This window comes from Haloarcula amylolytica JCM 13557 (assembly GCF_000336615.1).
GTDB classification, from domain to species: domain Archaea; phylum Halobacteriota; class Halobacteria; order Halobacteriales; family Haloarculaceae; genus Haloarcula; species Haloarcula amylolytica.
The window spans coordinates 1-55,911 of sequence record NZ_AOLW01000047.1 but is presented as its reverse complement, the minus strand read 5'-3'; the positions used below and the strand labels follow the sequence as shown (position 1 = coordinate 55,911).

General features: G+C 65.7%; 56 protein-coding genes and 1 pseudogene (1 of these 57 only partly in view). 34 read left to right on the top strand and 23 right to left on the bottom strand.

Translation table 11 applies throughout. The features are described 5' to 3' along the window. Both C442_RS16765 and C442_RS16760 read right to left on the bottom strand, forming a co-directional pair. On the bottom strand, positions 1-577 hold the start of the coding sequence (locus tag C442_RS16765) for an MFS transporter (RefSeq protein ID WP_008312553.1). 773 nt of this gene lie to the left of the window's left edge; only the first 577 of its 1,350 coding nucleotides appear in the window; its start codon is at positions 575-577; the stop codon falls past the left edge of the window. Between the two features lie 78 nt (positions 578-655). Then, on the bottom strand, positions 656-2,062 hold the full coding sequence (locus C442_RS16760; RefSeq protein WP_049943067.1) for a short-chain fatty acid transporter: 1,407 nt from the start codon (positions 2,060-2,062) through the stop codon (positions 656-658). Positions 2,063-2,221: 159 nt separating this feature from the next. On the opposite strand from C442_RS16760, the gene C442_RS16755 reads away from it, so the two are divergent. Continuing rightward, entirely contained in the window at positions 2,222-3,193 is a 972-nt protein-coding gene (locus C442_RS16755) for a C-terminal binding protein (protein WP_008312549.1), read from the top strand. A gap of 21 nt (positions 3,194-3,214) precedes the next feature. On the opposite strand, the gene C442_RS16750 is transcribed toward C442_RS16755, so the two are convergent. Next, a complete protein-coding gene (locus tag C442_RS16750; protein ID WP_008312547.1) occupies positions 3,215-4,138 on the bottom strand; it encodes a thiamine-phosphate synthase family protein in 924 nt (307 codons plus the stop codon). Positions 4,139-4,340: 202 nt separating this feature from the next. Here C442_RS16750 and tenA point away from each other — a divergent pair, with 202 nt between their 5' ends. The 5 genes from tenA (at position 4,341) to C442_RS16730 (ending at position 7,874) form a co-directional block, all read left to right on the top strand. Further along, positions 4,341-5,000 carry a thiaminase II gene (gene tenA, locus C442_RS16745; protein WP_008312545.1) on the top strand — a complete coding sequence of 220 codons (660 nt, stop codon included), beginning with the start codon at positions 4,341-4,343 and terminating at the stop codon, positions 4,998-5,000. Then, a complete protein-coding gene (locus tag C442_RS16740; protein WP_008312544.1) occupies positions 4,997-5,761 on the top strand; it encodes a TenA family protein in 765 nt (254 codons plus the stop codon). Before tenA ends, C442_RS16740 begins: the two co-directional genes overlap by 4 nt. Further along, the gene (locus tag C442_RS16735; protein ID WP_008312543.1) at positions 5,762-7,270 is read left to right on the top strand and encodes a sodium:solute symporter family protein; all 1,509 of its coding nucleotides are present in this window, start codon (positions 5,762-5,764) and stop codon (positions 7,268-7,270) included. Then, complete coding sequence (locus tag C442_RS22945) at positions 7,267-7,395, top strand: hypothetical protein (RefSeq protein ID WP_008312542.1); 129 nt, start codon at positions 7,267-7,269, stop codon at positions 7,393-7,395. Before C442_RS16735 ends, C442_RS22945 begins: the two co-directional genes overlap by 4 nt. An 83-nt stretch (positions 7,396-7,478) precedes the next feature. Then, entirely contained in the window at positions 7,479-7,874 is a 396-nt protein-coding gene (locus C442_RS16730; RefSeq protein ID WP_008312541.1) for a universal stress protein, read from the top strand. 56 nt (positions 7,875-7,930) lie between these two features. Here the strand turns inward: C442_RS16730 and psmB are convergent, their stop codons facing one another. From psmB to pth2, 3 genes are all read right to left on the bottom strand, one after another. After that, positions 7,931-8,623: an archaeal proteasome endopeptidase complex subunit beta gene (gene psmB / locus C442_RS16725; RefSeq protein ID WP_008312540.1), complete on the bottom strand. Its 693-nt coding sequence runs from the start codon at positions 8,621-8,623 to the stop codon at positions 7,931-7,933. Continuing rightward, a complete protein-coding gene (gene psmA, locus C442_RS16720; protein WP_008312539.1) occupies positions 8,623-9,357 on the bottom strand; it encodes an archaeal proteasome endopeptidase complex subunit alpha in 735 nt (244 codons plus the stop codon). The genes psmB and psmA overlap by 1 nt, the downstream gene beginning before the upstream one ends. A gap of 69 nt (positions 9,358-9,426) precedes the next feature. Beyond that, on the bottom strand, positions 9,427-9,765 hold the full coding sequence (gene pth2, locus C442_RS16715; protein ID WP_004591375.1) for a peptidyl-tRNA hydrolase Pth2: 339 nt from the start codon (positions 9,763-9,765) through the stop codon (positions 9,427-9,429). Between the two features lie 98 nt (positions 9,766-9,863). Here pth2 and C442_RS16710 point away from each other — a divergent pair, with 98 nt between their 5' ends. The 4 genes from C442_RS16710 to C442_RS16695 are packed head-to-tail and all read left to right on the top strand — an operon-like array spanning position 9,864 to position 12,758. Further along, positions 9,864-10,586, top strand: coding sequence for a Yip1 family protein (locus tag C442_RS16710; protein ID WP_239642330.1), 723 nt, complete (start codon positions 9,864-9,866; stop codon positions 10,584-10,586). 41 nt (positions 10,587-10,627) lie between these two features. After that, positions 10,628-11,215, top strand: coding sequence for a dCTP deaminase (gene dcd / locus C442_RS16705; protein ID WP_008312536.1), 588 nt, complete (start codon positions 10,628-10,630; stop codon positions 11,213-11,215). Then, complete coding sequence (locus C442_RS16700) at positions 11,215-12,111, top strand: thiamine-phosphate synthase family protein (protein ID WP_008312534.1); 897 nt, start codon at positions 11,215-11,217, stop codon at positions 12,109-12,111. Before dcd ends, C442_RS16700 begins: the two co-directional genes overlap by 1 nt. Next, a complete protein-coding gene (locus C442_RS16695; protein ID WP_008312532.1) occupies positions 12,108-12,758 on the top strand; it encodes a class I SAM-dependent methyltransferase in 651 nt (216 codons plus the stop codon). Before C442_RS16700 ends, C442_RS16695 begins: the two co-directional genes overlap by 4 nt. A gap of 83 nt (positions 12,759-12,841) precedes the next feature. Here C442_RS16695 and C442_RS16690 read toward each other — a convergent pair whose 3' ends face one another. Both C442_RS16690 and C442_RS16685 read right to left on the bottom strand, forming a co-directional pair. Beyond that, a complete protein-coding gene (locus tag C442_RS16690) occupies positions 12,842-13,714 on the bottom strand; it encodes an ABC transporter permease (RefSeq protein WP_008312530.1) in 873 nt (290 codons plus the stop codon). Beyond that, a complete protein-coding gene (locus C442_RS16685; RefSeq protein WP_008312528.1) occupies positions 13,711-14,778 on the bottom strand; it encodes an ABC transporter ATP-binding protein in 1,068 nt (355 codons plus the stop codon). The genes C442_RS16690 and C442_RS16685 overlap by 4 nt, the downstream gene beginning before the upstream one ends. Before the next feature lie 89 nt (positions 14,779-14,867). On the opposite strand from C442_RS16685, the gene C442_RS16680 reads away from it, so the two are divergent. Next, positions 14,868-15,542, top strand: a complete 675-nt coding sequence (locus tag C442_RS16680; RefSeq protein WP_239642329.1) for a helix-turn-helix domain-containing protein — start codon at positions 14,868-14,870, stop codon at positions 15,540-15,542. Here the strand turns inward: C442_RS16680 and C442_RS16675 are convergent. From C442_RS16675 to C442_RS16665, 3 genes are all read right to left on the bottom strand, one after another. Continuing rightward, entirely contained in the window at positions 15,539-16,300 is a 762-nt protein-coding gene (locus C442_RS16675) for a DUF7001 family protein (RefSeq protein ID WP_008312524.1), read from the bottom strand. The genes C442_RS16680 and C442_RS16675 overlap by 4 nt on opposite strands. A gap of 188 nt (positions 16,301-16,488) precedes the next feature. Further along, entirely contained in the window at positions 16,489-16,977 is a 489-nt protein-coding gene (locus C442_RS16670; RefSeq protein WP_008312521.1) for an HTH domain-containing protein, read from the bottom strand. 128 nt (positions 16,978-17,105) lie between these two features. Then, positions 17,106-18,041, bottom strand: a complete 936-nt coding sequence (locus C442_RS16665) for a sulfide-dependent adenosine diphosphate thiazole synthase (protein ID WP_008312519.1) — start codon at positions 18,039-18,041, stop codon at positions 17,106-17,108. Between the two features lie 155 nt (positions 18,042-18,196). Between C442_RS16665 and C442_RS16660 the strand changes: the two genes are divergently transcribed. Then, positions 18,197-19,618 (top strand): YjiH family protein, encoded by a 1,422-nt coding sequence (locus C442_RS16660; protein ID WP_008312516.1) that lies wholly within the window; start codon positions 18,197-18,199, stop codon positions 19,616-19,618. Here the strand turns inward: C442_RS16660 and C442_RS16655 are convergent. Next, the gene (locus tag C442_RS16655) at positions 19,613-20,257 is read right to left on the bottom strand and encodes a helix-turn-helix domain-containing protein (RefSeq protein ID WP_008312514.1); all 645 of its coding nucleotides are present in this window, start codon (positions 20,255-20,257) and stop codon (positions 19,613-19,615) included. The two genes, C442_RS16660 and C442_RS16655, sit on opposite strands and share 6 nt — an antisense overlap. A gap of 81 nt (positions 20,258-20,338) precedes the next feature. Between C442_RS16655 and hutU the strand changes: the two genes are divergently transcribed. From hutU to hutH, 4 genes are read left to right on the top strand one after another with little or no spacing between them, the layout of a single operon-like run. Next, complete coding sequence (hutU, locus tag C442_RS16650; RefSeq protein WP_008312512.1) at positions 20,339-22,087, top strand: urocanate hydratase; 1,749 nt, start codon at positions 20,339-20,341, stop codon at positions 22,085-22,087. After that, complete coding sequence (gene hutG / locus C442_RS16645; RefSeq protein WP_008312510.1) at positions 22,084-23,007, top strand: formimidoylglutamase; 924 nt, start codon at positions 22,084-22,086, stop codon at positions 23,005-23,007. The genes hutU and hutG overlap by 4 nt, the downstream gene beginning before the upstream one ends. Further along, entirely contained in the window at positions 23,004-24,266 is a 1,263-nt protein-coding gene (gene hutI / locus C442_RS16640) for an imidazolonepropionase (RefSeq protein ID WP_008312507.1), read from the top strand. Before hutG ends, hutI begins: the two co-directional genes overlap by 4 nt. Further along, positions 24,263-25,837: a histidine ammonia-lyase gene (hutH, locus tag C442_RS16635; protein WP_008312505.1), complete on the top strand. Its 1,575-nt coding sequence runs from the start codon at positions 24,263-24,265 to the stop codon at positions 25,835-25,837. The genes hutI and hutH overlap by 4 nt, the downstream gene beginning before the upstream one ends. Before the next feature lie 7 nt (positions 25,838-25,844). Here the strand turns inward: hutH and C442_RS16630 are convergent, their stop codons facing one another. Both C442_RS16630 and C442_RS16625 read right to left on the bottom strand, forming a co-directional pair. Next, on the bottom strand, positions 25,845-28,397 hold the full coding sequence (locus C442_RS16630) for an AAA family ATPase (protein ID WP_008312503.1): 2,553 nt from the start codon (positions 28,395-28,397) through the stop codon (positions 25,845-25,847). Beyond that, positions 28,394-29,143 carry a 4-phosphopantoate--beta-alanine ligase gene (locus tag C442_RS16625; RefSeq protein WP_008312502.1) on the bottom strand — a complete coding sequence of 250 codons (750 nt, stop codon included), beginning with the start codon at positions 29,141-29,143 and terminating at the stop codon, positions 28,394-28,396. The genes C442_RS16630 and C442_RS16625 overlap by 4 nt, the downstream gene beginning before the upstream one ends. Positions 29,144-29,286: 143 nt before the next feature. Here C442_RS16625 and C442_RS16620 point away from each other — a divergent pair, with 143 nt between their 5' ends. The 10 genes from C442_RS16620 to C442_RS16575 all read left to right on the top strand — a co-directional run bounded on the left by C442_RS16620 (position 29,287) and on the right by C442_RS16575 (position 40,714). Then, positions 29,287-30,198, top strand: a complete 912-nt coding sequence (locus tag C442_RS16620; protein WP_008312499.1) for a PhzF family phenazine biosynthesis protein — start codon at positions 29,287-29,289, stop codon at positions 30,196-30,198. Between the two features lie 121 nt (positions 30,199-30,319). Beyond that, positions 30,320-32,629, top strand: coding sequence for a phosphoenolpyruvate synthase (gene ppsA, locus C442_RS16615; protein ID WP_008312498.1), 2,310 nt, complete (start codon positions 30,320-30,322; stop codon positions 32,627-32,629). A 58-nt stretch (positions 32,630-32,687) separates the two neighbouring features. After that, positions 32,688-33,590, top strand: a complete 903-nt coding sequence (locus tag C442_RS16610; RefSeq protein WP_008312496.1) for an RAD55 family ATPase — start codon at positions 32,688-32,690, stop codon at positions 33,588-33,590. Between the two features lie 144 nt (positions 33,591-33,734). Further along, a complete protein-coding gene (gene mfnA / locus C442_RS16605) occupies positions 33,735-34,787 on the top strand; it encodes a tyrosine decarboxylase MfnA (RefSeq protein WP_008312494.1) in 1,053 nt (350 codons plus the stop codon). A 114-nt stretch (positions 34,788-34,901) separates the two neighbouring features. Beyond that, a complete protein-coding gene (locus tag C442_RS16600; protein WP_008312493.1) occupies positions 34,902-35,486 on the top strand; it encodes a YqaA family protein in 585 nt (194 codons plus the stop codon). 74 nt (positions 35,487-35,560) lie between these two features. Continuing rightward, entirely contained in the window at positions 35,561-37,705 is a 2,145-nt protein-coding gene (gene metG, locus C442_RS16595; RefSeq protein WP_008312491.1) for a methionine--tRNA ligase, read from the top strand. 45 nt (positions 37,706-37,750) lie between these two features. Continuing rightward, the gene (locus tag C442_RS16590) at positions 37,751-38,122 is read left to right on the top strand and encodes a DUF7312 domain-containing protein (RefSeq protein WP_008312488.1); all 372 of its coding nucleotides are present in this window, start codon (positions 37,751-37,753) and stop codon (positions 38,120-38,122) included. A 72-nt stretch (positions 38,123-38,194) separates the two neighbouring features. Then, positions 38,195-38,797 carry an NfeD family protein gene (locus tag C442_RS16585; protein ID WP_008312487.1) on the top strand — a complete coding sequence of 201 codons (603 nt, stop codon included), beginning with the start codon at positions 38,195-38,197 and terminating at the stop codon, positions 38,795-38,797. 71 nt (positions 38,798-38,868) lie between these two features. Then, complete coding sequence (locus tag C442_RS16580) at positions 38,869-40,056, top strand: SPFH domain-containing protein (RefSeq protein WP_008312485.1); 1,188 nt, start codon at positions 38,869-38,871, stop codon at positions 40,054-40,056. Positions 40,057-40,108: 52 nt separating this feature from the next. Next, on the top strand, positions 40,109-40,714 hold the full coding sequence (locus C442_RS16575) for a winged helix-turn-helix transcriptional regulator (RefSeq protein WP_008312484.1): 606 nt from the start codon (positions 40,109-40,111) through the stop codon (positions 40,712-40,714). A 19-nt stretch (positions 40,715-40,733) separates the two neighbouring features. Here the strand turns inward: C442_RS16575 and C442_RS16570 are convergent, their stop codons facing one another. Both C442_RS16570 and C442_RS16565 read right to left on the bottom strand, forming a co-directional pair. Next, positions 40,734-42,614 (bottom strand): ATP-binding response regulator, encoded by a 1,881-nt coding sequence (locus tag C442_RS16570; RefSeq protein WP_008312483.1) that lies wholly within the window; start codon positions 42,612-42,614, stop codon positions 40,734-40,736. 200 nt (positions 42,615-42,814) lie between these two features. After that, a complete protein-coding gene (locus tag C442_RS16565; protein WP_008312482.1) occupies positions 42,815-43,057 on the bottom strand; it encodes a DUF7123 family protein in 243 nt (80 codons plus the stop codon). Between the two features lie 253 nt (positions 43,058-43,310). Between C442_RS16565 and C442_RS16560 the strand changes: the two genes are divergently transcribed. Next, on the top strand, positions 43,311-43,709 hold the full coding sequence (locus C442_RS16560; protein WP_008312481.1) for a TRAM domain-containing protein: 399 nt from the start codon (positions 43,311-43,313) through the stop codon (positions 43,707-43,709). A 2-nt stretch (positions 43,710-43,711) separates the two neighbouring features. On the opposite strand, the gene C442_RS16555 is transcribed toward C442_RS16560, so the two are convergent. From C442_RS16555 to C442_RS16545, 3 genes are read right to left on the bottom strand one after another with little or no spacing between them, the layout of a single operon-like run. Further along, positions 43,712-44,452: a YkgJ family cysteine cluster protein gene (locus C442_RS16555; protein ID WP_008312480.1), complete on the bottom strand. Its 741-nt coding sequence runs from the start codon at positions 44,450-44,452 to the stop codon at positions 43,712-43,714. Between the two features lie 33 nt (positions 44,453-44,485). Then, positions 44,486-45,271, bottom strand: a complete 786-nt coding sequence (locus C442_RS16550; protein WP_008312479.1) for an MBL fold metallo-hydrolase — start codon at positions 45,269-45,271, stop codon at positions 44,486-44,488. Positions 45,272-45,280: 9 nt separating this feature from the next. Further along, a complete protein-coding gene (locus tag C442_RS16545) occupies positions 45,281-45,550 on the bottom strand; it encodes a MarR family transcriptional regulator (protein ID WP_004591318.1) in 270 nt (89 codons plus the stop codon). A 249-nt stretch (positions 45,551-45,799) separates the two neighbouring features. On the opposite strand from C442_RS16545, the gene C442_RS16540 reads away from it, so the two are divergent. Together C442_RS16540 and C442_RS16535 are read left to right on the top strand one after the other, a co-directional pair. After that, on the top strand, positions 45,800-46,504 hold the full coding sequence (locus C442_RS16540; protein WP_005537823.1) for a class I SAM-dependent methyltransferase: 705 nt from the start codon (positions 45,800-45,802) through the stop codon (positions 46,502-46,504). A 93-nt stretch (positions 46,505-46,597) separates the two neighbouring features. Then, on the top strand, positions 46,598-47,503 hold the full coding sequence (locus tag C442_RS16535) for a glycosyltransferase family 2 protein (RefSeq protein WP_008312474.1): 906 nt from the start codon (positions 46,598-46,600) through the stop codon (positions 47,501-47,503). Between the two features lie 43 nt (positions 47,504-47,546). Here C442_RS16535 and C442_RS16530 read toward each other — a convergent pair whose 3' ends face one another. Then, positions 47,547-48,356: an amidohydrolase family protein gene (locus tag C442_RS16530; RefSeq protein WP_008312472.1), complete on the bottom strand. Its 810-nt coding sequence runs from the start codon at positions 48,354-48,356 to the stop codon at positions 47,547-47,549. Between the two features lie 175 nt (positions 48,357-48,531). On the opposite strand from C442_RS16530, the gene thsA reads away from it, so the two are divergent. Beyond that, a complete protein-coding gene (gene thsA / locus C442_RS16525) occupies positions 48,532-50,091 on the top strand; it encodes a thermosome subunit alpha (protein WP_008312469.1) in 1,560 nt (519 codons plus the stop codon). Between the two features lie 68 nt (positions 50,092-50,159). Here the strand turns inward: thsA and C442_RS16520 are convergent, their stop codons facing one another. Then, on the bottom strand, positions 50,160-50,588 hold the full coding sequence (locus tag C442_RS16520; RefSeq protein ID WP_008312467.1) for a DUF371 domain-containing protein: 429 nt from the start codon (positions 50,586-50,588) through the stop codon (positions 50,160-50,162). A 26-nt stretch (positions 50,589-50,614) separates the two neighbouring features. Beyond that, positions 50,615-50,788, bottom strand: a complete 174-nt coding sequence (locus C442_RS22290; protein ID WP_008312465.1) for a hypothetical protein — start codon at positions 50,786-50,788, stop codon at positions 50,615-50,617. 108 nt (positions 50,789-50,896) lie between these two features. Here C442_RS22290 and C442_RS16515 point away from each other — a divergent pair, with 108 nt between their 5' ends. The 3 genes and pseudogenes from C442_RS16515 (at position 50,897) to C442_RS16505 (ending at position 54,615) form a co-directional block, all read left to right on the top strand. Further along, on the top strand, positions 50,897-52,741 hold the full coding sequence (locus C442_RS16515; protein WP_008312464.1) for a glycoside hydrolase family 2 protein: 1,845 nt from the start codon (positions 50,897-50,899) through the stop codon (positions 52,739-52,741). Positions 52,742-53,008: 267 nt separating this feature from the next. Continuing rightward, positions 53,009-53,879 (top strand): annotated as a pseudogene (locus C442_RS16510) (coiled-coil protein). Between the two features lie 37 nt (positions 53,880-53,916). Beyond that, positions 53,917-54,615, top strand: coding sequence for a LysE family translocator (locus tag C442_RS16505; protein WP_008312459.1), 699 nt, complete (start codon positions 53,917-53,919; stop codon positions 54,613-54,615). Here C442_RS16505 and C442_RS16500 read toward each other — a convergent pair. Beyond that, positions 54,610-55,326, bottom strand: a complete 717-nt coding sequence (locus tag C442_RS16500) for an HD domain-containing protein (protein WP_008312457.1) — start codon at positions 55,324-55,326, stop codon at positions 54,610-54,612. The two genes, C442_RS16505 and C442_RS16500, sit on opposite strands and share 6 nt — an antisense overlap. Positions 55,327-55,613: 287 nt before the next feature. Here C442_RS16500 and C442_RS16495 point away from each other — a divergent pair, with 287 nt between their 5' ends. Then, entirely contained in the window at positions 55,614-55,811 is a 198-nt protein-coding gene (locus tag C442_RS16495) for a hypothetical protein (protein ID WP_008312456.1), read from the top strand. The last annotated feature ends 100 nt before the right edge of the window (positions 55,812-55,911 follow it).

Genomic DNA, 55,911 nt, shown 5'->3' with positions numbered 1-55,911 from the left:
CGAAGGTTGCAGTCGTCGCGAGCAGCGCCGCAGCGGCGAGCGGCCCGAGCAGGAACCCGATGCGGCGGAACATCTCCGTGCTGGCAAACCCCATCGCAAGCCGCTGAGACGGGACGCTCTGTTTGACGATGGCGAAGGTCGCACCCAGCCCGAAGGATTTCCAAGCCTGTGCGAGAAAGAGGCCGACGAACACGAGCGCCCAGGCCGGTAGCGTCGTCGCGCCGAGCGTGATGTCGCCGACGACAGAGGCGAGGTACCAGATGCCGAAGCCAACCGTCGCCAGCGTCGCGAAAGCAGTCAACGCCAGCCGCGAGCCGATGCGGTCAGACACCGCGCCGCCGGGGTAGGGGTACACCGCGCTGATGAGGTTCCCGACGCTCCCGTAGAGGCCGATGACGCCGGCGCTGGCCCCCAGAAGACGCATGTACTCGGGGATGTACCGGCTAGTCATCTGAAACGCGAGGCTAAAGGCCAGCATCGACAGCGACAGGACCAGTACGTCCCGCTCCAGCGCAAAGAATTGGCGGAAGGAGTCGAGCAGGTCCACGTCCTCCTCGGCTCCCGTCTCGGTTGCCATCACTCGGATGCAGTTCGCCCAGGGTCTTAATCCTCGAAGAAGGGGCAAACAGCCGTAGCTGTCCCGCCAGGTCCTTGCTCAGTACGGGAGGACGAACAGGACGACCGCCAGAAACGGCGTGAGCGCGAGCAACATCGCGATAGCGTAGCCGAACATCTCCCGGGCCTTGATCTGGGTGATGGCGAGTAGCGGGAGCGCCCAGAAGGGGTTCAGGAGGTTCGTGTGGGCGTCACCGACGGCGTAGGCCATCGTCGCCTGGCCGACCGGGACGCCGAGGTTCTGGGCGGCTTCGAGAATCGGCGGGCCGAGGATGATCCACTCGCCGCCGCCGGAGGGGGCGAAGATGTTGACCGTCGCGCCCGTGAGCCAGGCGATGACCGGGAACGTCTGGGGCGTCGAGACCGAGATGAGCGCGTTGGCCATCAACTGCGCCAGCCCGGAGGTGGCCATCATCCCCTGGATGCCGGCGAAGAAGGGAAACAGCAACACGATGCCCGACGCGGCGGTCGCCGCCTCGCCGAACTTCTCCCGGTAGGTCTGTGGGTCCATGTAGATGAAGATGCCAATCGTCAGGAAGCCGAAGTTGACGATGTTCAGCCCGAGCGCGTCGATGCCGGACTGGACGAACTGTGAGACGACCAGCGCGATGCCGGTCAGGCCGATAATCCCGCCGAGGACGCGGCTGTGGTTGATGCGCTCGGCCGGGACCTGCGGAGACGGCTCGGTGGTCGCTTCCACGCCGCCGTCACTCGCGGATTCGAACAGGTCGTCTTCGGGGATGTAGTGCGTGATGCCCCGCGCCTGGTCACCGGTCGGCGTGATGACGTAGAGGACGACGAGGGCGTAGGCTATCGACAGGCCAGTCAGGATGAGGCCGTAGGGGTGGAAGATGGTCTCGGAGGCGGAGACGACGACGTCGATGACGCCCTGCTGAATGAACTCGTTGCCCTCAGTCGCAAGCAATAGCGGCGCGGACCCGGACAGCCCCCAGTGCCAGGTGAGGCCGAGGCCGAGATAGCCCGCGACACAGAGGACCGGATAGTGGACGTCGATGTCGTTTTCGTGGGCGGTCTTGCCCATCTCTCGGGCGAAGATAGCCCCGAGGATGAGGCTCAGTCCCCAGTGAATCCAGCCGAGCAGCATCGTCAGCAATCCGACGAGGACGACCGCCTGTTTCCCGGTGTTGGGAAGCTCCGTCAGCCGGCGGATACCGGCGTTGACACGCGGATGGTACGCCACGACGAAGCCCGTCATCAGGATGAGGACCATCTGCATCGAGAACGTCAGGAAGGCCCAGAAGCCGTCGTACCAGAACCCGACCATCTCGACGGGGCCGGACCCGGTGAGGCCGACGCCGGCCAGGAACACGACGTAGCTGAGGATGAGCGCGAACAGGAACGGACTGGGCATCCACCGTTCCACCCACGCGGAGAGTCGATAGCCGATACGTTCGAGGGAGGTTTCATCTGTGTTACCAGCCGACATACTGTTGCCACCTCCTCGCGAATATATCATAAAAGTTTGCTACTATTCTGTCAGTTCTCCGCTAGTCACCGCTGTGCAACCACAGTCCTGTGACGCGATTCCGACGACCGGACCGATCCTGACAGATGATTTTATCTCGGGTCCGAAGCAAGCCAGAGTATGTCATACAAAGTCGTCGTCTCTGACACCAAGGTGATGGACGGGGAGACACGGGCGGCGGTGCTGAACGCGGTCGACGCGACCGTCCAAACGATAGCGGCGAAAGAGCCGGCGGCCGTCGCACGCGCAGTGAAGAACGCCGACGCGTTAATCGTCGACGCCGGCACGCAGGTCACGGCCGCGGTCATCGACGCCGCCGACTCGCTCAAAGTGGTGGGCCGGGCCGGCATCGGCGTGGACAACATCGACGTCCAAGCGGCAGTCGACGCCGGCGTGGCGGTCGTCAACGTCCCGGAGTACTCTGTCGAGGAGGTGTCGACCCACACGTTCGCGCTCGTGTTCGCTTGCCTGCGGAAGATACCCACGTTCGACCGCTCGGTCAAGCGCGGCGAGTGGGAGTGGTCGGTCGGGCAGCCGATCCGTCGCCTCGCCGGCAGCACCGTCGGCCTCGTCGCCTTCGGCAAGCTCGCCAGCCGGTTCGCCGCGAAGCTCCGGGGGTTCGACGTGGACGTCGTCGCCTACGACCCGTACGCGCCCGAGTACCGGATGGGCGACCTCGGCGTCGAGCCGGTCGCGTTCGAGACGCTGCTGGCCGATTCCGATATCGTCTCGTTGCACGCCCCGCTGACCGATGAGACTCGGGGGATGATCGACGCGGACGCGCTCGACCGGATGCGCGACGACGCGCTGCTCGTGAACACGGCCAGGGGCGGGCTCGTCGACGAGACGGCGCTGTACGACGCGCTCACCAGCGGCGACCTCGGCGGGGCCGGACTGGACGTTCGCGAGGCGGAACCGCCCGGTGACTCGCCGCTGCACGACCTCGACAGCGTCGTCTGTAGCCCCCACGTCGCGTGGTACTCCGAGGCGTCCCGGGTCGAACTGACACAGACCGTGGCCGAAGACGTCATCCGGGTCCTGCGGGGCGAGGAACCGGAGAACCCCGTCGACCCCGAGACCGGCTGGTTCTGACGGTCTCGGCGGCCGAGACGGTTATGTGTCGACTGCGCCGAGGAGTTCGACCGCAAGTTCGGCCGCCTCGAGCGCCGACTCGCCAAAGACGTAGGTTATCGGTTCGATGCCGAACGCGCCGCTGTGGTAGATGACACGGGGGACGTCACCGCGTTCGCGGAAGGCCGCTTCGAGCCGTTCGTCCCGGTCCTCGTAGCCAGCGTCGAACTCCAGCGGCTCGATGCCCTGCTCGTGGGCGGCATCGAGGAGCGACTCGGCAGTGCTCAGATTGAGCGCCGCCCGGCGCGAAGGGTCGACGGCCATCGCGGCCAGTATCGTCCGCGCGACGTGTTCCGACGCGCCGAACTCGGGGTTCGACGGGACGTTGACCCGTCCCCGTAGGTCGTGAATTCGGCCGGGAACTGCCGCCACGTCGAGGGTGTCTCCGGCGTCCGGCAGCGCCATGCCGACGTTCATCCCCACGTTCGGGATGGCGTCGACGACGACGGCGCTGTCCGCCAGCAGTCGCGTGGCTCGCCGGACCGACGACAGCACGGCCCGTTCCGCTTCCACGGCGGTATCTGTCCCCCGAACGCAGAGGTCACAGCCCATCCCCTGTAGCGCCGGCATCTCCTCCTCGTGGACCGCACAGATCGGCCCCCTATCCTCGAACTCCCGTACCAGGGCGAGCAGTTCGCCAAGCACCGCGAACTCGTCCATCTCGCCCGCGGCCAGCCCGTCGGCGATCCGCTCGATAGTCTGTTGCATCCGGGCATCCTCTCGAAATCGCTCTTCTACGGTGACCGAGCCGCTGCCGTACTTGCTTACTGCGGCCTGTGTCACTCCGAGCTGGTCGGCGATCTCCTGCTGGGTCCAGCCCTTCTCGTCGAGTTCCGTGGCGAGCATCGCCCGGGCCGTCGGGAGAAATCGCTCGACCACGATTTCGCTCGGCAACTGCAGTGTCATTGCCAGAAGTGAGGGTCGTGGTTCGTTTAGCAGTTTGGACTACGAAAGCTGCCGGTCGACTGCGTCGTTGTGGGTTCGGGCCGCCAGAAAGTCCCGAGACGCGCAGGCCCCACAGTTCGCTGTGCGCGTTACTCACCGCCCAGGTACAACCTAGTTGTATTAGCAGGATATAATACGTCGGAGGTTGTTGTGTTGGCCACCAATGGCGTTCAGCGACCACCTGCTCGACATCGGCGAAGACATCTGGGACGCACAGAAGGACCACCCGTTCGTCCGCGAACTGGCCGACGGGACGCTCGACGAAGCGGCGTTCGAGCACTGGGTGAAACAGGACTACCGGTACCTGCAGGACTACGCGCGGCTGTTCGCGCTCGCCGGCGCGACGGCAAACGACGAGTCGACGATGACGCACCTGCTCGGGGTCGCCCATCAGGTGCTCGACACCGAGATGGACCTCCACCGGGAGTTCGCGTCGGACTACGGCATCTCGCGTCGTGAGCTGGAGTCTACCGAGAAGGCTCCGACCTGCCTGGCGTACACGAACTTCCTCGTTCGGACAGCCTACGAGGGCCACGAGGCGGAGATCGCCGCAGCGCTGTACCCCTGTATGCAGGGGTACCTCGACGTGGCCGAACACATGGCCGACCTTGCCGACGGCGAGCACCAGTACACGCCGTTCATCGATATGTACACCAGTGACGACTTCCGCGAGGCGACGGGCTGGTGTCGGGCGTACGTCGACCGCTGTGGCGAGCGCTATCCTGGCCAACACGACGCCATGGAAGACGCGTTCCGCACGAGCGCGAAACTCGAACACCGGTTCTGGGAGATGGCCTACACGCAGGAGGGGTGGGAGCTATGACAGGCGAGACGTACTCAGAGTACGCCGAAGAGAACGACGATCCCCGATTTACCGACTGGCTCCGCGAGCAGAGTCAGCCGGACTGGGACGCCGCCGTTGGGCACCGGTTCGTCGAGGAACTCGGGGCCGGCACGCTCGACGAGGACGCGTTCGCCGCGTATCTGGTACAGGACTACGCCTTCGTCGGCGAACTCGTCGGGACGTTCGGCCACGCGGTCGGGCAGGCCCCGGACATGGCCGCCAAACGCCAGTTTGTGGAGTTCCTCGATACCGTGACCGACGAGGAAGACGACTACTTCGAGCGCTCCTTTGCCGCACTCGGCGTCGAAGATTCGCGCTGGCAAGACCCCGAGCAGACGCCGGCGACGAGGGCGTTCATCGACCTGCTCGCTCGTGCCGCCCGAGAGGGGGGCTACGCCGAGACGCTGGCCGTCCTCGTCCCGGCAGAGTGGATATACGAGTCGTGGGCGACGGCCGCCGCGGCGACCCACGGCGACCCGGACAGCGACGGCCTCCCCAGCGCGGGGATGGGACTCCCCTTCTATTTAGCCGAATGGGTGGACCTCCACGCCGTCGACTCCTTCGTCGCGTTCGTCGACTGGCTCCGGGGCGAACTCGACGCCGTCGGGCCGACGCTTTCGCCCCGCCGGGAGGCCCGCGTCGCATCGCTGTTCGACCGCACGGTCACGCTCGAACGACAGTTCTTCGAGACGGCCTACGGAGAAACCACCGAGACGCCCGGCCACGAGGTGAGTCCGTAGATGGTCTCCTCAGCTATTGTTCTCGGCCTGACCGCGGCGACCGTGCTCGTGTTCACCGGTATCGGCCTCTTCGCCGCCCGCGGTCGCATTGACTCTGTTGAGACCTACATCTCGGCCCGCGACTCAGCCGGCAGCGGGACCCTCGCTGCGACGGTCATCGCGTCGATGATGGGCGTCTGGATTCTGCTGAGCCCCGCCGAGGCCGGGGCCGCCTTCGGTGGGCTGCCCGCCGTGCTGGGCTACGCCATCGGCAGCGCGATTCCGCTCCTCCTCTTTATTCCGGTCGGCGCTCGCATCCGCGAGGTGATGCCCGCGGGCCACTCGCTGACGGAGTTCGCCTACGCCCGCTTCGGGTCCGGGATGTACCTGCTCGTCCTGCTCGTCTCGGTGTTTTACATGTTCATCTTCCTCGCCGCGGAGATGACCGGTATCGCCGGCGCGCTCGCGCTCGTTGCAGATGTCCCCCTCTGGCAGACCTCGCTGCTCATCGGCGGCTTCGTCCTCGTCTACACGACCTACGGCGGCCTGCTGGCGAGCATCGTCACCGACACCGTCCAGACGCTGGTCATCCTCCCGCTCTTGGCGGTGGGCTTTGGCGGCGCGCTGCTCTCACTGGGCGGCACGAGCGAATTCCACGCGACGGTGGTATCGGCCGACCCGACACTGCTGGACCCAGGGTTCGGCCCCGGCCTGGAGTTCGGGCTGTACGTGGCCTTTGCCCTGCTGGGCGCGAATATGCTGAATCAGGGTGTCTGGCAGCGGGTGTACGCCGCCGACGGCGAGCGCGCCCTCCGCCGCGGACTTGGCATCGCCGCCGTCGTCGTCGTCCCGATGCTCCTGCTCGCCGGCCTGTTCGGCATCGCCGCCGCGGGGCTGGGCCTCACGGAATCCGGTTCCGCCAGTATCGCCTTCTTCCTCGTGGTCGCGGAGGCGTTCCCGACGTGGGTGACCCTCGCCATCGTCGTCCTCGCCGTCTTGCTTGTGATGAGTTCAGCCGACACGATGTTCAACGCTATCGCCAGCGTCGTCACGGCCGACCTTGCCCGGTTGCTCGACGACCCCGACCAGCGGACCCTGTGGCTGGGCGGGCGCGGGCTGACGGTCGCCGTCGCGCTCGCCGCGATGTTCATCGGTGCACAGGGGTACAGCGTCCTCCAGTTGTTCCTGACGGCCGACCTGCTGGCCGCCGGCGTCTTCGTGCCCTTCCTCGCCGGCCTCTACACCGAGCGGCTCACCGGACCGGGCGCGCTGGTCTCTGGCATCGCAGGATTACTCGTCGGGTTCACGTACTTCCCGTCGCTCCGTGGCCTCATAGCCGCGATACCGGGCGTCGGGAGTATGCTGCCAGCGCCGTCGTTCCTCATTGCCTTCGCCGGCGCGACGCTCGTCTCGGCAGCCCTCACCGTTGTTGCGACGCTGCTGGGCGGGGCCGACGCCGACCTCGAAAGCCTCGGACGGGAGGTCCGCGCGCTCGACGACCCGGTGGCTGACGGGGGGTCCGAGCAATGACGCCGTCAGCCATCCTCCCTCTGGCCGCGCTCGGATCGACGGCGTTCGCGGCGCTGGCCTGGGGATCGATTCTGCTCGTGCTCGCCGTCTTCCTCGCCGTCGGCTGGCTGGTCCTGACCGAGTAGTCCGGCGACCGTGAGAGTCCGGATATACGACGTTTCGTGGTAACAAGACACATACTTATCATGATGGGTGAGGAACGTCGCATATGCAGACCTTCGTGCTCGCAACCAACTCCGAGACAGTCAGCCAGACACTGTGTTCGTACCTCGAAGGCGTCCTCGACCCGGACGACAGCGTGTACGCGGTCAACTCACAGCCGGGCGGAGACAGGACGCCACCGCATGCGGTTGCCGACGGGAAGGCCGCGCTCGAAGTCGTCTCGGATCGTCTGGGCGACGAGGTGTCCGTCGAGACCTACCAGATAATCCGGGGGAACAGCCCGGCTGAGGATATCTTCGACATCGCCGAGGAGGTCGATGCGGACGAACTCGTCATCGGCGTCCGCAAACGGAGCCAGACCGACCGCCTCATCTTCGGCAGCGTCGCCCAAAATATCATGCGACAGTCAGACTACCCGATGCGGGTCGTTCCGCGGGAGTGAGTAGCCACTGGCCGTTGGCAACTAACTGCAAAGAAACCGAAGCCGAGGCAGCCGAGTTATTCGGCCGACTCGTAGTCGTCGAAGGCGTCGATCTCGACGCCCTCGCCGGTGATTTCCGCGAGCACGACACCGTTGCCGGACCCGGTGTCACGCTCGGCCGCGGCGTTGACCGCGCGGATGGCCAGGTCGCGGGCCTCGCCGAGGCTCATCTCGGGGTCGTACTGCCCTTCGATGGTCCCCGTCGCGACCATCGTCCCGGAGCCAGTGACGGTGTAGTCATCTTCGAGCACGCCGCCAGCGGGGTCGACGCTGTAGACGTGGCTGCCCTCTTCGTCGACGCCACCGACGATGGGATTGATGGCGAAGTACGGGCCGCCGCGGGCGAAGTTACCCGCGAGCGTCGCCAGCGCGTGAATCGAGAGCGGTTCGTCGCGGCGGACCTCGTAGAGGTCGGCCTCGGCGCGCAGCGAGCGGATGAACGACTGGGCCCCGCCGACGCTGCCGACCAGCGTCATCGCGGCCGTCGGGTGGATCTGCTCGACCTTCTGGACCTGCTTGTTCGAGACGAAGCGGCCACCGAGGGAGGCGCGGCGGTCCGTCGCGATGACGACGCCGTTCTCCGTCGCGATGCCGACGGTCGTCGTCCCGGTCTTGACGACGTTCTCCTCGTCGCGGCCGCCATCCTCGTTCGGCAGAGTGCCGACCTCGGGTTCGTGGGCGTCGGTCAATCGGTTCTCGGGGTCGTACATCAGTTCTCACCTCCGAGTTCGAACTCTTCGAGGCGCTCGGCGATGTCCTCTTCCGAGAGCTTCTGGAACTGCTCGGTCTCCACGTCGATAGTGGCGATGTCGACGCCGGTCGCGTCGAGGCCGTCCTCGTTGACCGAGGCCAGCGCCCGGAGCGCGAGTTCGATGCCGGCTTCGAGGTCCATCTCCTCGGCGTACTCGTCTTCGAGGAACGTCTGGATGTCCTCGCGGGAGCCGCCGATGGCGACTGCCTGCCACTCGTAGGGCGTTCCCGAGGGGTCTGTCTCGAACAGCCGGGGTTCGCCGTCCTCGATACCGGCGACGAGTAGCGCCACACCGAACGGGCGTGCGCCGCCGGTCTGGGTGTACTGCTGGATGTAGTCCGTAATCTCCTTCGTCAGCGACTCGACGGAGGCGGGCTCGTCGTAGCGCAGGCGGTTGACCTGGGCCTGGCGACGGGCTACGTCGATGAGCTGGCGCGCGTCGGCCACATGGCCCGCGCTGGCGACGCCGACGTGGGAGTCGATCTCGTGGATCTTCTCGATGCTGTCGCGCTCGATGAGCGGCGACCGGGCGTGGCGGTCCGCAGCGATGACCACGCCGTCTTCGGTGCGGACACCAACGCTCGCGGTTCCGCGCTTGACGGCTTCTCGTGCGTACTCGACCTGATAGAGGCGTCCGTCCGGGGAGAAGATGGTTATCCCGCGGTCGTAGGCCTGTTGTTCGTTTCCTTGCATGATGTATCGTGTTGTTGTTCACCTGAGGTTAGGGTTGCTCTTATATAACCGTATCGCGGGCCGCTGCCCTCAGAACAGCGGCAGGTCGCCGGTGACGCGGTCCACCAGCTCGTCCTCGGCGGGGCCGACGGCGAGGGCCGTGACGGTCCCCGGATCGAGCTGTGTGTGGCCGGCGTCCCGGACGACCGCATGCGGCAGGCCTTCGCGCTCGGCCACGTCGGCGAGTTCGAACAGTTCGGACTCGCTGGTGGCCTTCAGGACGACTTTCTTCTGCCCCGCGCCTTTCCAGGCTTTGCGGGGTTTCGGGCCGGCGTCCTCGTAGGCCGACAGCGAGGCGTGGGCAACCTGGGCGGCGAGCTTGCCCTCGCCCATGCCGATGTCGGCCCGCGCGACGATAGCCTGCTTCATACGATTACATGGCCACCCGTACTTAAACGCCCGTCGGACTCCCTCCACGGTTGCACATACCACAGAGTACATACGCCGTGGCCGAGCACACCCCGGAGATGCCCTCCACCGTCCGAACGTTCCTCCTGCGACCGGGCGCGTTCTTCGAACAGCGACGTGACCGGCTGAACGGATACCGTGGCGGCGGCCTCGCTCTCGGCATCGCTGTCGTCGTCACAATCGTTCTCGGAGTCGCGTTCCGGCTGTTCGCTGACCAGTTCACCGGCACCGTCGAGCGAGACAACCCCGCACGGCCGCCGGAACGGCTGTGCGAAGACGGCGGCGTCGGCGGAATAACCGTGTCCGGCTGTGACGAACCGGCGACACAGACTGTCGAAGTCGGGTCGTTCATCTGGGACTACGCGACTAGGGCCCTTCCAAGACTGTTTTTCGGCTTGATTATCGCCTGGATCGGACTGATGATCGGGCTGTACGTCGGCGCAAAGCTAGCCGGCGGCTCCGGGCGGTTCGGCGAGACGGTAGAGATCACCGCCTGGGGACTGCTCCCGTCCGTTGTCGGCGTCGTCGCCGGTGGTACCGCACTCGTCTTCTTCGCCGCCAGCATCGACCTCTCCGCGTCCTCGCCGGAGCTGTTGCTCGAACAGGTTCGCCGTCTACAGAACGGGCTCTCCGGGCTCGTATTCCTGGCAATACAGGTCGGCACTGCAGCCTGGCAGGCGTACGTCTGGGCTGGCGGCCTCCGAGTCGTCCACGAGATCAGCAGATACGCCGCAGTCGCCGTCGCCGTCATCGCTGCGACGCTCCCCGTGATCGCCTCCTGAGAATCGAGGAGTTTAGGCTTCCGGCCGCACACGCCACTCTCATGATACTCTCAGATGCGGATATTCTCCGGCGGCTGGAGCAGGGTGACCTCGTCGTCGAACCGCTCGACGACCCGGACATCCAGATCCAGCCGGCCAGCGTCGACCTCCGTCTCGGCCGGGAGTTCCTGGAGTTCCAGCACGCCAACATCCCCTGTATCCACCCGAACTCCGAGGACGAAGTCGCCGACTACGTCGAGGAGACTGTCGTCGAAGAAGACGAGGAGTTCATCCTCCATCCCGGCGACTTCGTGCTGGGGACGACCCACGAGCGCGTCGCCATCCCCGACGACCTCATCGCCCACGTCGAAGGGCGCTCCTCGCTGGGCCGACTTGCGATTGTGGTACACGCAACGGCCGGCCTGTGTGACCCCGGCTACGAGGGTCAAATCACGCTGGAACTGTCGAACCTCGGCACCGCGCCCGTAGCGCTCACGCCCGGAATGCGGATCTCACAGCTCACTTTCACCGAACTCAAGACGCCCGCCGACCGGCCGTACGGAGCCGAGCGCGGCTCGAAGTACCAGGGCCAGTCCGGGCCGCAGGCGAGCAAGATACAGGGAGATAGAGAATTCGGAGGCGACCAATAGTGCGATTCATCGAGGAAATCGTCGTCGACGACTTCCTGCCGACGTTTCGCTCGCTGCTGGCCGACGCCCTCAGAGAGCGCGGACTGACACAGTCCGAAGTCGCCGACCTGCTGGGCATCAGCCAGAGCGCGGTGTCGAAGTACGTCCACGGCGACGTAGCGCGTCAGGAGGACTTGCTGGCCCATCGCGGGCTGGAGGAACTCGTCGAGCGACTGGCTGACGGGCTGGCCGACGGGGATATGAGCTCCGTTCAGGCGCTGGTCGAAACAGAGGTGTTCATCCGCGAACTCGAACAGGGCGGCGTCCTCGCGCAGTTACACGAGGAGGCCGTTCCGGAACTGGGCGACTACGACGACGAGTTCGCCGTCCACGACCCGGACTCGCAGCTGCGGTCGGCCGAGCGGACGCTCGCGTCGGTGCGGCGGGGGCTCAGCGTGCTGGAAAACACCAGCGGGTTCGCGACGCTCATCCCGGCGGTCGGGTCGAATCTCGTCCAGTGTCTCCCCGAGGCCGACAGCATCGAGGACGTGGCCGCTGTCCCGGGACGGATTCTCGACGTGAAGGGACGGGCAACGATTCCGGCGGACCCGGAGTTCGGCGTCAGCGAGCACGTCGCGACGCTGTTGCTGGCGGCGCGGGCCGCCGGCAGCGACGCCCGCGCGGTGTTGAACGTCCGGTACGACGACGGCGTCGTAGCTGCACTGCGAGATTCGGGCCGGACCGTGGTCGAGTTCGACGCCGAGGAGAGCGTCGAACCGGCCGTCGCGGCCGCGCTGGCTGACGACCCGGGGGCCGACGTGCTGTATCACACCGGCGCGATGGGTATCGAGCCGGTGGTGTACCTGCTCGGGGACGACGCTGTGTCGGTCGCTGAAACGGCACGCGAAATCCTGTGACAGACGCGCAGTCCTTCTACGGCCGGTGGGCGCGAGTGTACGACTGGGTAGCGAATGCCCCCGGCGTGGCGTCCTGGCGCGACCGGGGAGCGGACTCGCTGGCGCTCGCACCCGGCGATACCGTCGTCGAAATGGGCTGTGGGACCGGGGCGAACGTGCCGGTCCTCCGCGAGCGGGTCGGGCCGACGGGTCGGATCGTCGGCATCGATGTGACCCGAGCGATGCTCGACCGCGCACGCGAACGGCCCGCGAGAACCGGCGAGACCGTTCATTACGTGCAGGCCGACGCCGCCCGCCCGCCAGTTCGAGCGGCGGATGCCGTCCTGGCGACATTCGTTGCCGGTATCTTCGAAGACCCCGCTTCGGCCGTCGACGCGTGGTGTGACAGCGTTGGCCCGGGCGGCCGTGTCGCCCTGCTGAACTTCCAGCGAAGCCCCAGCGCTCTCGCCGCACCGTTGAACCTCGCGTTCGAGGGGTTCGTCCGCCTCTCCGCGCCGGGAACGCGCCTGTCCAGACAGTCACACGTCAGCGCGTTCGAGCGACGGGTGCGGGCGGCCCGCGAACGACTCACCGAGCGGACGGTTGCGCGCCGCTACGAGACGATGGCCGGCGGGTTCGTCGGCCTGCTCAGCGGGACCGTCGCGTAGCGCACGCGGGTTCCGGCGGGCACCGGGAGGGCCGAAACGCTTCCAGCGGATTCGGCGGGCGGAGAGGGGGCAGGGCGGCCCGGTCACGCCACCTCGGACCCCGTCGCACGGCCCATGAGCCAGACGGAGACGGCACCGAAGACGACATCGAGCGCACAGAGAACCGCGAGCGCCGGCACGAGGGTGTCGTAGACGCCGCCGAACGCCGTCACCTCGACGACTGTCAGCACGTCCCGACCGAGGACCAGCGCTCGAATCGCGTCGACGCCATAGGTGACCGGATTGACCGTGGCGACCACCTGCACCGACTCTGGCAGCGAGGACGCGGGGAGAAACGCCGAGGAGAGGAACAGTAGCGGGAACAGCAGGAGGTTCCCGACCGCGTCGAGCGTCTCCTCGTCCCGGGTCGCCACCGCGACGGCGTTCGAGAGCGCCATGTACCAGAGCGCGAAGAGGACACAGACGAGGGCGATGCCGAACAGCCCCACGAGTCCGGTCGCGACGGTGGCACCCATCGCCAGTCCGAGGCCGAAGATGACGAACACGTAACAGACGAGGCGGAACAGTTCGGCGGCGGCCTTGCCGGCGAAGACGGCGGTCCAGCGCATCGGCGAGACGGTCACCTTCTCGAACATCCCCGACTGGAGGTCCTCGACCAGTCCGAGGCCGGAGGAGAGCGACGACGACATCGACACCGGGACGACGGCCGCGGGGAGGACGAAGGGGAGGTAGCCGACGCCCTCGAATCCGGCCCGTTCGATAGCGAGAGTGCCGACGTCGCCGAAGACGGCCGTGAACATCAGCAGGGAGAACACCGCCATGAAGAGTTCGAGAAAGACGACGGTCGGATTCCGAATCGCCTTCCGGGTCCACCGCTTGAAATTGACCCAGATGTCTCCGACAAGGGAGTTTCCGGCCGACCGCGACGGGCCGGCGTCGACGCCCGCGGAACTCATCGTGTCCCTCCGGACGGCCCCGGCCCGGTTTCGCCGTCGTCCCCAGCGGTGAAGCCATCGGTTCGCCCGTCTGCGATGGCGAAGAAAACGTCGTCGAGCGTCGGTTCGTCCACGTCGAACCCGGTCACGGCAACGCCCGCCTCGCGGAGCGCAAGCAGGTAGTCCGTGCCGCGCTCGGCGGCGTCCGTCGTCGTCACCCGAACCGTGTCGTCGACGGTTTCGACCGTCGCGTCCGGACCGAAGCGCGTTCCCTCACGGGCCACGTCGGCCGCCGTTTCGGCGGTCTCACGGCCGCCGTCCACGTCGACTTCGAGGATCTGACCGCCGACGCGGCGCTTCAGTTCGGCGGGCGACCCCGTCGCGGCGATGCGGCCGTCCCGGAGGACCGCGACGCGGTCACAGAGCGCGTCGGCTTCTTCGAGATACTGGGTCGTGAGGAATATCGTGGTCCCCGTCTCGTTGAGCCGGCGGAAGTGGTCCCACAGGCGGTTTCGCGCCTTCGGGTCCATCCCCGTCGTCGGTTCGTCGAGGAAGACGAGGTCCGGGTCGTGGACGAGGGCCGTCACGGCGTCCAGTCGCTTCTTCATCCCGCCGGAGAACCGTTCAGCGGGTGTGTCGGCGACATCACCGAGGTCCGCGAGTTCGAGCAGTTCCTCGATTCGCTCTGCTCGCCGACCGCGCGGGACGCCGTAGGCCTCGCAGGCGAACGCGACGTTCTCTCGCGCGGTCAGTTCCGCGTCGACACTCACGTCCTGTGCCATGTATCCGATGGTCTCCCTGACCGCCGTCTGCGCCGCGGTCGCGTCGTGACCGTTGACGACGACTTCGCCCTCGGTCGGTTCCAGCAGCGTCGCCAACACCTTTACGGCGGTCGTCTTGCCAGCACCGTTCGGCCCGAGGAACCCGAAGAACTCGCCACGAGGGACGGTGAGCGACACGTCCCGGACGGCCGTCGTTCCGTCCGCGTAGGTGACGCGCAGGCCGTCGACGCGTATCGCCGCCGTCGAAGCGGCAGCCGACCGGTCGGGAGCGTTCGCGACACGTCGCTGTTTCGGTTTCGTCATCGCCGTCAGAGTGGTCGCTCGCCGGTACCGAGAGCGTTCTGTGACGTATGAGAGGTGGGTTTATGTGGCGGTTCCGGCACACATCGGACATGAAACACCTCCGGGTCACCGCTCGCATACCGCCCGACTACGCGCCGGAGTTCTTCGACCTGCTGGCGAACGACCCCGAAATCGAGGAGTCGCGCATCGTCGACTGGAACCGCACCCCCGAAGGGTGTGATACCGTGCTGTTCGCCATCGATGGTGACGCGACCCGGTTCGTCGACCACGCGCCCTCGACGCCCGGCGTCGAATCGGTGACGCTCTCGGGGGCCAAGCGGCGACGGACGTACGCACTCGTCGAGAATCGGCCGCTGTCGATGCCAATGTTCGACGCGATACACGACGCCAGCACTCGGCTCGGTATCGTCGTCCTCAAGCCGCTCATCTATCGCGACGGCACGGTCTCCTGTCGCGTGGTCGGCGAAGCGGGGCCGCTGCAGGATGCCCTCGACGACGCGCCAGCGCCCATCGACGTCCGGCTGGACAGCATCAGCGCCGTCAGCGACGGACTGGCGCGGCCGTCGTCCAGACTCAGCGAGCGTCAGCGCGAGGCCGTGAGGACGGCCCTCGCCCTGGGTTATTACGACCGGCCTCGCGGTGCGACTCACGAGGACGTGGCCGCCGAGCTGGGGTGTGCCCCCGCGACGGTCAGCGACCACCTCCAGCGCGCCGAGGCGAAACTCGTCCGCGCCGTCATGGACGACTTCGGTCCGACGGTCTAGCGCCGATAGCGCTCGGCGTGGCGGGGACAGAACTCGGGTTCACGCAGCTGCGCGGTGACGACGCCGGGCTGGCGGTGGGGATTGTGGAGCCGGCAGGTCTCCTCCTCACAGAATGCTTCGCCCGTGTCGAGGTAGTGGTACGCCTGCAGAACGTACCCCTTGATAGCGTCGGTCGTCCGCGGGTCGTCCTCGACGAGGAACTCGCCCTCGACTTCGTTTTCGAGCACTTCTCGGGGCGGTGCGCCACCCCCGAACAGGGCGTGTTTCTGCTGTTCCTTGTAGTACTGTTCGGGCTTTGCAGGGGCCTCGTACAGCCCCGGCACGGAGACGATAGCGGGCTGGCCCAGGACGGTCACGCGCTTGTGCCAGCGGCCGTCGTGGTCACCCCAGGTCCCGACGACGCGGTCCAGCAGCGGGACGTGAAGATGCTCCAGTGACCGCTCGTGCTCGGGGATTCGCTCGTGGAGCGCTCGCTGGACAGCCAGCCCGTCGTAGATGACGCCGCCGGCCCGCTCGGGTGATTCCAGTGCTCGCTCTTCGTAGCGAACGATCCCCAGCATCGTGTTCCCAGTCTCGCGGTCGTACGGCGAGAGCACCCGCGCCCGCGCGAACGACTCCGCCAGTTCCGAGTCGCCGTGTAGCGAGAGAAACCGGTCCCGGACTGAGACGGTGGCGTCGACCCGCGCATCGAGCCAGTCGGCGATGGCGTCGGCGTCGGCGACCGTCGTCGGAGCGCGGTACAGCGTGACGGACTCCATTGTATTAGCCAGTGGTATCGGTAAGTAATACCATTTACGTCTCGGGGAACTCCCACGAGAGATGAGCCGTCGGAGTGGAGAATCAGAGCAGGCTGCTTAGCGTGGTGCTCTCGGCTGGAAACGTCAACCACAGTTCAGTGCTATAGAGGACGCCGCCGGCGGACAGACCGAGCCGTTCGTGTGGAGAGTCACTGTTCCGGTTCGTGCGGGAGCGTCGTCGGGTCCGCAGTGAGCGCGTCGATGCAATCGGTGACGGACCACGTCGTCTCCCCGTCTGTACACGGATACACGCCGACCAGCTCGTCGTCCGCGTACACTGCGACGGCCAGCATCGGTAGCCGCAACACCTCCGTGCTCCCGCCGACCAGTAGCGACGACGTTCGCGTCTCGAACGGCGGTCGGAGACTCAGTCCCCGTTCGCTCGCCCACTGCTCGTACCGGTCGACAGTCGCCAGCACCTCCCCGTGCTCGCTCCGCTGTGAGACCGGAATTTCCTCGGGCCACGTCTGGACATCGAAATCCTCGATAACTCCGGTCGTGGCGAGTTCCGTGAACCGGTCGATGGCTGTCGTTCGAGGGCCACAGACCGGCCGCCGACTCCAGAGTTGGACCCCGATTTCGCTGTCGACTGACTCGTCAGCCCTGTGGTTGTCGCTCCGTTGCATCTCTTCAGACATTGGTTGTCAATCACTAACATCTCTGCACCACTATTGTTTAATTGTTTTCTTCAGTGAGATATTTCGGCCTGAATGGTCAGCTAAGCGGCCGAAAGGTAGTCGGTTAAAAACCGGGGCGTGGGAGGGTTTCAGTCGTCAGCAGGGGATGCGGCGTCGCGGCTCGTGACATCGACCGGTTCGGCGTCGACTTCCAGCTCGTCCAGCGCGACCTGCGCGGCGCGCTTGCCGGAGACGAGCATGGCCCCGAACGTCGGCCCCATACGCGGGAGGCCGTAGGTGGTCGCGGTCGCCATACCGGTGACGACGAGGCCGTCGTGGGCGAGGCCGGTGTGTTCGACGACGGCGTCCTCGCTCTCGCCGACCCACATAGAGTCGTGGCCGGGCGAGTCGTGGCCGGGTGCGCCGTAGGTGTCGTCGTCGGTCTGGTCCATCCCGCTGGCTTCGTCTTCGAGGCCCGGCGCGTTGAGGACGCCGCGCTCATCGAGTTTCTTGACCGCCATCGCGTCGTGGCCCGTCGCGTCGATGACGAGGTCGGCCTCGACCGCGATGGGGTCGACGCAGGTGATTTCCCGTGGCAGCGCGTGGACCGGCGTCCAGTTCATGACGATGCCACCGACGCGGTGGTCCTCGCGGATGACGATGTCGGTGAACTCCGTCATGTTCTGCATCTTCGCGCCGGCGTCGCAGGCGGCCTTGATGAGGCCGGAACACGCTTCGGGCCCGTTGGCGACGTAGAGGCCCTCGCTGTCCTTGGACTGCTTGTGGTCGACGTCGAGTTCGTCAAGCACTTGCTGGGCCGGGTCCCGAACGGTGACCTTGTTCATCAGGAAGCCGCCGAGCCAGAAGCCGCCGCCGAGGTAGTTGTTCTTCTCGACGACCATCACCTGCACGCCGCGCTCGGCGAGTTCCTTCGCGGCCATCAGTCCCGACGGGCCGCCGCCGACGATGATAACATCCGAGTCCGAGAAGTCCATGAACTCCTCGGTCCATTCCTGCCCGATTGCGCGTGTGACCTCTGCTTCGCCGACGTCGCTGAACTGTTCGAATGAATCGGAATCGCTCATACCACCTAGTGATATTCTTTGGTGGTACATAGTCGTTCTGATGGCCTCGTCTGTTTGCTGAATCTCGCGCACGGCCGCTGGCGTGGAAGCACTAATAAAAATGGTTCCACACGGTGGTTTCAGGACTAACTATCAAATGAGAGTATTGTGTGCTAATGTCTACCGAAACAGGCAGCACGTACACGGTCGACACTGAACCGGCGGCAAGAGACATCGACGATATCGACCTGCACGAATACGAAACGCGGCCGGTCCTGAAGTTCCTGATCGCGTTTCTCATCGGTGGGGTGTTCTTTCTTCTGCCGGTCCCGTACCAGGGCGAGGTAACAGTCCCGTTCGACATCGTCGTCAGCAACATAACCGGGGCGTTCCCGGACGTCGTCGGCGTCTACTCGCTGGGCATCATCCTCGCCGGCGGGATACTGACGACGCTCGCGATGACCGGTGACGGCGAGGTCGCGGGGTACAATCTGTCCTACTTCGAAACCTCTGGAGTCTTCTGGGCGCTCCGAGTCGCCGGCGTGCTCGTCGCGCCGGTGATGTTCTTCAAGCTCGGTCCCGAGTGGCTCCACACACCCAGCACCGGCGGGCTGATGTGGGGAACGCTGGTGTACAGCGTCGGCGTCATCATCCCCATCGGGGCCATCTTCATCACGATCTTCGTCGAACTCGGCGGGCTGGAGTTCGTCGGAACGCTTGCGAGACCGATAATGCGCCCGTTGTTCAAGGTCCCGGGACGGGCCGCACTGGACAGTCTCGCATCGTGGGTCGGCTCCTACAGCGTCGGTCTCTACGTCACCCGCAATGTCTTCGAAGACGGCGGCTACCACAAACGCGACGTGTTTACCATCGCGACGTGCTTTTCGACGGTGTCAATCGGCTTCGTCGGCGTCGTCGCCGCCACGCTCGAGATGCTCCCGAAGTTCCCGCTCATCTTCGGGGCGTACTTCTTCTGTGTCGTCGTCACCGGCGTGATTCTGGTCCGGGTGCCGCCCATCTCCAGGATTCCCGAGGAGTACATCGCTGAACCCGACCCGGAACTCGCCTTCTCCGGGACGCCGTCGGATTACGTCCGGCTGGCGGTCAGCGAGGCCGTCGGCAAGGCCAAGGACGGCGAGACGTTCGCACAGGCAGCCAAGCGGGGCTTCGTCGACGGCCTGAAACTCACCAGTCTCATCCTGGGAACCATCCTCGCTGTTGGACTCGCCGCGACGCTGCTCTCGGCACACACCCCAGTCTTCGACATCCTCGGTCGCCCGCTGACGCCGGTCATCGCTGCGCTCGGAATCCCGAACGCAGAGGTCGTTGCGCCGGCGACCATCGTCGGTATCACCGAGATGTACGTTCCCGTCCTGCTCGTGAGCGAGACCGCGACGAAGGCAAAGTTCTTCGTCGGCGTGCTGGCCGTCTCTCAGCTCATCTTCTTCTCCAGCGTCGGCCCGATGATGATGGACATGTTCAGTGACGTCCCCATCCGGTTTCGGGACCTCGTGGCGTTGTTCATCATGCGGACGGTGCTCCTCGTGCCACTCATCGCCGGTATTACTCACGCTCTCGCCGCGCTGGGCCTCCTATAGGTATTCGACCAGCGCTTCAGCCAGTTTCTTCTCCGCCCGCCGCAAGTGGTCCTCCGCGGTTCGGCGCTCCACGCCCACCTGCTCCGCAACAGCCGCTGTCGTCGTCTCGCGGGGCAGTTCGTAGTACCCCTGCTCGTACGCCGTCAGGAACACCTCACGCTGCCGCGGCGACAGATCGGGGAGCATAGCATCGACGGTCAAAAGCGGCGCGTCCGGCGTTACGGAAGTAATCTCACGTTTCGACTCGACGGTAACGTCGAACTGTCCTGCCAGGGACTGGTACACCCTGGCCAGTGCGTCGGGGCTGAGACCGAGTGCCCGGACGAGCTTGCCGCCGCTGGCGTATTTCAGCGGCGGGACGAGCAGACAGCCCTCGTTCGCCAGAAAGCGCTCGACGTTGTTGTCGAGCTGTGCTTTCAGACACTCCTCAGTGACCAGCACCTGCTCGTCGCCGTTTTCCAGCCGCTCACCGATACCGACGGTGGTGCGGACCTGTTCGATGACGTCCCCGACGTCTCCGCCGCTAACGTGCAGAAGGTCGCTGTGGTCGTTACACCACAGCTCGATGCGCGTGCCGGTCCCGTCGGTCGCCGCCTCGTAGGCCCCGTCGCCGTAGACGCGGAACAGTACCTCGTACATAGCTAGCGGTGCGCAAGGGTATATAAAAACAGTTCCGAACGGTGACGACCTGCTAACACGGTTCTCCACTAATGGTGTGGTATGGCACAGCAGTCTTCTCCAAACACCGACCACGACGTCGGGACGCCCTCGGAACAGTGGCGCGAGTACCAGGGTTCGCCCACCGGCACCGACATCGAGTGTGAAGGGTGGCGACAGGAGGCCGCGCTCCGAATGTTGAACAACAACCTCGACCCCGAAGTCGCCGAGAAGCCGGAGGAGCTGGTCGTGTACGGCGGGACCGGGCGTGCGGCCCGGTCGTGGGACGCCTACGATACTATCGTCGACGAACTCCGTGAACTCGGCGACACCGAAACCCTCCTCGTCCAGAGCGGCAAGCCGGTCGGCCGGTTCAAGACCCACGAGAAAGCCCCGCGCGTGCTCATCGCGAACTCGAACCTCGTCGGTAAGTGGGACACCTGGGAGCACTTTCACGAACTCGAAGCGAAGGGACAGATCATGTACGGCCAGATGACTGCCGGCTCGTGGGCCTACATCGGCACGCAGGGCATCATCCAGGGGACCTACGAGACGCTGGCCGCGCTCGCCCGGGAACACTACCCGGACAACGACGGGCTCTGCGGGAAGATTGTCGTCACCGGCGGCCTCGGGGGTATGGGCGGTGCGCAACCGCTCGCGGTGACGATGAACCACGGCGTCTGCATCGCGGCCGAAGTCGACGAGGACCGTATCGACCGGCGCATCGAAACCGGGTACTGTCAGGAGAAGACCGACGACCTCGCGACGGCCATCGAGCGCGCACAGGCGGCCGCGGCGAACGGTGAGCCCTACAGCGTCGGTGTCCACATGAACGCCGCCGACATGCTCGCGGAGATGTTGGACATGGGGTTCGTCCCCGATGTAGTGACCGACCAGACGAGCGCTCACGACGAACTCGAAGGGTACTACCCCGCTGGCTACACTGTCGAGGAAGCCGACCGACTCCGCGAGCGCGACCCCGAAACGTACGTCGCGGAGAGTCTCGATACGATGGAGCGCCACGTCGAGGGCATTCTGGAACTGCAGGACAGGGGTGCCATCGCTTTCGAGTACGGCAACAACATCCGCGGGCAGGTCGAGGACCAGCGCGACCTCGACACCGCGTTCGACTTCCCGGGATTCGTGCCCGCGTACATCCGCCCGCTGTTCTGTGAAGGCAAGGGGCCGTTCCGCTGGGCCGCGCTCTCGGGCGATCCCGCGGACATCCACCGGACAGACGACGCGGTCAAGGAGCTGTTCCCGGAGAAAGACGACCTCCATCGCTGGATAGACCTCGCCCAGGAGCAGGTATCCTTCCAGGGGCTTCCCTCGCGAGTGTGCTGGCTGGGGTACGCGACCGAGGACGGGCTGACCGAGCGCGCCCGCCTCGCGCTCCGCATCAACGAACTCGTCGCCGACGGCGAGATTACGGCACCCATCGTCGTCACGCGGGACCACCTAGATGCCGGGAGCGTCGCCTCGCCACACCGCGAAACGGAGGCGATGAAAGACGGGACTGACGCCGTCGCCGACTGGCCGATTCTGAACGCCCTGCTGAACTGCGCCGCCGGCGCAGACATCGTCAGCGTCCACGACGGCGGCGGCGTCGGCATCGGCAACTCCCTCCACACGAACAACCACGTCGTCCTCGACGGGTCGGACCTCGCGGCCGAGAAGGCCCGCCGCGTGTTCACGACCGATCCCGGGATGGGCGTCATTCGCCACGCCGACGCCGGCTACGAAATCGCACAGGAGATGGCCGACGAGAACGATGTCGCGGTCCCGATGCGTGACCGCAACCGCAACCAATGACCGACCTGACAGACCCGTCGCCGTGGACCGGCTCGTCCGGCGACCCGAACGACGAGCAGTTCGGTGACGTCGTCGAGACGGCCACGCTCGCGACCGCTGCCGAGTACGACGTGGTGCTGGTGGGCGAGCCGTACGACGGGGCCGTCATCGGACGGCCGGGCGCGCGTGCCGGCCCAGCGGCTCTCCGACGCGAACTCGGCGGAACGAAGACACACCACATCGAACGCGGACCGGTCCGCTCAGTCGCCGACCTCGGCGACATCGAGATTCCGGCCGGCGGCGTCGAACGGGTCCAGAGCGCTGTCCGCTCGATGACGGCCGAGATTCACGCAACGGGCGCAGTGCCGGTGTTTCTCGGTGGCGATAACTCGCTGACGTTCCCGAACGCCGCGCCGCTGTTGGCTCACGAAACGGTCGGCGCAGTCAGCTTCGACGCCCACCTCGATTGCCGCGCCGTTCGGGACGAGCCGACGAGCGGGACGCCGTACCGGCAGCTCCACGATGCGGGCCTCGACGCGCTGGCCGTCGTCGGCGCGCGCCACTTCGAAACCTCGACCGCGTACCACGACTACCTCGCCGAGCAGGGCGGGACAGTCCTGCCGCCGGCGTCGGTGGCCGGTGACCCCGCCGGCGCGGTGGACGACGCTCTCGACGCGCTCGGCGACGTGGACGCCGTCTACGTGAGTCTGGACCTCGACGTGCTCGACGCCGCAGCCGCGCCGGGCGTGAGCGCGCCGACGCCGGGCGGCCTCTCGACGCGGGAACTGTTCGGGATGCTGGGCCGCATCGCGTCCGACGACCGTATCGCCGGCTTCGAGGTGGTCGAGTGCGCGCCGCCACTGGACGCCGGGGACCGGACCGCCCGCGCCGGGGCCCGCGCCGTCGCACACTTCCTCAGCGGCCTGGGAGGGAGCCGATGACAGCCCTCGATGCGGTGGTCTACGGCGCGGCTGAACTCGTCGCAGGCCCAGCGGCGGACGACCGTGGTCTGGAGACCTACGCGGACGGTGCAGTCGCCATCGTGGACGGCACGGTCGCCGCTGTCGGTCCGACGGCGGACGTAACCGCCGAGTACCCGCCGGAGAACGCCAACCACGCTGTCGACGCCGATGGTCAGGCCGTCGTTCCGGGCTTCGTCGACCCCCACACCCACGCGCTGTTCGCCGGCGACCGCTCGGACGAGTTCGCCGCCAAACTGCGCGGGAAGTCCTATCAGGACATCCTCGCCGAAGGCGGCGGCATCCTCAGAACGGTCCGAGCGGTCAGGGAAGCCGACGAGGAAACGCTGCTGTCGAACCTGCTGGCACATCTCGACACCATGCTCGCTCACGGGACGACGACAGTCGAGGTGAAGTCCGGCTACGGACTCGACACGGAGACGGAGCTACGGATGCTCCGGGTTATCGACAGCGCCGACGACATCCATCCCGTCGACGTGGTCCCGACGTTCATGGGCGCACACGCTGTTCCCGAGGGGTGGGACGCCGACGACTACACCGCGGCGGTCGTCGACGAGCAGCTTCCGGCTGTCGAATCACAGGGTATCGCCGAGTTCTGCGACGTGTTCTGCGAGGAAGGGGTCTTCTCGGTCTCGCAGTCCCGACGGGTCCTCGAAGCAGGCGCGGCCGCCGGGCTGACGCCGAAGGTCCACGCCGAGGAACTGGCTCACATCGGCGGGACGCAGTTGGCGGCGGACGTGGGCGCGGCCAGTGCCGACCACCTCCTGCACGCGACCGGCGAAGACATCGACGCGCTTGTCGACGCTGCCGTGACGCCGGTGTTGCTCCCCGGAACGGCGTTCGGCCTCGGCGCAGCGTACGCGGACGCGACGGCGTTCCGCGACCGGGGCGCGTCTGTCGCGGTAGCGACGGATTTCAATCCGAACTGCCACAGTCACAGCATGGGCTTTGCGCTGTCGCTGGCCTGCGTCGAGATGGGACTGACACCGGCCGAAGCGCTGGTCGCTGGAACGAAACACGCCGCGCTCGCGCTGGACAGGGCCGATGGGCTGGGGACGCTCCGTGAGGGTGCACCCGGTGACGTCGCCGTCCTTGCCGCGCCGAGTCACGTCCACATTCCCTACCAGTACGGGACCAACGTCGTCGACACCGTCCTGAAAGGCGGCTCGGTCGTCAGCACCCCAACGCATGAGTCATACGCCCGGGATATGCAACCATGACCGCCGAAGTTGTCCTCGACGGCGAGTCGCTCACGCCCGCCGAGGTGGTCGCTGTCGCCCGGAACGGCGCGACCGTCACGGTTGCCGAAACCGCCCGCGAACGAATCCGTGAGTCCCGCGAGCGCGTCGAGAGCGTGCTGGACAGCGGCGAGGCGGTGTACGGCGTCACCACTGGCTTCGGCGACCTCGTCGACGAGCGCATCCCGCGCGAGGACCTCGACGACCTCCAGCGGAACCTCCTCCGGAGCCACGCCGCCGCCGTCGGCCGGGAGTTGACGACCGAGGAAGTCCGAGCGATGATGGTCGCGCGGGCGAGCACGCTGGCGAAGGGGTATTCGGGCATCCGCGAATCCGTCGTCGAGTTGCTGGTAGCGATGCTCGATTCGGGCGTCCACCCAGTCGTCCCGTCGCGGGGCAGTCTCGGCGCGAGCGGCGACCTCGCCCCGCTCGCCCACATGTCGCTGGTACTTATCGGCGAGGGGGAAGCCGAGTTCGAGGGGGACCGACTCCCCGGCGACGAGGCGCTCGACGCGGCCGGCCTCGAACCGGTGACGCTCCGGGCCAAGGAGGGGTTGGCGCTCATCAACGGGACGCAACTGACCGTCGGCGTGGCCGCGCTACTCCTCGCCGACGCGGAACGGCTGGTCACCGCAGCCGACGTCGCCGGCGCGCTCACGACGGAGGTGACCCTCTCCTCGACGGTGCCGTCCCACGAAGCCATCACCGACGTTCGGCCCCACACAGGTCAGGCCGCGAGTGCGCGAAACGTCCGGCGGCTGACGACCGACTCCGACGTGGTCGAGTCCCACCGAAACTGCGACCGCGTGCAGGACGCCTATGCGATGCGCTGCCTGCCGCAGGTCCACGGCGCAGTCCGTGACGCCGTCGCCCACCTCCGGGAGGCCGTCGAGGTGGAACTCAACAGCGCGACCGATAATCCGCTGGTGTTCCCCCGTGAGGCGGTGGGGGACCGGGCCTCCGGCTCCGACAGCGCGGGCGTGCTGTCCGGCGGGAACTTCCACGGCGCGGTGCTTGCCATGCGCCTCGACTATCTGACGAACGCGCTCACCGAACTCGCGGCCATCTCGGAGCGCCGGACCGACAGAATGCTCAATCCGAATCTGCAGGAGCCACACCTCCCGCCGTTTCTCACCGAGCGAAGCGGCGTCCGCTCGGGCTACATGATCGCACAGTACACCGCTGCCGCACTGTTGAACGAATGTCGGTCCTTCGGCCGGCCCTCGATGGACAACACGCCCGTCAGTGGCAATCAGGAGGACCACGTCAGCATGAGCGCGCAGTCGGCCTATCTGGCCCGAAACGCAGCCCGAAACGCCGCCGCGATTCTCGGCGTCGAGCTGTGCTGTGGGGCGCAAGCCGCCGACTTCGTCGACGACGCCCTCGAACTGGGCGTCGGGTCGGCCGAGGCCTACGACGCCGTCCGTGCAGTGGTCCCGAAGCTGACGGCGGACCGACCCATTCACGAGGACATCGAGGCCGCGGGCGCACTCGTCGAGTCGCCGGCCTTCACCGAGCGGGTTGCTGCGGCGCTCGATGAGGAGCTGGAGTGACCCGGCCTCAGGACCCGAGCCCAAGGTCTGCGGTCCCTTCAGCCCCCTGATAACGCTCCCGGTCGTCCCAGTCGGCGATGCTCGAATGCGTTTCCCAGACGGCGGTTTCAAGATGCGCCTGTGTTATCTCCGAGCCGTCTCGCAGGGCGTGCCGCGCCGCGTCCTCGGCGACGAGCTCGAGGTCGCTGGCGGCGTAGCCAGCCGTCGGCTCAATGATGGCGTCCCAGTCGATATCACCGGCGACAGGCCGGTCCTGCAGGTGGATCTCCAGAATCTGCTTGCGGGCCTCGGCGTCCGGCGGTGGCACCTCCACGCGCTCGTCGAAGCGGCCCGAGCGCCGCAGCGCCGCGTCGATGTCCTCGACGAAGTTCGTCGCCGCGACCACGACGATGTCGTCGGCCGCCGCGCCTTCGAGTTCGGTGAGCAGTTGGTTGACCAGTTGCTGCTCGCTCGTGTTCATCGAGCCGCGCCGCGAACCCGCGATACCGTCGATTTCGTCGATGAACAGCACGCAGGGGGCGTTCGCGCGGGCCACCTCGAACACCTCGGCGACGTTGCGGGCCGGCTCGCCCATCCACTTGCTGGTCACGTCCGCGGGGCTGATTTCGACGAAACTGTGGCCGAGTTCTCCCGCGAGAGCGCCGGCGAGGTGGGTCTTCCCGCAGCCGGGCGGGCCGTACAGCAGCAGGCCGGAAAGCACGTCGATGCCGTACGCTTCGTATTCCTCGGCGTTCTCAAGCGGGTCGAGGACCGTGTCTTCGAGGCGGTCCTTCAGTTCGCCCATCCCGCCCACGCCGCTGAAGTCGCGACCCGGGTCGGTTTCGACGAGCGAACTGGCCTGCAGGTCGACGCCGTCGGGCTGGACGACGCCGTTCTCGGCGACCATCTCGGGGTCGACCCAGTCCGGGATGCTGGTGTCGGTTTCAGTGGCGGCCTGCATGAGATGGTCCGTCCCGATTGCGTCGTCCGCCCGTAACGCCTTGCGGGCTGCGTCCTCGGCGAGGAGTTCGATGTCGCTGGCCGCGAAGCCGGCCGTCTCCTCGACCACGGGGTCGAGGTCGATGTCGGCCGCCGTCGGCCGGCCGGCGAGGTGAATTTCCAGGATCTGCGTTCGCGCCGCGGGGTCCGGCGGCGGGACCTCCACGCGCTCGTCGAACCGCCCCGAGCGGCGGATGGCGTCGTCCACGTCCTCGACGAGATTCGTCGCGCCCAGCACGACCACGTCCTCGTCGGCGATCCCTTCGAGTTCGGTGAGCAGCTGATTGACCAACTGCTGCTCGCTGCTGTTCATGTTGCTATCGCCGTCACGCGCGCCAGCGATGCCGTCGATTTCGTCGATGAAGAGGATACAGGGCGCGTTCGCGCGGGCGATCTGGAACAGCTCCTCGACCTTCTGTGCGGGTTCGCCCATGTACTTGCTGGTCACGTCGGCAGGCGTGACCTCGATGAAGGCGTGGTCGACTTCGCCCGCGAGCGCACCCGCGACGTGTGTCTTCCCACAGCCGGGCGGCCCGTGCAGCAGGACGCCGTTGACGACGCCGATGCCGTACTCCTCGAAGGCACTCGGGTCCTGCAAGGGCCTGACGACCTTGTGGTTGAGCGTCTCCAGAAGCTCGGACATCCCGCCCACGTCGGCGAAGCTCCGGGACGGGTTCGGGTCGACTAGCCCGTCGGCCTGCATGTCGACGCCGTCGGGCTGGACAACCGAGCCGTCGTCCGACGGTCGCTCGCGGTTTATCGAGGGCGCGCCGTCGTTGCTGTCGGAGCCGGAATCGCCGCCTGTCCCGGCCGGGCCGGATTCGTCGGACTGCTCGATCCGCTCTCGGATGTTCCGTTCCAGCCGGTCGGGGTTGACCTCGTAGCCGTACTCGGCCAGCCGGCGGGGCTCGGCGCTGAGGAACTCCGCGAGCCAGCCGTGGCGTTTCAGGTCCTCGGTCGGGGCGTCCGGGTCCCGGAACGTGACGAGCTTGACGTCCGAGCTATCCGGCGAGTGGTACTCGGCCAGCCAGAACGGGAGATACAGGCGGTCGACGGCGGTCACGCCGTCGAAGCCGTCCGGATCGAAATCCCCGGGCAGCCCGTACGAATCACGGAGCTTCCGGAGGAAGACGTTGGCCGCGCCCGCGGCACTGTCGTGGCGCTGCTCGCGGTACTCCGCGACGCGCTGTGGTAGCAGCGACCGAGCGTCGTCGTCGGTGACCTGGAACTGCATCAAGACAGAGCGGCCAAGCGCCGGGTCGCTGCGGCCGAAGTCGTAATCGCCCGTCGGCCGGCGGACCACCGCGTCGGTGTCGTCGACGTACTGCGAGACGGCCCGGTCGTTGTCCGCCCAGAGACCGTCGAGAAACGCCGTCTCGGACTTCGTCGTCGTGCCGAACAGCTTCCCCTCGCCGGTCTCGTACTCGTAGTCGACTTTGAACACCGGATAGAACACCCGGTGGAGCCGTTCGAGTTGCTCGGTATCGCCGAAGGCGGTCATTGTCCGCTGGTCGAGGGTTTCCCTGACGGTTTCCTCGTCGGGTATCCGCCGGTCGGCGTAGATGTACGGCGGCAGGCTCATTCGAGGTCGCCCTCCCGAATCGTCCGCTCGGCGGCAGTCAAGGCGCTGTCGGCGTCGAAGGTCTCGATGGCGTCCCGCTGGGCGTCCGGGTCACCACGGAGGTCCCGAGCGTGCTCGGTGATGGTCGGTATCGCGCGGATGATGTTGTCGATGATGGGCACCGTCGCCACCTCCGCCGAGCGGCTCTGGGGATTGAGGTCGATGACCAGTTCCGTCTTCCCCATCTCACCCAGCGCCTCGGCGCGGTCACCGTCCTCCAGCGGGACGAGCACCACGTCCGCCGCGCCGATGCCGTCGGCGTCGACCTTCGCGCGCTCGTGGTCGAGTCCGGGGATGCGCCCGTCAGCGGTGAGCCCCTTCACGTCCGTTGCCCCGTGCTCGCGGAGGTACTTGGCGATGGCCTCGATGCGCTCCTCGGTCCGGTTGAACAGGTTCACTTCGAGGTCTGCGCCGGTCACCTCGGCCAGTTCGACGAGTTCGCCGGGCACGAGGGCGGCGGCGTTGCCGTTGACCGAGACGACAGGGTGCTCGGCGGAGAGGAGGTGTGCCGCGGCGGCGCGCTCGGCGTCGTCGGCGCTGTCGATGGTGCGCTCGCCGAGCAGGTAGTCGAAGGCCTCGCCGCGGCCCTGGGCGATGAGACCCTGTCGGGAGGTGATGCCGCGGTCGACGCCCGCCTCGATCCGGTGGCGGGTCAGCAGCGACTCGTAGCGGGGGTGGCTTTCAGGGAGGTCAACGTCCTCGCTCATACGTTCCAGTGATAGCCCCCTGTACTAAAGTCGTCCGTCAGTAGCGCGTTGCCGTCGCCGTGGCGCCTTGGACGGGATCGACCGCCGGACAACTTCGACTAGCTCCGGAAAAGGTTATCTGCGGGTCAACACAACTCCGTGCCATGGATACCCGACAGGCGTTGCTTGTCGACGCGTTCGCCGCGGAGCCGACGGCGGGCACACCGACCGGCGTCGTCCCCGAGGCCGACGGACTGACCGACGACCAGATGCAGGCCGTCGCCAGCGAACTGGGGGCCACCGAGACGGCGTTCGTCCTGCCGGCGGCGGACGCCGACCGCCGGCTTCGCTGTTTCTCGCCGACCGAGGAACTGGACCGGGCTGAGACGGCGACGATTGCGGCTCACGCGGCGCTCTACGAGCGCGGCGAGATTGACGACGCCGAATGGACCGTTGCCACTGCCGGGGACGACATCGCCGTCGAAACCAAACCGAACGGGATGGTCTGGGTCGAGCAGGGCCGGACCGACATCACCGAGGTCGATATCCCCTACAGCGATGTCGCGGACGCGCTCGGACTCGACGCGGCCACGCTCAAGGACGTGGGTGCGGACCTCCCGCTCGTGACGGCCGACGCGAGTGAGTCGTGGCTCATGGTCCCGGTCAACTACTTCGAGCATCTGAGCAACATCGCCGTGGACGGGGCTGCCGTCGCCTCGCTCTGTGACCGCGCGGACGCAGTCGGCGTGTACCCGTTCACCTTCGACACCGTCGGCGGCGACGCAACGCGCCGGTCAACGTTCCACGGCCGAGCCTTCCGAGCGGGTGGCCGGACAGAAGAGCCGGTAAGCGCGGCAGCGTCGGGAGCCTGCGCGGCGTTCGTTCGTCGCTACGGGGCGCTCGATGACACCATCGAACAGATCATCGCCGAGGGCGGGCACTTCCGCGACCGGCCCGGGACGGTGTCGGTCGACACCGACGGGACCGAGGTGTGGGTCGGCGGTCGCGGCGTGACCGCATTGGACGGGACGGTCACTGTCCCTGCTGTTGACGACGACGATATTATCGAAGCGTGACCGTCCACACCGCACCGGCAGCCTGACCGCCTAATTCACTCGAAATCGAGTGAAGAGCGATCTCTCACTGGTTGCAACCGGAACATCCTTAATTGTCGTTGAAGATGGTACGAATGAGTCCATGCCAACACTGTGGCTCGACGAAATCGGTGCCGACGACCTGGCGCGGGTCGGCGGCAAGGCGGCGTCTCTCGGAGAACTGACCGGAGCGGGCCTCCCCGTTCCGTCGGCGTTCGTCGTTACCGCCGACACGTATCGGTCGTTCATCGAAGCAACTGGAATCGACGAGCCGCTGTTCGAGGCCGTCGATGTCGACAGCGACGACTCGCAGGCGCTGGCCGAGGCGGCCGAACGCGCCCAGGAGCTGATCCTGGAAACCGACACCCCGCCGTCGGTCCGCGAGGACCTGCTGGCCGCCTACGACGAGATGGGCGACGAGGACGTTGCGGTGCGGTCCTCAGCGACCGCCGAGGACCTCCCGGACGCCTCCTTCGCCGGCCAGCAGGACACGTACCTGAACGTCTCGCGTGCGGATCTCCTGCAACGAGTCAAGGAGTGCTGGGCCTCGCTGTTCACACAGCGGGCTATCTACTACCGCAACGAGAACGACTTCGCGCACGACGCCGTGGACATCGCCGTCGTCGTCCAGCAGATGGTCGACGCGGAGAAGTCCGGCGTCATGTTCACCAGCCACCCCTCGACCGGCGGCCCGACGGCCATCATCGAGGCCGCGTGGGGGCTGGGCGAAGCGGTCGTCTCCGGTGCGGTTTCGCCCGACAACTACATCGTCGACCGCGAGACGGGCACCATCGACGAGGTGACCGTCGCCGACAAGAAGGTGATGTGTGTTCGGGGTGAAGACGGCGAGACAATCGAGCGCTCCGTCCCCGAGGAGAAGCGCAACGAGCGCGTCCTCTCCGAAGATGAGATCCACCGGCTCATCGAAATCGGCGAGCGCGTCGAAGACCACTACGACACTCCACAGGACGTGGAGTGGGCAGTCTACGAGGGCGAGGTGTATCTGCTCCAGTCCCGCCCGATTACCACCATCGACGATCCCGAAGAAAGCGCCGGCTCGGCCAATGAAGCCGAGAGTCAGCCGCCGGGAGCCCAGTCGGGCGTCGCCGACGGCGGGGCGATGGAGAGCCAGTCGGAATCGGTCCGGCTCTCCGGCATCGGCTCCGCGCCGGGCCGGGTCACCGGCGTCGTCCGCATCGTCGACAAGCTCGACAATCTCGACAAGGTCGAGGACGGCGACATCATCGTCGCCGAAATGACCACGCCGGACATGGTCCCGGCGATGAAACGCGCCAACGGCATCATCACCGACGAGGGCGGGATGACCAGCCACGCCGCCATCGTCTCCCGCGAACTCGGCGTTCCGGCCGTCGTCGGTGCCGAGGACGCGACACAGAAGCTCCGGGACGGCGAGACGGTCACGCTCGACGGCGACAAGGGCACAGTCGAGAAAGGGGCCAAGGTTCCCGAGACGACCGGCGAGGAAGAGGACGCCGGGCCGGTCGAGGCACACTCGCCCGTCAAACCGATGACCGGAACGGAGGTCAAGGTCAACGTCTCCATTCCGGAGGCCGCCGAACGGGCCGCCGCGACGGGGGCCGACGGCGTCGGCCTGCTGCGCATCGAGCACATGATCCTCTCGACGGACAAGACGCCCTCGCGTTACGTCGAGGACCACGGCGAGCGCGCCTACGTCGACGAGATCGTCGAGGGCGTCCGCTCAGTGGCCGAGGCGTTCTACCCGCGGCCGGTCCGGGTCCGGACCCTCGATGCCCCCTCCGACGAGTTCCGACAGCTCCAGGGCGGCGAGGACGAGCCGAGCGAGCACAACCCGATGCTCGGCTATCGGGGTATCCGGCGCTCGCTCGACCGACCCGGCGAGTTCAAGCTCGAACTCCGTGCGTTCGAGCGCCTGTACGACCTGGGCTACGACAACGTCGAACTGATGCTCCCGCTTGTCACCGACGCCGAGGACATCCTGCGGGCGAAGGCGCTGATGCAGGAGGTCGGCATCGACCCCGAGAAGCGCGACTGGGGCGTCATGATCGAGACGCCGGCGAGCGCGCTCTCCATCGAGGACATCTGCGAGACGGGCATCGACTTCGTCTCCTTCGGGACGAACGACCTCACCCAGTACACGCTCGCCCTCGACCGCAACAACGGCAACGTCGCCAGCCGCTTCGACGAACTCCACCCGGCCGTCCTGGAACTCATGCGCCAGGTCATCGGGACCTGCCGCGAGTACGACGTCGCCACGAGCATCTGCGGACAGGCCGCCTCGAAGCCGCGGATGGTCGACTTCCTCGTCGACGAGGGGGTCACGTCCATCTCGCCGAACATCGACGCCGTGCGTGACGTCCAGCACGAGGTCAAGCGCGTCGAACAGCGCCTGCTGCTGGAATCGGTCCGCTGAGGCCGCAACCGCCTGACGTAGCCAGCAGATTTTTTTGCACCGTTCGCTTCGTTACGGTATGGCACCCGAATCGACACCGGAAGCCAAGAGTATCAGTTCCGGTGTGTCCTACATCCCTTTCGGCATCCCCGGACTGGACGGACAGGTCCGCGGGATTCCGACCGGGAGCACGGTCCTGCTGGCCGGGGCGTCGGACGCGGGCGGCGACGCGTTCACCTACACGAGTCTCGCGACGCTGATGCTCGCGAAACACCGGCCCGAGATGGTCCCGAACGGCATCGCCCGGCGGAGCGAGGCAATTCCCGATTCGGTGACCTACATCACGCTCTCGCACGACCGGGAACACGTTTACAGCGAACTCGACGCCGTGCTCGACGGCTACCAGTTCGATACGCTCACAGACAACATGACTGTCGCCGATTTCTCCCAGCGCTTCATGGAGCTGTTGCCGGTTCCGGAGCCGCTGTTCGATGCGCGACGGAGCGACGCCGAAATCGAACAGCCCGACGCGGAGCCACCCGAGTCGGAGCCCGACGAGGGGACCTTCGAGAAACTGCTTGCCGACATCAGCGACCGGGTGAGCGACGCCGCGGAGACGCTCATCGTCATCGACTCGCTGACCGACCTCGAACGGGCGACGGAGTTCGGTCTACCCCAGAACCACGAAATCGCGTTCCTCATGGGGCTCCGGGAGGCGGTCGTCAACTGGGGGACCGTGGCCTTCGTCAAACTCGACCGGCCCGCGGGCGACGTGCGGTCGGACGAACTCATCCACGGCCTGCTGCACGGCAGCGTCTACTTCTACTCCAACGACAAGGGGTTCGAGACGTATCGGACGATGCGAGTCGGCTCCTTCGGCGGCGCGCTCGACACCGAGCGCCAGACCGTCTTCGAGTCGCTGATCGGGCCCACGGGCTTTCGCGCGAAAGCGACGAAGAAGATCGGGCCGTCGAACTGGTAATTCGGTTGGTACGAGCGCTACAGGACCAACTACGGACGGCTGCCCCGTTCTGGCCACCGTTTCGCCGTCAGGACGAATAAACAGCAGACAACGGACATCCCCGAGCACAACGGCTAAACCGCTCCCCCTCTATACTCGCGATAGATGCTCCAGCGGGCAGAGCCACAGGACTTCGAGCGCGTCCTCTCGTCGATGTGTACCGTACCACATCCGTCGGCACGCGAAGCGGCGGAACGCTTCCTCGCGACGAACCCCGGGGACCCCGGTACGTACGAGACCGTCGCCGACCTGGAACGCGAGGCCGTCGACTATCTCGGCGACATCACCGGGCTCTCGGACCCCGCGGGCTACGTCGCCTCGGGCGGGACGGAGGCCAACCTCCAGGCGATACGCATCGCCCGTAACCGCAGCGACACGGACGACCCGAACGTGGTCGCGCCCGTCCACGCACACTTCTCCTTTACCAAGGCCGCTGACGTACTCGGTGTGGAACTGCGGACCGCGCCAGCGACGGACTACCGCGCCAACATGGAAGCGATGGCCGAACTCGTCGACGAAGACACGGTGTGTGTCGTCGGCGTCGCCGGCTCGACCGAATACGGCTACGTCGACCCGATCCCGGCTATCGCCGACCTCGCCGAGACGGTCGACGCACTCTGTCACGTCGACGCGGCGTGGGGCGGCTTCTACCTCCCGTTTACCGACCACGACTGGCACTTCGGCCACGCGGACGTGGACACGATGACGATTGACCCGCACAAGGTCGGGCAGGCGGCGGTCCCCGCCGGTGGACTGCTTGCGCGTGACCGCTCGCTGCTCGACGAACTCGCCGTCGAAACGCCGTATCTTGAGTCGACGGACCAGCTCACGCTGACCGGCACGCGCTCGGGTGCTGGCGTGGCCTCGGCTGTCGCGGCGATGGAGTCGCTGTGGCCGGCTGGCTACGAGCAGCAGTACGAAACGTCGATGGCCAACGCCGACTGGCTGGCCGACCAGCTGTCGGCGCGGGGCCACGACGTGGTCGGTCCCGAACTCCCGCTCGTCGCGGCCGACCTCTCGATGCCGATGACCGACGAACTCCGGGACCGCGGCTGGCGGGTCTCGAAGACCGGGGCCGGTGAGATGCGCGTCGTGTGTATGCCCCACGTTACGCGGTCGATGCTGCGGTCGTTCGTGGCGGACCTCGACTGGTACTGAGTCTCGGACTTCGACTGGTACTGCGTCGCCGCCCTCGGTCCCGAACATACTGGTATTGACTACTCCCGAGAAGACATACGAAGGTTTAGAAGTGCCTGTTTGCTACAGAGGGTCGTGGACCTGGTAGTACCGACCACAGCGTTCATTGCCTTCATCGGTGACTGTACGACCGCCGGCACCCCACTGTCGCCGCTGGAAGAGGCCGTCTGTACGGCCACCGGTCCAACCGGACTGGGTATCATCGCGGTGTACTCGTTTCTGATCGCGTTCATTCTCCCGCTCCCGAGCGAGGTCGTGCTGGTTCCGGCCGAAACGCTTCGGCTTGGACTCTCTACGAACGGGAATCTGGTGGCGATTATCCTCGTCAGTGGTCTCGGGAAGGCTTTCGGCAGTCTCGTCGCCTTCCACATCGGTCAGGAGGCAAAGGAGTACGGCCCACTCGTGCGCTGGATCAAGCGCTCACGGTTCAATATCATCGAATGGTCGGAGAAGAAGACGGTACAGCTCGCACAGAAGTACGGCTACGTCGGCCTGGCGCTCGCGCTCTGTGTTCCCTTCTTCCCCGATACGATCTCTATCTACGCGTTCACCGTCCTCGAACGCGACTACTATCGGTTCGGTGTGGCGACGTTCTTCGGCAGTGCCGGGCGGCTTGTCGTGACACTCGGGCTTGCCGGCGGCACGCTCGCGCTGTTGTGACTGGGCAGACTCAGAGCGCGGCAGTCACGCCGAAACCAACCCCCTTTTGACCCGTCGGTGGCACACGAACAGGTATGAGCAACGACGAGTTTCCGACGGACCAGCCGGCGGTCGTGACCTGTGGGTTGCCCTACGCGAACGGTGACTTGCACGTCGGCCACCTCCGGACGTACGTCGACGGGGACGCACTGTCGCGCTCCCTCCGGCGAATCGGCCAGCAGACGGCGTTCGTTTCGGGGTCGGACATGCACGGCACACCGGTGGCGGTCAACGCCGCCGAAGAGGGTGTCGAGCCGCGGGAGTTCGCGCTTGACTTCCACGAGACCTACGCCGAGACGTTCCCGCAGTTCAACATCGAGTTCGACAACTACGGGCACACTGACGACGAGACCAACGTCGAGCTGACTCAGGAGTTCGTCCGCTCGTGGGTCGAAAACGACCACGTCCACGAAAAAGAGATCGAGGTCGCCTGGGACACCGAGGAGGACCAGCCCCTCCCCGACCGTTACGTCGAGGGGACCTGTCCCTACTGCGGCGAGCAGGCCCGCGGTGACGAGTGCGACGAGGGGTGTCAGCGCCACCTCGAACCCGGCGAGATCGAGGACCCCGTCTCGACGCTGACCGGCAACCCCGCTGAGTACCGCACTCGCGAGCACAAGTTCCTTCGGCTTGCAGACTTCCAGGAGTACCTCCAGGGCTTCCTCGACCGTCTGGAAGGCACCGACAACGCCCAGAACCAGCCCCGCGAGTGGATCGAGGGCGAACTGCAGGACCTCTGTATCACGCGGGACATGGACTGGGGTGTGGACTATCCCGAAGACGTTGATGGCGGCGAGGACCTCGTGCTGTACGTCTGGGTCGACGCGCCTATTGAGTACGTTGCCTCGACGAAGCAGTACTCCGAGCGCGTCGGCGACGACGAGTACGACTGGGAGCAGGTCTGGAAAGTCGACGGCGAAGAACACCACGGCACCGAGTGGGACGACGATTGGACCGACGACAACGGCGAGATTATCCACGTTATCGGCCGAGACATCATTCAGCACCACGCGGTGTTCTGGCCCGTAATGTTGCGCGGCGCGGGCTACAACGAGCCCCGGTCGATTCTGGCGACCGGGTTCGTCGGCATCGACGGCAAGGCGCTCTCGACCTCGCGCAACCGCGCCGTCTGGGCCGACGAGTACCTCGATGCCGGCTTCCACCCCGACCTGTTCCGGTACTACATCGCCACTGGCGCACAGATCGACACCGACGTGGACTTCTCCTGGGACCGCTTCCAGGAGCGGGTCAACGGCGAACTCGTCGGCAACGTCGGCAACTTCATCTACCGCTCGCTGCTGTTCGCCGAGCGCAACTACGACGGGACGCCCGATGCCGCCGTCAGCGACGACGTTCGCGACCGAATCGAGTCGGCAATCGAGGACTTCGAGACCGCCGTCCGAGAGTACGACGTGCGTGAACTGGCCGAAATCGCCATCGAACTCTCGAACTACGGCAACGAGTACATCCAGCGCAACGAGCCGTGGAACCTCGTCGACGACGACCCTGACCGCGCCGAACAGGTCATCCGCGACTGTGTGCAGTTGACCAAGGCTGTCGCGGTGCTCATGCAGCCCGTCCTGCCGGGCAAGGCCGAGCGCCTCTGGGGCCAGCTGGGCGAACAGGGTTCGGTCGCCGACGTGACCCTCGACAGCGCGCTCGAAGCGCCGCCGGCCGAGTTCGGCGAGCCCGCGGAGCTGTTCGAGCAGGTCGAGGACGACCACATCGAAGCCCTGAACGAGGAACTGCAAGAGCGGGTCGAGAGCGAGGCTTCGACAGAAGCCTCGAACGGAGGCGGCGAAGCCGCCGGAGATGACGGGGACGACGACGCGGAGACCGCCGACCTCCAGCCGCTCGTCGAGGACCGCATCAGCTTCGAGGACTTCGAGGGCGTCGACATGCGCGTCGGCGAGATCCGCAGCGCCGAGCCGGTCGAGGGCGCGGACAAACTCCTGCGCCTGGAAGTCGATATCGGCCACGAGGTCCGACAGGTCGTCGCCGGCCTGCGACAGCTCCACGACGCCGAGGCCCTCCCCGGGACGCGCGTTATCCTCCTCGCGAACATGGAGAAGGCCGAGCTGTTCGGCATCGAATCCAACGGGATGGTGCTGGCCGCCGGTGACGAGGCGGACCTGCTGACCACCCACGAGGACGCGCCGCTGGGGACCCGCATCAAGTAAGCCCAGTCGCCAGCGCTTTTGTAGTCACGGCACGTATCACAGACCATGGATGACGACGGGGCCGCACGAGACGATGCGGCCGCTACGGGTGACACGTTCACCGAGGAGTACGAACTGGCGACGGAAGCCGACGTGATTCAGGTCGACGGTGACGCGGCCGATACGGACGCGGCCGACGAGGAGGAGGGCGCGGTCGCGGGCTCGTTCGCCCCGGACCTGGAAGTGACTCCCGATGCGCCGAAGCCTGAGAACGTTGTCTTCGTCGCGCTGGGGGTCTGCATCGCGATCCTCGCCCTCGGACGGATGTTCCTCGGGGCGGAGATGTACGCGCCGTCCATACTCGGCGGCGTGGTCCTGTCTGTCGCGCTCGGAACCGCTGTACTGTACGGGTTCTTTGTCCGGACGAGCGATGCGTGAGGCTACATCGGCACCTTCAGAGTCGCGCTCTCTACCCCGACACTTAATCCTGCTCCGACACTAAGTCGGGGCATGGTGAACCCGCTGGCGGCAGTTGCCACACTGCAGACCGAACCACTGTTAGGTATGTCGCTCTCCATCCTGCTGTTTCTGGCCGGCGCGGGCCTCATCGTGGGCGAAGCACTCGCCCCCGGGACTCACTTCTTCGTCCTCGGCGTGGCCCTGCTGACAGCGGGGCTGGTCGGGCTGTTCATCCCAGCGAGCCTGGGTATCTTCGCGCCGCTCATCCTCACAGTCATCGTCCTGGCGACCACGGCGGTCACGCTCTGGGGGTATCGAAAGCTCGATTTCGCCGCGCCGGGCCGCGGACAGACGCTCAGTTCCGACTCGCTTACTGGCCAGTTCGGGACTGTGACCGAGCGCGTGACCCGAAGTGACGGCGAGGTCAAACTGGAAGACGGCGGCTTCAATCCGTACTATCAGGCCCGCAGTTCCGGCGACCCGATAGAGGAGGGAACGGAGGTCATCGTCATCGACCCCGGCGGCGGGAACGTGCTGGATGTCGAGCCGGTAGAGTCGGCGAGCGACGAAATCGACCGCGCACTCGAACGTGATCGAAACCGGGGCAGCGAGAACGACGACGCCGAACCGGAGCGGGAATCCGAGCGGGCGTAGGTGTGTAATTCGGTAGTTTGTGACAGGGACACCGAAGCCTTTTCCTTGAGCGCTCCGGAGGTCTGACTGTCATGTTCCCCGCGACAGCACCGCTACAACCCGGAGGACTCATCGGTTTCGTTACCGTAATCTTCCTCCTGATCGCCATCGCGCTGGTGTACTCCAGCGTCGTGATCATCCGCCCGTACCAGAAAGGTGCCTACACGGTCCTCGGCACCTATCGCGGCGTCCTCGACCAGGGGATTCACTTCATCTATCCCTTCGTCTCAGACGTGACGCGGTTCGACATGCGTACCCAGACGCTCGACGTGCCACGGCAGGAGGCAATCACCCGCGACAACTCGCCGGTGACCGCCGACGCCGTCGTCTACATCAAGGTGATGGACCCGAAGAAGGCCTTCCTCGAAGTCGATAACTACGAGCGCGCCGTCTCCAACCTCGCCCAGACGACCCTCCGTGCCGTGCTGGGTGACATGGAACTGGACGACACGCTGAACAAGCGGGGCGAAATCAACGCCCGCATCCGGAAGGAACTCGACGAACCCACCGACGAGTGGGGGGTTCGCGTCGAGAGCGTGGAGGTCCGCGAGGTCAACCCGTCCAAGGACGTCCAGCAGGCCATGGAGCAACAGACCTCCGCCGAGCGGAAACGCCGTGCTATGATTCTGGAAGCCCAGGGTGAACGGCGCTCCGCCATCGAGACGGCGGAAGGTGACAAGCAGTCGAACATCATCCGCGCCCAGGGTGAGAAACAGAGCCAGATCCTGGAAGCCCAGGGTGACGCAATCTCGACCGTGCTGCGTGCGAAATCCGCCGAATCGATGGGCGAGCGTGCTGTTATCGACAAGGGGATGGAGACGCTGGCCGAGATCGGCCAGGGCGAGTCGACGAAGTTCATCCTCCCGCAGGAACTCACCTCGCTGGTGGGCCGCTACGGCAAGCACCTCCAGGGCTCCGACGTGAAAGAGAACGGGCACGCGCTGGAAGCCCTTGACTTCGACGACGAGACCCGCGAGATGCTCGGCCTCGACGATATCGAGGAAATCCTCGGCCAGATCGACGAGGAAGCGCAGGTCGACGTCGAAGCCATGGAAGAGGAAGCCCAGAAGATCAAACACGGCGAGGACTCCGGCGTCGACAGCGCCGACGACGTCATCGAGGAGATGGACGCCGAAATCGACGACGACCCGAGCACGACTGACGTGGCCGGCGGCCCCGACGACACGACGCGAACGTCAGAAGTGGATAAGGACGACTAGTCCTGATAACCAGGCGAAGACGTTTTATTACCGACCCACCTTTTCGGTAGCAATGACGCGTGAGGGCGACGTGGACGAGGACAAGCGGGCGACGCTCCGTCGCTTTGCCGCCCTCGGTGCAGCGAGCCCGTTTGCCCGCTTCGGCGATAGCGGGAGCGAAAGCGACGCCCCCGACGCCATCGCCGGGTACGTCTCGGCACATCCCGGGACACACTTCTCGAAGCTTCGCGACGACCTCAAACTCGGGACCGGCGAGGCCCAGCACCACCTCCACCGGCTGGAAAACGAGGACGTCGTCGCCTCACAGAAGGACGGCGACTACCGGCGGTACTTCCCGGCCGGCCAGTTCTCCGAGTTCGAACAGGTAGCGCTTGGCTACCTGCGACGCTCGACAGCCCGCGGGATGCTCGTCACGCTCCTTCGCCGTCCGGACGTGACGGCCTCTGAACTGGCCAGCGAACTCGACGTGTCGCGACCGACAGTGAGCAACTACGCCGGCGACCTGGAGTCCGCCGGACTGCTGTCCCGAGAAGACGGGTACGCGGTGACCGAGCCAGAGACAGTGTTGACCCTGCTGATCCGGTATGCCGACTCGTTCGATGACGATGTTGCCGAGCTAGCGGGCGAGGCCGACTCACTGCTGCGGTACGATCCCTGAGCTGATTCTTTCCACCGAGTTACGTCTCCCGGTCAACACCGGTAATTTCGAACCTGGCTCCGCCCGACTCGCTGTCGGTCACACTGACATCCCAGCCGTGGACGGCGGCGATATCGGCCACGATTGCGAGGCCGAAGCCGGTGCCTTCGGGCGCAGTCGAGTAGCCCGCTTCGAACACCGTGTCTCGCTCGTCTTCGGGAACCCCCGGACCGTCGTCAGCGACGTAGAAACCGCTGGCGTCGTCGATGTCACCGACGGTAACCGTCACTCCGGTATCGCTTTCGACGGTCTCGTCGGACTGTCTCAGACTGCCCCCAGAGCCCTGCTCCATGCTGTTTTCGTGCATCTGCGAGAGCGAGGATTCCGACCCGTGTGCCACGCAATTCCGGAACAGGTTCTCCAGCAGGCGCTGCAATCGGCGGGGGTCAGCAACGACGACACTGTCCGTATCGGTCACCAGAGACCCGTTCTCCGTCCCGATAGTCTCCCAGCACGCGCTTGCGGCGGTCTGTAAACTGACGGGCTCGGTGGTCGTCGCCTCGCGTCCGTCCCGTGCCAGCGTCAGGATATCGTCAATGAGCGTCTGCATCCGCTCGTGAGCGCTGTCGATACTGTCGAGGTGGTCGTTGGTCACTGCCTGTTGGGCCAACTCCAAGTGGCCCTGTGCGACTGTCAGTGGTCCCTGAAGGTCGTGGCTGACGACACTGGCGAAGGACTCCAGTCGCTCGTTCTGAACGCGAAGCCTGCGTTCGCGCTCCTTCTGTTCGGTGATATCCTGGATGAACCCCCGAACTGTCCGCTTCTCCGCGCCTTCGACGCGTTTGCCGTGGGTCCGGACCCACCGACGGTCGCCTGTCGCGGTGATGAGCCTGGTCTCGATATCGTACGGTTCCCCGTCTTCGAGGGCCGCATCGACGGCGTCCGAAACCATCTCCCTGTCTTCGGGATGATAGAAGGACAGTCCCTCTTCGATTGTCGGATCGAAGTCGTCGTCGACCTCGTGGATACGGCGAGTGCCCGCTGTCCAGGTCAACGTCCCGGTTTCGTCGAACTCCCAGGCACCGAGGTCGCCGAGTTCCTCCGCCTCGGCGAAGAAGTCCCGTAACTGGGCGAGGTTCTGTTCGTGCTCGATGCGGTCCGTGACATCCTGACAGTGTGAAAAGATAGTGACAACACCACCCGAGTCGTCAGTGACGAGGCGATTGTGCCACTCGACCATGATACGCTCCCCGCCCTTCCGGACGTTCTCGTTGACGCTGTGGTAGCCACCGCTGGCCTCGCTAAGTGCGGACGTGACCGCGTCGACGTGGTCGTAGCTTTCCTCGCTGACGAACACCTCCCACGTCTCGCCGACCAGTTCCTCCTCGGTGTAGCCGAATATCTCTGTGAGAGTGTCGTTGACGCGGACGATTTCGAAGTCCTGGTTATACTCGACGAACCCGAGCGGCGACTGGTCGATAAACAGCGAGAGCCTGTCTTTACTCGCTTCGAGGGCGCGCTGTGACCGGTACTGTTCGACGGCGTTGACGATGCGGTTCGCGAGAAGGGCGTAGTGGCTGGTGTCTGACGTCTTCTGTAGATAGTCTGTGACGCCCGCGGAGATAGCGTCACCGGCGATCTCTTCGCTACCACGGCCCGTGTACAGGATAAACGGGAGATCAGGGTAGTCCTCGCGGACAGATTCGAGGAAGTCGATGCCGTTCTCGCCGGGCATTTCGTAGTCGGAAACGATACAGTCGACCGACTCTGTTTCGAGCAGACGCAGGCCCGCTGCTGCACTCGTCGCGGTCTCGATGTCGAACGCAGTCCGTTCTCGCTTGAGGAATGCCGCTGTCGTCTCTGCGTACTGCCGGTCGTCGTCGACGTGAAGCACCCGGATGGCGGAGCCAGCCTCGCCCATTGATGTGTGCAACTATGGCCTCAATGGTTATCAATATAGACATTCACCACTTACAATGTGTCCGGATATATCAGGGATAAATCGTCTGAAACGATGAATGAGCGACGGCACCGGATTTTCTCTACGTGAGGATACAGTTTTCACTCGTTTGGACGGCCGAGTGGGAGTGCCGACGTATCCGCGGTCGAGCCGGCACCGGTTCAGGTCTCGACCATCCACGTCGTCGAGGAGGAGTACCCCCACTTTTCCACAGCCAGATCGTGGTCGCCGTCGGCGATAGCTGTCATGTTCGTCCCGACCTCTTTGGCTGAGAGACCGAGTTCATCACCGATGAGCCGCGATTTGAAATACGTCTGTTCGTCAGCATTGGAACGGAGATACTCCAGAATACGTCGCTGCTTGTCCGAGAGCGGACTGTCGGGGGTTTGTGCGGTGGCGCTCATTAGTACAGTTACTAACAGTATCGAGACACCCTTATGGGATTTGGTACAGACGGTTAACGGCTTGCAGTCTTGCGGTTTTCCCTCGCTCGAACCGGGGATACTGCCGCGAGTTGGGCCACGCGACAGGTAGTTGGTACAGGCGGGAAACACCGTGAGCGCTCGTCGTCGCTCCGCAGTTGGGACGGTCACAGTCGTTCGCTCCGGCAGTTCTTTAGTAATGGCCCGTTTTGTGGCCGAACGGAGGTCTATCACATTGGAAATCTCGGATCAACTGCTGTGTCTGTTCAGTGCCGATATCCGCGACGAGGGGGACCGGTACGTCGTGGAGGTCCCGCGTCGAGAGATCGAGACGGGCGCAGTCGACTCGGGCAGTACCTATCGTGTTGCGCTCATCTCCACAGACGAGGGGACAGAGACGGAGGAGGAAACGGTGTCGGACACGCCACCGGACCAGCCACAGCCGCCGGTCGAACCGGGTGAGACGCGCTACGTCGAGATCGAAGACATCGGGAAGCAGGGCGACGGCATCGCCCGCGTCGAGCGCGGCTACGTTATCATCGTTCCGGGGGCCGAAATCGACGAACGAGTCAAGATCGAGATCACCGAGGTCAAGTCGAACTTCGCGGTCGGCGAAATCATCGACGACGTCTGAGGCTACTCGTAGGCACTGCCGTCGGGGCGCTTTGCCCCTTCGGAGTCGTGGACGACGACCTGTCCGGCTGACGGGTCGACGGGCCGGTAGTTGTCGCGGACGCCGATGGCCTCTTCGAGTTCCCGAACGGCACGTTCCTTGAGCGCCGCCGCCAACTCCTCGGCGTCGGCTCTGGAGATATCCCGGCCGAGTCCCTCACACTCGTGGGCGCGGACCATGCCCTCCTCGTCGACGGCTTCGCCCATCGGCTGGCTCGTCCCGCCGAGCGCGACGCTGAACGGGTAGGTCCGGCAGATGAGCGGGCGGTCGCCGTGGACCGTACAGGCACCCGTTCCCTCGTCGTCTTCGGCGTAGAAGGTGCAGTCGCCGCAGTCGTCGGTCTGGAGCGCCCACTCGAACGTCTCGCCCTCGGGGCCGTCCGGGCCATCCGCAAGCCCGTACGGCATCGGTCGGGCCACGTCGCGGAAGTCGTACTCCCCGGCCGCCTGTAGCCGCCGTATCTCGTCGGGAAACACCGTCGCTGTATGTGGTTCGGCGTCGGTTTCGGCGGACTCAGCGTTCCCGTCGGAGACGACGGCTCCGCCACCCTCGTCGGCGCTCTCACCGTCCTCGCCACACGCCGACTCGGCCTTGCAGCAGGCCCCACAGCGGGTGCATTCGAACCCGATAGCCTCGATAGCGTCGGCCAGTTCCGACTCGTCGAGCGCACGGGCCCGTTGGAGTTCGGTTTCGAGGGAGTCCACAGCCGTGGTAGCGGGCCGACAGGCAAAAAGGCGTCACTCCGCTGGATGCAGTGCGGCCCGCTCGCCGTCCCACGAAACAGTGCCCTCGGCGGCGAGCTTTTCCAGATGGGCCAGCACCGTCGCACGGGCAAGGTCGCGCACGCCGGTGAGGTCCTTCTCGTAGGCGGCGTCGAGGATTTCGTCGAGGGTGTCGGCCCCGTCGTTGACAGCCGCCCGAACACGTCGTTCGCGTTCCAGTCGGTGGTTGATGAGGCGCGCACAGGTCTCCCGTGGGCTCTCGATACGCGGCCCGTGGCTGGGCAACAGCGCGTCGGGGTTTCTGGCGTGGAGACGACGGAGCGACGAGAGGTAGGCCCGAACGTCGCCCTCTGGTGCGCCGACGACAACGCTACCCTCGGCGACAGCGAGGTCGCCGGAGACGACGGTCCCGTCAGTTTCGAAGGCGACGTGCTCCGGCGCGTGGCCCGGCGTGTCGAGGATGGTCACCGGGCCGGCGTCGGTCGGAATCGTCGTCCCCTCGCTGAACAGTTTGTCAGGGGTAACGCCGGTCGCAGCCTCGAATGCGGCCGCCCGGCCACGCCGCGCCCAGACCGTCGCGTTCGTCTCTCTGGCGTAGTGTGCGACGGCACCGGCGTGGTCGGGGTGGGAGTGTGTGAGCGCAATGTGAGCAAGGGTGCGGTCACTGAGAAGCGAATCGAGCGCATCATCCGTATCCGCGGGGTCCACAAGAAGAGCCGCCTCGTCGCCGCAAACGTATGCCGCCGTGCTGCCGGTCGGTGCCCGCGTCGGGACGGGCACGTCGGCCCGCTGCCAGTCCATACCGACGGGTCAGACTGTGAGGAAATAAACCTGTTTGCGCGCGTCGGTGAAGCTGTACCGCGAGTCGACCAGCTCTGACTCCTCCAGTCGGTTCAGGGCGTACCTGACAGTCCGGTCCGGGAGCAGTGAGTTCTCGGCTAGTTCGCCCTGTGACAACGGGGCGTCGTCCTCTAGCACCTTCGCGACGAGTTTCGCGCTCGGCGGGAGTTCACGCAGGGTGTCGCGGAACTCCTCGTCGGTGAAAGGTGCTGGTGCAGCGTTTTCAGTTAATGCGCTCATAGTGGCTGATATTCCAGACTTACTGGTAAAACTTGGCTATATGCATGACCAAATAATACAGATTCTATGAAGTGTTTAATGTGTCCTTATACAGAACCGCCATCGTGCGGTTCTCGTCGCTATCCGGAAAGTACGACCAGAACTATCAGAGCCGAGAGCGCGAGCGGGTCTAGCCTGACTGGAAAACAGCCCGACCGATGAAAGGGGATTCCAGTATCGTTTTATCCCCCGCGGGGTGAGCAATACACCGTGAAAGGGCAGGAGTGGTATCAGGCCGACACCGTGGCCGAAGAGTACGAGGCCAAGCGGTTCTCCCGTGGCGGTCGGCTTATCGACCGACGCGAGAAACAGGCCGTCCTCGACGCAATCGGCCCCGTGGCCGACAAGGACGTGTTAGAGGTAGCTTGCGGGACCGGACGGTTCACCGTGATGCTGGCCGAGCGCGGCGCGAACATCACCGGGCTGGACATCTCCGGCCCGATGCTCCAGCAGGGCCGTGAGAAGGCACAGGCGACCGGCGTCGACGACCACGTCGAGTTCATGCGGGGCGATGCGGCCCGGCTCCCGTTCCCGGACGACCACTTCGACACCGTGTTTGCGATGCGCTTTTTCCATCTGGCGGACACGCCGGCGGCGTTCCTCGCGGAGATGCGCCGCGTCTCGAAGGAACAGGTCTTCTTCGATACGTTCAACCGGTTTTCGACCCGGTCGATATACAACTGGGCGCTCCCGATGGGGTCGCGGCTCTACTCCCGCTGGGAGATCGACCGGCTGCTGGACGGAGCCGGACTGGAACTGACCGAGGCGAACCACGACTGGCTGCTTCCCTACGGATTCTACCGGAAGATTCCGAACGAACTGGCGGCCTCGTTCCGCTCGCTCGATACGGCGCTCGGAGGCACGCCACTCGGCGAAAAGCTGGCCTCGGTGTCGTACTGGAACACCCACGTGTAGCTCGCCGCCGCTCGGACAGCCCGTTTTCCCTGAGTGGATGTCGCCGTCCGTCTCCCGCGACTTTTAAGCGCCTTCGCCGCCGTACCCAGAGGTATGGATATCTCGGTAGTGGTCCCGACGTTGAACGGCCGGGAGGAGCTGTCCGGCTGTCTGGACGCACTCACCGAGCAGGTTCCCGATGCCGAAGTGATCGTCGTCAACGGCCCGTCGGCCGACGGCACGACAGGAATGGTCCGCGACCGGGACGACGTGTCGATCCTCGTCGAGATCGCCGACCGCTCAGTCACGGTCGCCCGCAACGCAGGGATCGACCGGGCAACGGGAGACGTTATCGCGCTCGTCCACCAGGCACTCTCGGTCGAGTCCGGCTGGGCTGACGCGGTGAAAAGCGGGCTCTCGGGGGCCACCCAGGCCATCACCGGGCCGACACACCAGCAACTCTGGGCCGGAATGACGACCGAAACCGAGGAGACGCGGACGATAGCCGGCCGCGACGTGACGTATTTCAATCCCGGAAACGTCGCGTTCGACGCGGAGGTGCTGGAAGCGCTCGATGGGTTCGACGAGTATTTGAACGTCGGCAGTGCCCGGGACTTCGCACACCGGATGGCCGCCAGTGATTACGGCGTCGACTGGAGCACGGAGATGTGCGTCAGCCGCGAGTTCGAGGCCGACGGCGGCACCACGGAGACCGACTGGAACTGGAAGTACCGCTCGCTCGCCTACCGGCTGGTGAAGAACTACAACGTCCGCCCGACCGTATTGCGGCGGCTCCTCAGCCACGCGGCGGGTGACGCGAAGGACGCGCTGATCGATGTCGTGCGCGGGGAGACGACGCCATCGCAGTGGCTCGGCAACGGGCAGGACGTGTTCGGCGGCGTTGGGTCCGGCATCGTCGACGGCCTCCGCGCACGCGTGACCGACCGGACACCCTGTCGGAACCCGAACGGCCGCTCCGCGCGAGCGGACCGCGCGGTGACTGTGTACGACTGGCGGTAACCGACGACCGTCCCCGCGCTTCCGCTGCGGCGGCCGCCGGCAGTCAGGGGGCCAGCGCCTCGATAACGCGGTTCGGATTGTTCGAGAACACCTTTCGCATCGCGTCTTCGGGCACGTCTAAGGTCAGTATCTCCATCACAGCCACGTTCGGGTGAACGCTCGGGACGCCGCTCCCGAAGAGAACGCGGTCAGGGTGTTCCAGAATCGCCCGCTCCATCGGCCGCCGGTAGCGGACCGCGCTGGTGTCGAGATACAGCTTGTCGTGGGTCTCCAGCAGGTCGATAGCTCGTTCCATCAGGTCCCGCCGGAGCGGGTGGGCACCGAAATGCGAGAGGATGACCGGGAAGTCGTAGGTGAGCAGGGTCTCGGCAACGGTCTCGGGCGGGAACCCCTCGCCGCCGTGGACGATGACAGGCAGTGATACGGACTCCAGTTCTGCGAGGACGTCCTCGTCGGGTAGTCCGTCCGTCGGTGGATGAAGCTTGAAGCCGTAGAAGCGGTCGTCGTAGGCGTACTGCTCGATGTCCTCGGGCGAGGTGTGTTCCTCCGTGCGACTACTCGCGAGGTTGCGAAGGGTCGACCCGGGACCGGTCCCCGGGTCCCGAGCGCCGTTGACTCTGGCGAAGGCGACCATCGGCCGCTCGACAGTCATCCGGGCGACGGCGTTGTTCGCTTTCAGATACGAGCCGTCTCGCTCGCCGGGAAAGACGACGGAGCGGACGACGCCGGCCTGGTGCATCTCCCGTTCTAGTTGCTCCGGGTCACCCATGCCGTCTCGGGGTCGGCGCTGCTCGTCGGGTTCCAGTCGCGCGTGCACGTCGACGACCCGAAAGCCGTGCTCCAACTCCAGCATCTACTATACGGTGTGTATACACCCATATTAAAAGGTGTGTAGGTCCAGCCGGGATTACAGGGACAGCACGGCGCTGTCGCCCGACGAACGGTCTACGCCGTTAGAAAGTTTTATATAGAACCGCTTGCCTTGTCTTAAGTGAGGTTCAACACATATGTCATCTGGCCAGCGACGCATGGGCGGCCAGCCTCTTTTCATCCTTGATGAGGACGCCCAGCGCACACACGGGAAGGACGCACAGTCATCGAACATCTCCGCCGGAAAGGCCGTAAGCGAGTCCGTACGGACCACGCTCGGTCCCCGCGGCATGGACAAGATGCTCGTCTCCGACGACGGTGATGTGGTCATCACCAACGACGGGGCGACCATCCTCTCCGAGATGGACATCGAACACCCCGCGGCCCAGATGATCGTCGAAGTCGCCCAGACCCAGGAGGACGAAGTGGGCGACGGCACGACGACGGCGTCCGTGCTGGCCGGGGAACTGCTGACGAAAGGCGAGGACCTGCTCGACGACGACGTCCACCCGACGACAATCGTCGAGGGGTACTCTGCCGCATCCGAACTCGCACAGGACGCTATCAACGAGATCGTCCTCGACGTCGACCTCGACGACGAGACGCTCGTCGAAGTCGCCGAATCCTCGATGACCGGCAAGGGCACCGGTGACGTCGAGGCCGAGAAACTCGCCGAAGTCGTCGTCGACGCCGTCCGCCACGCCAAGAGCGACAACGGCGTTCGCCGGGACAACATCGAAGTCCACACCCAGACGGGTGCGGCTTCCTCCGCGACCAAGCTCGTCGAGGGCGTCATCGTCGACGAGACGGCCGTCCACGACAACATGCCGACCTCGGTCGAGGACGCGTCCATCGCGGTCATCGACACCGAACTCGACGTCCGCGAGAGCAACATCGACGCCGAGTACAACGTCTCCAGCGTCGACCAGCTCAACGCCGCGCTCGACGCCGAGGAGCAGGAACTCAGCGGCTACGCCGAGGAAGTCGTCGAAAGCGGCGCTGACGTTGCGTTCGTCACCGAGGACGTCGCCGACCGCGTCGCCTCCCAGCTCGCCAAGGAAGGCGTCTTCGTCGCCGACAGCATCGGCTCCTCGACCGCCAAGGACATCGTCGAGGCCACCGGCGCGAAGCGCGTCGGCTCGCTGGAAGCCCTCGACGAGGACTCGCTCGGCCACGCCGACAGCGTCGACGTCGAGAAGCAGGGCGACGACGACGTGACGTTCATCACCGGCGGCGCGACCGCCGAGTCCGTCACGGTCATCGCCCGCGGCTCCACCGAACACGTCGTCGACGAGCTCGAACGCGCGCTCAACGACGCGCTCGACACCGTCATCGCCGCGCTCGACGCCGGCGGTGTGGTCCCCGGCGCAGGCGCGACCGAAATCGCCATCGCCGACCACATCCGCTCCGAAGCGGCGTCCATCGAGGGCCGCAAGCAGCTCGCCGTCGAAGCGTTCGCCGATGCCGTCGACGTGCTCCCCCGCACGCTCGCGGAGAACACGGGCCTCGACGCCATCGACGCGCTCGTCGACCTCCGCGCCGAACACGAGAGCGAGGGCATCGCCGGCATCATCAGCGAAGGCCAGACCGGTGTCGTCGGTGACCCCGTCGACTACGGCATCCTCGACCCCGCCGCTGTCAAGCGCGAAGCGGTCGACTCCGCCACCGAGGCGGCAACGATGATCGTCCGTATCGACGACGTCATCTCGTCGTCGTAAGCCGTTCACAACCTGTTTTCTTTTGACTGCGCCGGACAGCGGCGCGAACGATAGCAGAAATTGCGGTACTAGTTACTTGGCTCAACAGCCAGCGTCAGCGTCGCATCGGCCCCGTCAGCGAGCGCTTCGACGAGGCCCCGGTCCACGTCGCCGGCCGCTGCGTCGGCGTTTACCATCACAGTCCGGTCGTCGACGTAGTCGCTCGTCCGCAGGACGTGGCTCCGGTCGTTCTCGAAGGACAGGTCGGGGTGGCCGGTCCCGGTCACGGTAACGACCTGATCGCCGGCTTCGATAGTCGCCGTAATCGTCGCGTCGGCGTCCTGGCAAGCCGTCACGAACTCGCTGTCGAAGTCGGCGGGGACGCGGTCGGCGTCGATGGCGAGGATACAGTCACCTGCAGGGGTCAGAAAGTCGTCGCTCGTCACTTCCAGTGTACTCGCGTGTTCGCCGGAGACGTTCTCGTGGCCCTGTGCGTGGACCACTTCTTCGAGTGTCATACCTCCCGGTCACTGCCGGGCGTACTTCAGCGGGACGACTCCGACCGGGCGACGGTAACCGTCACCGCACCGCAGGCGCACTCGTGGGCCTCGCGGCGGCCGGCCTCGGTCTCGAACACCAGCGCTGGCTCGCCGAGCGGGCGCTCGCAGTGCTGGGCCTCGCAGGTCGGTGTCGCCGCCTCGTGCAGTTCGGTGAGCATATCTGGATAGTAGGTGGCTACCTATGTCAAAGCGAGCCATCCCCGGAGTGAAAGTGAAAGTGAAGCCGTGGGGCAAAGGATATGCCCCCGGGGAACGGGCCACAAGGTATGTCGCTGGAGTGGCGCGGCGCGGCGGTTGCGCCGGACGACGAGATGCCGTCCCCGGAGTCGTGGGAACCGGTGTCAGTGCCCGGCCGGCCCGAGGGGTTCGCCGGCGCCGAGGCCGTGGCCTACGAAACGACGTTCTCGGACCCGCGGGACGAGAGCGACGCACACACGCTGCTGGTGCTGAACGGAGCGTACGCGCACACACGCGTGTGGTGCAACAGTGATCTGCTCACCAGCCACGACACCTACTTCGAGCCGCTCCGGGTTCGACTCCCCGAGAGCGAGGAGTACCGGATCGTCGTGGAGTGTCGCGCGCCGGCGGACCGTTTCGGCGGTTTGCACGCGACCGACCAGCTACCGCCGGAGCGCTGTGTCCCGGGCATCTGGTGGGGCGCGGCCCTCGAAACCCGACCGGACCCCTGTGTGAGCGAGCTCTCGGTCCAGCCGCAGGTGTCGGAAGCGGACGTAACCGATGCGACAGTGGAAGTGTCGGCGACCGTCCTGACCGAAGAGCCGCTCGACGACCGGATCACGCTCTCGCTCCGGCCGGAGGGTGACGTTCGCGGCGGCGGGATGATGGACCGCGCTCGCGTCTCGACCGACGAGGAGACGACGTCGGTGACCTACACGATAGACGTGCGCGACCCGTCGCTGTGGTGGCCCCACGACCGCGGCGACCAGTCCCGCTACGTCCTCAGCGCGAAGCTCGATGACGACGAACACTCGGTAACGACGGGACTACGTACTGTTTCGTACGACGACGGCCTGCAGGTCAACGGCGAGGAGGTACCGGTTCGCGGCGTGACACTGCTGGACCCGACCGCGGAGGACGTCGAGCGGGCCGTCGACGCCAACGCAAATCTGGTCCGGGTTCGGGCGCAGGGGACGCCGCCGGAAGTGGCCCGCGCCTGTGACGACCACGGCGTCCTGCTCTGGCAGGACCTCCCGCTGTCGGGCCCCGGTTCGTTCGACAACGAACGGGGAACCAATCTCGCGGCACGGCTCGATGCGACTTACGCGCAGCATCCCAGTTTCGCGGCGGTCGGCATTCACGACGAGCCAGTGTCACCCTACGCCGACGGCCTTGGGTCCGGGTTCCTCGACCGACTGCGCTTTCGCTGGCGGGCCTGGCGAACCGGATACGACAGCACCGAGGCCGAGACAGTGGCTGGGGCCGTGGACTCCGTCCCGACGTTCCCGGTGGTCGGCCCGCCCGGAATCAACCCCGACGCGGCCACGCTGTACCCGGGGTGGCGGTACGGCGACACGGCCGACCTCCCGTGGCTCTGTTCCCAGTTCGGCGTCGGCGACGTCGTCGCCGGCTTCGGGGCCGGCGCGCTCGGGACGGCTGACCCGGCGGATACCCCGGGGTTCGACCGCGCCCGGCACGACCGCCACATCGACGACGGGGTGGCGGCGTCACAGGCGTACCAGGCTGACGTCGTCCGCGAGGTGGCCGAGGGATTGCGCCAGCGCCGCGCACCGGTCGTCGTCCTCGACAGCCTCCGGGACGTCGGCGACGCGGGCATGGGTGTACTCGCCGCTGACGGGAGCGAAAAGACGGCACACGACGTGCTCGCCGACAGCTACGAGCCTACACAGGTCGTCCTCTCCGCGCCCAGTCCCGGAGAGCGGGACGTCGTCGTCCTCCACGACAGGCCGGAGAGCACGAACCTCACCGTCGAGTGGGACTACAACGGCGAGCGCGAGCAGGCCGAACACACCGTCGGCCCCTTCGCCCGCGTCCCCGTCGACACACTCACGCTGTCGGCCGGCGACGAGGTGACACTCGCCGTCACCGACGGGCAGCGGGTCGTCAAAAACGAATACACCATTAGTCAGTAATATAGGTCCGTGATATACAAGGGTAATCCGGTGGGGTTACGACCGGGTCCCCCGCCGAATTGCGGCGTGTGAGACGTTGACGCGGTATTCAATGCACCGGAATGTTTAAACAATATCCTCCTCTATTCGTAGACACCAGAACGCTTCCGCGTTCAGGCAGTATCGCTTTCAGCCCAACATGAGAGGGAACCCTTGTTATTGGTGTCAGCCCCTCAGTAGTGGGCCGACTGTCTGTGCTGAAGCGGTGATGGCATAGAGGATTCAACAATGGCAGACTCGATAGACGAATCAAAGAACGTTACAGTAACCGAAGAGGATCTCGAAAACAAATCGAAAGGCGAGCTCATCAAACTCGCCGGCCAGCTCCGCGACCGACGGAACGAGCTGAACCAGATGGCGTCCGAGCGGGCCTCCGCCCGTGACGACCTGAACGCGAAGACTCGCGAGAAGGTTGACGAGGCGCAGGAACACCGCGAGAAGCGCGACGAGCTCAACGAGCAGGTCCAGGAGCACAAGGACCAGCGCAACGAGCTCAATGCGGAAGCAAACGAGCTGTTCGACAAGGTCGACAACCTGAAAAACGACCTCGAACTCGACGAGGGCACGTCGGTCGAACAACTCAAAGAGGAGATCGAAGACCTCGAGTTCAAGCAACAGACCGAAGTGCTCTCCTCGGAGGACGAGAAGGAGCTCATCGAGAAGATCGAGACCAAGCGCGAGAAGCTCCAGGAGAAACAGGAGAAGCTCGACCAGGGCGGCGACCTCGAAGAGCTCAAAGAGGAAGCGGAAGAGGTCCGCTCGGAAGCCTCAAAGCACCACCAGAAGGTCACGGAGCTGGCCGACGAGGCCCAGAAGCACCACAACGAGATGATCGAGGCCTACCGCGAGGCCGACGAGATCCGTGACGAGGCCGACGAGAAACACGAGGAGTTCGTCGAAGCGCAGGAAGCGGCCGACCAGCACCACGAGGACTTCGTCCGCGTCCAGAAGCGCCTCCGCGAGCTCGACAAGAAGGAAGAGGAGCAGGAGCGCTCCCAGCGCGAGGAGAAGCAGGAAGCCGCTCGCGAGGAAGNTCGCGCCATCAGAGATGTGTATAAGAGACAGCCTGATGAAGCTCCAGAAGGCCGGCAAGCTGTAAGTCTGTAGGATTTTCTCTCTGTTTTCACCGACTGTAGATGCATCACTCACTCGGCCTGCTCCAGCTCGGCGCGCTCTCGCTCGTCCCGACAGCTCTCGGTGGGGTCCTGTTCGGCCTCGCGCTCGCCGCGCCACCGGGTCCGATGAACGCCGTTATTGCCGAGGAGAGCGCGCTTCGGGGCTGGCGGGCCGGCTTCTTCGCCGGCCTCGGCGCGATGACCGCTGACGCCTGTTTCCTCGTACTCGCCGTGCTCGGCGCCGCCACAGTCATCACCGAGACACCAGGCGTTCGGCGCGTGATGGTCGGGGGCGGCGGGCTCCTGATGCTCTGGTTCGCGTACGGAGCAGTCAAAGAAGCGAATACAACAGTTACCGAGGGGGACTCGTCGGTCGCGTCTGGGGACAGCCGGGGCTTTCGCAAGGCGCTGGTGCTGGCGCTGACGAACCCCTATCAGGTCGCCTTCTGGCTCACCGTCGGCGTCGGCCTCCTCGAACCCGGCGTGGTCGACGTGGCGTCGTACGTGCCTGCGGTCGGGACTGATGCGCTAACCGTACAGACCGGGCATCCGGTGCTGCTGGGCGGGTTTTTCGGCGGTATCGGCCTCTGGATTACGGGGTTTCCGGCGGCGATTGTCGCCGCGAGAACGCGTATCGAACGACTCGCACCGCTAATCGCGTGGATCAGCGCCGCTGTTCTCGCCGGGACCGGCGTCCTGTTCCTGCTGCGAGCGCTATGAGTCGCCCATTCCGGTCGCCACGTCGTCGAGGTCGTCTTCGACGGCCATTTCGGCGACCTCCATCGTCAGCCACTCCTGGAACCAGCGGGTCCGCTTGAGCCGCTGGTGGACGATGGACTCGGCGGTGTCGCTCTGAACACGCTCGCGGGCGTCCTCGCCGCGCTCGATGACCCGGTCGACCATCTCGGCCGCGTCCATGTGCGTCCGGGACTCATAGCCCATCCGCAACAGCATCAGGGCGGTCCCGTTCGCGCCGACCTTATCCAGAATATCCGCTTCGATGAGACACTGTACTTCCAGGGGTAGGTCGTCCAGCGGCCCCTGATACGAGTGGGCATCGACGGCGGAGCAGACCTGTTCGATAAACGATTCGGGGTAGTCACCGTGTGCCTTCAGATACTCGCGTGCGATCCGAGCGCCGGCTTCCGCGTGGAGGTCCTGCTCGGCTTCCAGTTTCGCGATGTCGTGAAACAACGCTGCCACGCGAGTCACGTCCACGTTCGCCCCCTCCTTGCGGGCGATTTTTGTCGCGATGTCGACGACGTTGAGGATGTGGTTGAAGCGGTATTCCGCGGAGTGCCACGGGTACCAGCGCATGCGGCCGCCCTCTTCTTCGTTTTCGACGCTCGCCGCGAGGTAGTCGTGGACGAACTCCTTCATATCCTCGAACGCGTCGGCTGAGACAGGTGACTCCCTAATCTCGACGCCCACAGCACCACCTCCGGAGACGGATTTCGATAGTCATCTTACACATATAGACGTACGTTCGACTCTTTAGCGTTACGACAGGGAGAACGGCTGCCACACCCGGTATTTCTGTCTGCAAACAGCGTCACAGAACCGGCCTTCGGAGCGGTTGTCCGGACGCCGGACAGCCACCATCGCTGGCCCCGACTCCGTGTCGAGTTGGGTCGCTGTCGGGTGATTGCCGACGACTGGTTCTCAACGGCTGAGAACATTAGTCCGGCTTTTTACAGCTAATAGATAAATCAGTACATATGCCTCTCCAGCCACTTCACACACCCGTCGGTGATGTGTCGATCGTTACCCACGCGATAAACGAACACGCAGTGACTGACGTGCTCGTCGGCGTCGGTATCGCCCTGTGTCTGTTCGGACTGTACTACAAGCTGATACTGGTCCCGGCGAACAGGCAGGAATCGTCACAGCGCTCGGGAGACCAGTCGCCCCCTTGACCTCCTCCCAGGCCTTCAGGCGTGGGATTCCCGCGGCACCGCACCGCTAGGTTGGGAGTTTCAGGTTTGTAGCCAGGTCGGCATGACCGGACTCCTGGCG

Bases quoted from the DNA above. Each gene is read 5' to 3' on its own strand.
- C442_RS16740 (WP_008312544.1), top strand. From the start codon at position 4,997: ATGACAGGCGAGACGTACTCAGAGTACGCCGAAGAGAACGACGATCCC.
- C442_RS16670 (WP_008312521.1), bottom strand. From the start codon at position 16,977: ATGTCTGAAGAGATGCAACGGAGCGACAACCACAGGGCTGACGAGTCA.
- hutI (WP_008312507.1), top strand. From the start codon at position 23,004: ATGACAGCCCTCGATGCGGTGGTCTACGGCGCGGCTGAACTCGTCGCA.
- C442_RS16575 (WP_008312484.1), top strand. From the start codon at position 40,109: ATGACGCGTGAGGGCGACGTGGACGAGGACAAGCGGGCGACGCTCCGT.
- hutU (WP_008312512.1), top strand. From the start codon at position 20,339: ATGGCACAGCAGTCTTCTCCAAACACCGACCACGACGTCGGGACGCCC.
- C442_RS16495 (WP_008312456.1), top strand. From the start codon at position 55,614: ATGCCTCTCCAGCCACTTCACACACCCGTCGGTGATGTGTCGATCGTT.
- C442_RS16750 (WP_008312547.1), bottom strand. From the start codon at position 4,138: ATGACACTGCAGTTGCCGAGCGAAATCGTGGTCGAGCGATTTCTCCCG.
- C442_RS16665 (WP_008312519.1), bottom strand. From the start codon at position 18,041: ATGAGCGATTCCGATTCATTCGAACAGTTCAGCGACGTCGGCGAAGCA.
- C442_RS16625 (WP_008312502.1), bottom strand. From the start codon at position 29,143: ATGAGCGAGGACGTTGACCTCCCTGAAAGCCACCCCCGCTACGAGTCG.
- pth2 (WP_004591375.1), bottom strand. From the start codon at position 9,765: ATGAAGCAGGCTATCGTCGCGCGGGCCGACATCGGCATGGGCGAGGGC.
- C442_RS16735 (WP_008312543.1), top strand. From the start codon at position 5,762: ATGGTCTCCTCAGCTATTGTTCTCGGCCTGACCGCGGCGACCGTGCTC.
- C442_RS16535 (WP_008312474.1), top strand. From the start codon at position 46,598: ATGGATATCTCGGTAGTGGTCCCGACGTTGAACGGCCGGGAGGAGCTG.
- mfnA (WP_008312494.1), top strand. From the start codon at position 33,735: ATGCTCCAGCGGGCAGAGCCACAGGACTTCGAGCGCGTCCTCTCGTCG.
- C442_RS16730 (WP_008312541.1), top strand. From the start codon at position 7,479: ATGCAGACCTTCGTGCTCGCAACCAACTCCGAGACAGTCAGCCAGACA.
- C442_RS16620 (WP_008312499.1), top strand. From the start codon at position 29,287: ATGGATACCCGACAGGCGTTGCTTGTCGACGCGTTCGCCGCGGAGCCG.
- psmB (WP_008312540.1), bottom strand. From the start codon at position 8,623: ATGTACGACCCCGAGAACCGATTGACCGACGCCCACGAACCCGAGGTC.
- C442_RS16675 (WP_008312524.1), bottom strand. From the start codon at position 16,300: ATGGAGTCCGTCACGCTGTACCGCGCTCCGACGACGGTCGCCGACGCC.
- C442_RS16545 (WP_004591318.1), bottom strand. From the start codon at position 45,550: ATGAGCGCATTAACTGAAAACGCTGCACCAGCACCTTTCACCGACGAG.
- C442_RS16570 (WP_008312483.1), bottom strand. From the start codon at position 42,614: ATGGGCGAGGCTGGCTCCGCCATCCGGGTGCTTCACGTCGACGACGAC.
- psmA (WP_008312539.1), bottom strand. From the start codon at position 9,357: ATGCAAGGAAACGAACAACAGGCCTACGACCGCGGGATAACCATCTTC.
- C442_RS22290 (WP_008312465.1), bottom strand. From the start codon at position 50,788: ATGCTCACCGAACTGCACGAGGCGGCGACACCGACCTGCGAGGCCCAG.
- ppsA (WP_008312498.1), top strand. From the start codon at position 30,320: ATGCCAACACTGTGGCTCGACGAAATCGGTGCCGACGACCTGGCGCGG.
- dcd (WP_008312536.1), top strand. From the start codon at position 10,628: ATGATACTCTCAGATGCGGATATTCTCCGGCGGCTGGAGCAGGGTGAC.
- C442_RS16505 (WP_008312459.1), top strand. From the start codon at position 53,917: ATGCATCACTCACTCGGCCTGCTCCAGCTCGGCGCGCTCTCGCTCGTC.
- C442_RS16590 (WP_008312488.1), top strand. From the start codon at position 37,751: ATGGATGACGACGGGGCCGCACGAGACGATGCGGCCGCTACGGGTGAC.
- C442_RS16710 (WP_239642330.1), top strand. From the start codon at position 9,864: ATGCCCTCCACCGTCCGAACGTTCCTCCTGCGACCGGGCGCGTTCTTC.
- hutH (WP_008312505.1), top strand. From the start codon at position 24,263: ATGACCGCCGAAGTTGTCCTCGACGGCGAGTCGCTCACGCCCGCCGAG.
- C442_RS16680 (WP_239642329.1), top strand. From the start codon at position 14,868: ATGAAACACCTCCGGGTCACCGCTCGCATACCGCCCGACTACGCGCCG.
- C442_RS16685 (WP_008312528.1), bottom strand. From the start codon at position 14,778: ATGACGAAACCGAAACAGCGACGTGTCGCGAACGCTCCCGACCGGTCG.
- C442_RS16690 (WP_008312530.1), bottom strand. From the start codon at position 13,714: ATGAGTTCCGCGGGCGTCGACGCCGGCCCGTCGCGGTCGGCCGGAAAC.
- C442_RS16630 (WP_008312503.1), bottom strand. From the start codon at position 28,397: ATGAGCCTGCCGCCGTACATCTACGCCGACCGGCGGATACCCGACGAG.
- thsA (WP_008312469.1), top strand. From the start codon at position 48,532: ATGGGCGGCCAGCCTCTTTTCATCCTTGATGAGGACGCCCAGCGCACA.
- C442_RS16565 (WP_008312482.1), bottom strand. From the start codon at position 43,057: ATGAGCGCCACCGCACAAACCCCCGACAGTCCGCTCTCGGACAAGCAG.
- C442_RS16520 (WP_008312467.1), bottom strand. From the start codon at position 50,588: ATGACACTCGAAGAAGTGGTCCACGCACAGGGCCACGAGAACGTCTCC.
- C442_RS16550 (WP_008312479.1), bottom strand. From the start codon at position 45,271: ATGGACTGGCAGCGGGCCGACGTGCCCGTCCCGACGCGGGCACCGACC.
- C442_RS16580 (WP_008312485.1), top strand. From the start codon at position 38,869: ATGTTCCCCGCGACAGCACCGCTACAACCCGGAGGACTCATCGGTTTC.
- C442_RS22945 (WP_008312542.1), top strand. From the start codon at position 7,267: ATGACGCCGTCAGCCATCCTCCCTCTGGCCGCGCTCGGATCGACGGCG.
- tenA (WP_008312545.1), top strand. From the start codon at position 4,341: ATGGCGTTCAGCGACCACCTGCTCGACATCGGCGAAGACATCTGGGAC.
- C442_RS16530 (WP_008312472.1), bottom strand. From the start codon at position 48,356: ATGCTGGAGTTGGAGCACGGCTTTCGGGTCGTCGACGTGCACGCGCGA.
- C442_RS16660 (WP_008312516.1), top strand. From the start codon at position 18,197: ATGTCTACCGAAACAGGCAGCACGTACACGGTCGACACTGAACCGGCG.
- C442_RS16610 (WP_008312496.1), top strand. From the start codon at position 32,688: ATGGCACCCGAATCGACACCGGAAGCCAAGAGTATCAGTTCCGGTGTG.
- C442_RS16760 (WP_049943067.1), bottom strand. From the start codon at position 2,062: ATGTCGGCTGGTAACACAGATGAAACCTCCCTCGAACGTATCGGCTAT.
- hutG (WP_008312510.1), top strand. From the start codon at position 22,084: ATGACCGACCTGACAGACCCGTCGCCGTGGACCGGCTCGTCCGGCGAC.
- C442_RS16655 (WP_008312514.1), bottom strand. From the start codon at position 20,257: ATGTACGAGGTACTGTTCCGCGTCTACGGCGACGGGGCCTACGAGGCG.
- C442_RS16585 (WP_008312487.1), top strand. From the start codon at position 38,195: ATGGTGAACCCGCTGGCGGCAGTTGCCACACTGCAGACCGAACCACTG.
- C442_RS16515 (WP_008312464.1), top strand. From the start codon at position 50,897: ATGTCGCTGGAGTGGCGCGGCGCGGCGGTTGCGCCGGACGACGAGATG.
- metG (WP_008312491.1), top strand. From the start codon at position 35,561: ATGAGCAACGACGAGTTTCCGACGGACCAGCCGGCGGTCGTGACCTGT.
- C442_RS16755 (WP_008312549.1), top strand. From the start codon at position 2,222: ATGTCATACAAAGTCGTCGTCTCTGACACCAAGGTGATGGACGGGGAG.